This is a genomic window from Fibrobacter sp., assembly GCA_017503015.1.
Lineage (GTDB): Bacteria > Fibrobacterota > Fibrobacteria > Fibrobacterales > Fibrobacteraceae > Fibrobacter.
Window position 1 is genome coordinate 1 of the sequence record JAFVTX010000026.1, and the last position, 57,671, is coordinate 57,671.

General features: G+C 49.1%; 54 protein-coding genes and 1 tRNA gene (1 of these 55 running past the window's edge). 28 read left to right on the plus strand and 27 right to left on the minus strand.

Annotation, left to right across the window (positions count from 1 at the left end):
• From IKB43_04765 to IKB43_04795, 7 genes are all read left to right on the plus strand, one after another.
• Nucleotides 1–485: hypothetical protein (locus IKB43_04765; protein ID MBR2469451.1), on the plus strand; the 485-nt coding region annotated here is incomplete at its 5' end.
• Nucleotides 486–523: 38 nt separating this feature from the next.
• The gene (locus tag IKB43_04770; GenBank protein ID MBR2469452.1) at nt 524–1,423 is read left to right on the plus strand and encodes a DUF616 domain-containing protein; all 900 of its coding nucleotides are present in this window, start codon (nt 524–526) and stop codon (nt 1,421–1,423) included.
• A 6-nt stretch (nt 1,424–1,429) separates the two neighbouring features.
• Complete coding sequence (locus IKB43_04775; protein MBR2469453.1) at nt 1,430–2,581, plus strand: glycosyltransferase; 1,152 nt, start codon at nt 1,430–1,432, stop codon at nt 2,579–2,581.
• A gap of 41 nt (nt 2,582–2,622) precedes the next feature.
• Nucleotides 2,623–3,756 carry a polysaccharide pyruvyl transferase family protein gene (locus IKB43_04780; GenBank protein MBR2469454.1) on the plus strand — a complete coding sequence of 378 codons (1,134 nt, stop codon included), beginning with the start codon at nt 2,623–2,625 and terminating at the stop codon, nt 3,754–3,756.
• Entirely contained in the window at nt 3,735–5,249 is a 1,515-nt protein-coding gene (locus IKB43_04785) for an oligosaccharide flippase family protein (GenBank protein ID MBR2469455.1), read from the plus strand. The genes IKB43_04780 and IKB43_04785 overlap by 22 nt, the downstream gene beginning before the upstream one ends.
• A gap of 13 nt (nt 5,250–5,262) precedes the next feature.
• Nucleotides 5,263–6,300: an acyltransferase gene (locus IKB43_04790; GenBank protein MBR2469456.1), complete on the plus strand. Its 1,038-nt coding sequence runs from the start codon at nt 5,263–5,265 to the stop codon at nt 6,298–6,300.
• Between the two features lies 1 nt (nt 6,301).
• Nucleotides 6,302–7,477, plus strand: a complete 1,176-nt coding sequence (locus IKB43_04795) for a Coenzyme F420 hydrogenase/dehydrogenase, beta subunit C-terminal domain (protein MBR2469457.1) — start codon at nt 6,302–6,304, stop codon at nt 7,475–7,477.
• A gap of 146 nt (nt 7,478–7,623) precedes the next feature.
• On the opposite strand, the gene IKB43_04800 is transcribed toward IKB43_04795, so the two are convergent.
• A complete protein-coding gene (locus IKB43_04800) occupies nt 7,624–11,484 on the minus strand; it encodes a hypothetical protein (GenBank protein ID MBR2469458.1) in 3,861 nt (1,286 codons plus the stop codon).
• A complete protein-coding gene (locus tag IKB43_04805) occupies nt 11,481–12,233 on the minus strand; it encodes a hypothetical protein (GenBank protein ID MBR2469459.1) in 753 nt (250 codons plus the stop codon). The genes IKB43_04800 and IKB43_04805 overlap by 4 nt, the downstream gene beginning before the upstream one ends.
• Before the next feature lie 216 nt (nt 12,234–12,449).
• Here IKB43_04805 and IKB43_04810 point away from each other — a divergent pair, with 216 nt between their 5' ends.
• Entirely contained in the window at nt 12,450–14,060 is a 1,611-nt protein-coding gene (locus tag IKB43_04810; protein MBR2469460.1) for a hypothetical protein, read from the plus strand.
• A gap of 242 nt (nt 14,061–14,302) precedes the next feature.
• Here the strand turns inward: IKB43_04810 and IKB43_04815 are convergent, their stop codons facing one another.
• Nucleotides 14,303–14,461, minus strand: a complete 159-nt coding sequence (locus IKB43_04815) for a hypothetical protein (protein MBR2469461.1) — start codon at nt 14,459–14,461, stop codon at nt 14,303–14,305.
• A gap of 456 nt (nt 14,462–14,917) precedes the next feature.
• On the opposite strand from IKB43_04815, the gene IKB43_04820 reads away from it, so the two are divergent.
• The 6 genes from IKB43_04820 to IKB43_04845 all read left to right on the plus strand — a co-directional run bounded on the left by IKB43_04820 (nt 14,918) and on the right by IKB43_04845 (nt 21,233).
• A complete protein-coding gene (locus IKB43_04820) occupies nt 14,918–15,091 on the plus strand; it encodes a hypothetical protein (protein ID MBR2469462.1) in 174 nt (57 codons plus the stop codon).
• 176 nt (nt 15,092–15,267) lie between these two features.
• On the plus strand, nt 15,268–16,464 hold the full coding sequence (locus IKB43_04825) for a DUF1016 family protein (protein ID MBR2469463.1): 1,197 nt from the start codon (nt 15,268–15,270) through the stop codon (nt 16,462–16,464).
• A gap of 176 nt (nt 16,465–16,640) precedes the next feature.
• The gene (locus IKB43_04830) at nt 16,641–17,831 is read left to right on the plus strand and encodes a hypothetical protein (GenBank protein MBR2469464.1); all 1,191 of its coding nucleotides are present in this window, start codon (nt 16,641–16,643) and stop codon (nt 17,829–17,831) included.
• 13 nt (nt 17,832–17,844) lie between these two features.
• Nucleotides 17,845–19,416 carry a hypothetical protein gene (locus tag IKB43_04835; protein ID MBR2469465.1) on the plus strand — a complete coding sequence of 524 codons (1,572 nt, stop codon included), beginning with the start codon at nt 17,845–17,847 and terminating at the stop codon, nt 19,414–19,416.
• Nucleotides 19,417–19,457: 41 nt separating this feature from the next.
• Entirely contained in the window at nt 19,458–20,786 is a 1,329-nt protein-coding gene (locus IKB43_04840; GenBank protein ID MBR2469466.1) for a U32 family peptidase C-terminal domain-containing protein, read from the plus strand.
• 9 nt (nt 20,787–20,795) lie between these two features.
• On the plus strand, nt 20,796–21,233 hold the full coding sequence (locus IKB43_04845) for a hypothetical protein (protein ID MBR2469467.1): 438 nt from the start codon (nt 20,796–20,798) through the stop codon (nt 21,231–21,233).
• Between the two features lie 21 nt (nt 21,234–21,254).
• On the opposite strand, the gene IKB43_04850 is transcribed toward IKB43_04845, so the two are convergent.
• The 5 genes from IKB43_04850 to IKB43_04870 all read right to left on the minus strand — a co-directional run bounded on the left by IKB43_04850 (nt 21,255) and on the right by IKB43_04870 (nt 27,039).
• Nucleotides 21,255–22,238, minus strand: coding sequence for a SufD family Fe-S cluster assembly protein (locus IKB43_04850; protein ID MBR2469468.1), 984 nt, complete (start codon nt 22,236–22,238; stop codon nt 21,255–21,257).
• A complete protein-coding gene (gene sufC / locus IKB43_04855; protein ID MBR2469469.1) occupies nt 22,238–22,984 on the minus strand; it encodes a Fe-S cluster assembly ATPase SufC in 747 nt (248 codons plus the stop codon). The genes IKB43_04850 and sufC overlap by 1 nt, the downstream gene beginning before the upstream one ends.
• Nucleotides 22,971–24,836 (minus strand): DNA primase, encoded by a 1,866-nt coding sequence (gene dnaG / locus IKB43_04860; protein MBR2469470.1) that lies wholly within the window; start codon nt 24,834–24,836, stop codon nt 22,971–22,973. Before dnaG ends, sufC begins: the two co-directional genes overlap by 14 nt.
• Nucleotides 24,837–25,164: 328 nt before the next feature.
• Entirely contained in the window at nt 25,165–26,499 is a 1,335-nt protein-coding gene (locus tag IKB43_04865) for an MATE family efflux transporter (protein ID MBR2469471.1), read from the minus strand.
• A gap of 33 nt (nt 26,500–26,532) precedes the next feature.
• Nucleotides 26,533–27,039 (minus strand): acyl-CoA thioesterase, encoded by a 507-nt coding sequence (locus tag IKB43_04870; protein ID MBR2469472.1) that lies wholly within the window; start codon nt 27,037–27,039, stop codon nt 26,533–26,535.
• 45 nt (nt 27,040–27,084) lie between these two features.
• On the opposite strand from IKB43_04870, the gene rfbD reads away from it, so the two are divergent.
• The gene (gene rfbD, locus IKB43_04875; protein ID MBR2469473.1) at nt 27,085–28,002 is read left to right on the plus strand and encodes a dTDP-4-dehydrorhamnose reductase; all 918 of its coding nucleotides are present in this window, start codon (nt 27,085–27,087) and stop codon (nt 28,000–28,002) included.
• Between the two features lie 62 nt (nt 28,003–28,064).
• Here rfbD and argS read toward each other — a convergent pair whose 3' ends face one another.
• The 9 genes from argS to miaB all read right to left on the minus strand — a co-directional run bounded on the left by argS (nt 28,065) and on the right by miaB (nt 34,959).
• Nucleotides 28,065–29,792 carry an arginine--tRNA ligase gene (gene argS, locus IKB43_04880; protein MBR2469474.1) on the minus strand — a complete coding sequence of 576 codons (1,728 nt, stop codon included), beginning with the start codon at nt 29,790–29,792 and terminating at the stop codon, nt 28,065–28,067.
• On the minus strand, nt 29,779–30,192 hold the full coding sequence (gene rsfS / locus IKB43_04885; protein MBR2469475.1) for a ribosome silencing factor: 414 nt from the start codon (nt 30,190–30,192) through the stop codon (nt 29,779–29,781). Before rsfS ends, argS begins: the two co-directional genes overlap by 14 nt.
• Nucleotides 30,182–30,610: a LytR C-terminal domain-containing protein gene (locus tag IKB43_04890; protein ID MBR2469476.1), complete on the minus strand. Its 429-nt coding sequence runs from the start codon at nt 30,608–30,610 to the stop codon at nt 30,182–30,184. The genes rsfS and IKB43_04890 overlap by 11 nt, the downstream gene beginning before the upstream one ends.
• 37 nt (nt 30,611–30,647) lie before the next feature.
• Complete coding sequence (locus IKB43_04895; GenBank protein ID MBR2469477.1) at nt 30,648–31,256, minus strand: hypothetical protein; 609 nt, start codon at nt 31,254–31,256, stop codon at nt 30,648–30,650.
• An 83-nt stretch (nt 31,257–31,339) separates the two neighbouring features.
• A complete protein-coding gene (locus IKB43_04900; GenBank protein MBR2469478.1) occupies nt 31,340–31,687 on the minus strand; it encodes an aspartate 1-decarboxylase in 348 nt (115 codons plus the stop codon).
• A gap of 7 nt (nt 31,688–31,694) precedes the next feature.
• Nucleotides 31,695–32,432 (minus strand): hypothetical protein, encoded by a 738-nt coding sequence (locus IKB43_04905; protein ID MBR2469479.1) that lies wholly within the window; start codon nt 32,430–32,432, stop codon nt 31,695–31,697.
• A gap of 27 nt (nt 32,433–32,459) precedes the next feature.
• Nucleotides 32,460–32,543, minus strand: a tRNA-Leu gene (locus IKB43_04910).
• A gap of 81 nt (nt 32,544–32,624) precedes the next feature.
• Nucleotides 32,625–33,590, minus strand: a complete 966-nt coding sequence (locus IKB43_04915; protein ID MBR2469480.1) for an SPOR domain-containing protein — start codon at nt 33,588–33,590, stop codon at nt 32,625–32,627.
• A gap of 46 nt (nt 33,591–33,636) precedes the next feature.
• The gene (gene miaB, locus IKB43_04920; GenBank protein ID MBR2469481.1) at nt 33,637–34,959 is read right to left on the minus strand and encodes a tRNA (N6-isopentenyl adenosine(37)-C2)-methylthiotransferase MiaB; all 1,323 of its coding nucleotides are present in this window, start codon (nt 34,957–34,959) and stop codon (nt 33,637–33,639) included.
• A 333-nt stretch (nt 34,960–35,292) separates the two neighbouring features.
• On the opposite strand from miaB, the gene IKB43_04925 reads away from it, so the two are divergent.
• From IKB43_04925 to IKB43_04945, 5 genes are all read left to right on the plus strand, one after another.
• On the plus strand, nt 35,293–36,282 hold the full coding sequence (locus tag IKB43_04925; GenBank protein MBR2469482.1) for a hypothetical protein: 990 nt from the start codon (nt 35,293–35,295) through the stop codon (nt 36,280–36,282).
• Between the two features lie 69 nt (nt 36,283–36,351).
• Complete coding sequence (locus IKB43_04930; GenBank protein MBR2469483.1) at nt 36,352–36,786, plus strand: hypothetical protein; 435 nt, start codon at nt 36,352–36,354, stop codon at nt 36,784–36,786.
• Nucleotides 36,787–36,854: 68 nt separating this feature from the next.
• A complete protein-coding gene (locus tag IKB43_04935; protein ID MBR2469484.1) occupies nt 36,855–37,481 on the plus strand; it encodes an energy transducer TonB in 627 nt (208 codons plus the stop codon).
• Between the two features lie 6 nt (nt 37,482–37,487).
• Nucleotides 37,488–37,682: a hypothetical protein gene (locus IKB43_04940; protein MBR2469485.1), complete on the plus strand. Its 195-nt coding sequence runs from the start codon at nt 37,488–37,490 to the stop codon at nt 37,680–37,682.
• Nucleotides 37,683–37,703: 21 nt separating this feature from the next.
• A complete protein-coding gene (locus IKB43_04945; GenBank protein MBR2469486.1) occupies nt 37,704–38,390 on the plus strand; it encodes an HAD-IA family hydrolase in 687 nt (228 codons plus the stop codon).
• Between the two features lie 2 nt (nt 38,391–38,392).
• Here the strand turns inward: IKB43_04945 and IKB43_04950 are convergent, their stop codons facing one another.
• Nucleotides 38,393–38,938 carry a methylated-DNA--[protein]-cysteine S-methyltransferase gene (locus IKB43_04950; protein MBR2469487.1) on the minus strand — a complete coding sequence of 182 codons (546 nt, stop codon included), beginning with the start codon at nt 38,936–38,938 and terminating at the stop codon, nt 38,393–38,395.
• A 102-nt stretch (nt 38,939–39,040) separates the two neighbouring features.
• Here IKB43_04950 and IKB43_04955 point away from each other — a divergent pair, with 102 nt between their 5' ends.
• Both IKB43_04955 and prfB read left to right on the plus strand, forming a co-directional pair.
• Entirely contained in the window at nt 39,041–40,048 is a 1,008-nt protein-coding gene (locus IKB43_04955) for a peptidylprolyl isomerase (protein ID MBR2469488.1), read from the plus strand.
• A 131-nt stretch (nt 40,049–40,179) separates the two neighbouring features.
• Nucleotides 40,180–41,287 (plus strand): peptide chain release factor 2 gene (gene prfB / locus IKB43_04960; GenBank protein ID MBR2469489.1). Its coding sequence is split into 2 segments (ribosomal slippage): nt 40,180–40,248 and nt 40,250–41,287, totalling 1,107 coding nucleotides; the frame shifts between segments, so codons are not numbered across the junction.
• A 171-nt stretch (nt 41,288–41,458) separates the two neighbouring features.
• On the opposite strand, the gene typA is transcribed toward prfB, so the two are convergent.
• Nucleotides 41,459–43,294, minus strand: coding sequence for a translational GTPase TypA (typA, locus tag IKB43_04965; protein MBR2469490.1), 1,836 nt, complete (start codon nt 43,292–43,294; stop codon nt 41,459–41,461).
• A 99-nt stretch (nt 43,295–43,393) separates the two neighbouring features.
• Nucleotides 43,394–44,719 (minus strand): chromosomal replication initiator protein DnaA, encoded by a 1,326-nt coding sequence (gene dnaA / locus IKB43_04970; protein ID MBR2469491.1) that lies wholly within the window; start codon nt 44,717–44,719, stop codon nt 43,394–43,396.
• A 319-nt stretch (nt 44,720–45,038) separates the two neighbouring features.
• Here dnaA and IKB43_04975 point away from each other — a divergent pair, with 319 nt between their 5' ends.
• The 6 genes from IKB43_04975 to IKB43_05000 all read left to right on the plus strand — a co-directional run bounded on the left by IKB43_04975 (nt 45,039) and on the right by IKB43_05000 (nt 50,958).
• Nucleotides 45,039–45,614: a hypothetical protein gene (locus IKB43_04975; GenBank protein ID MBR2469492.1), complete on the plus strand. Its 576-nt coding sequence runs from the start codon at nt 45,039–45,041 to the stop codon at nt 45,612–45,614.
• A 38-nt stretch (nt 45,615–45,652) separates the two neighbouring features.
• Nucleotides 45,653–46,762: a squalene/phytoene synthase family protein gene (locus tag IKB43_04980; GenBank protein ID MBR2469493.1), complete on the plus strand. Its 1,110-nt coding sequence runs from the start codon at nt 45,653–45,655 to the stop codon at nt 46,760–46,762.
• A gap of 2 nt (nt 46,763–46,764) precedes the next feature.
• On the plus strand, nt 46,765–47,325 hold the full coding sequence (lspA, locus tag IKB43_04985) for a signal peptidase II (GenBank protein ID MBR2469494.1): 561 nt from the start codon (nt 46,765–46,767) through the stop codon (nt 47,323–47,325).
• 80 nt (nt 47,326–47,405) lie between these two features.
• Nucleotides 47,406–48,683, plus strand: a complete 1,278-nt coding sequence (locus IKB43_04990) for an RluA family pseudouridine synthase (protein ID MBR2469495.1) — start codon at nt 47,406–47,408, stop codon at nt 48,681–48,683.
• Nucleotides 48,684–48,716: 33 nt separating this feature from the next.
• Nucleotides 48,717–50,159, plus strand: coding sequence for an adenylosuccinate lyase (locus IKB43_04995; protein MBR2469496.1), 1,443 nt, complete (start codon nt 48,717–48,719; stop codon nt 50,157–50,159).
• Between the two features lie 220 nt (nt 50,160–50,379).
• The gene (locus IKB43_05000; GenBank protein MBR2469497.1) at nt 50,380–50,958 is read left to right on the plus strand and encodes a hypothetical protein; all 579 of its coding nucleotides are present in this window, start codon (nt 50,380–50,382) and stop codon (nt 50,956–50,958) included.
• Nucleotides 50,959–51,020: 62 nt separating this feature from the next.
• On the opposite strand, the gene IKB43_05005 is transcribed toward IKB43_05000, so the two are convergent.
• From IKB43_05005 to IKB43_05035, 7 genes are all read right to left on the minus strand, one after another.
• Nucleotides 51,021–51,491, minus strand: a complete 471-nt coding sequence (locus IKB43_05005; protein ID MBR2469498.1) for a hypothetical protein — start codon at nt 51,489–51,491, stop codon at nt 51,021–51,023.
• Between the two features lie 25 nt (nt 51,492–51,516).
• Nucleotides 51,517–51,990: a hypothetical protein gene (locus tag IKB43_05010; protein MBR2469499.1), complete on the minus strand. Its 474-nt coding sequence runs from the start codon at nt 51,988–51,990 to the stop codon at nt 51,517–51,519.
• A gap of 7 nt (nt 51,991–51,997) precedes the next feature.
• Nucleotides 51,998–54,433: a phenylalanine--tRNA ligase subunit beta gene (locus IKB43_05015; protein MBR2469500.1), complete on the minus strand. Its 2,436-nt coding sequence runs from the start codon at nt 54,431–54,433 to the stop codon at nt 51,998–52,000.
• 96 nt (nt 54,434–54,529) lie between these two features.
• Entirely contained in the window at nt 54,530–55,765 is a 1,236-nt protein-coding gene (gene alr / locus IKB43_05020) for an alanine racemase (protein ID MBR2469501.1), read from the minus strand.
• A 42-nt stretch (nt 55,766–55,807) separates the two neighbouring features.
• Nucleotides 55,808–56,431, minus strand: a complete 624-nt coding sequence (locus tag IKB43_05025) for a membrane integrity-associated transporter subunit PqiC (protein MBR2469502.1) — start codon at nt 56,429–56,431, stop codon at nt 55,808–55,810.
• Complete coding sequence (locus IKB43_05030; protein MBR2469503.1) at nt 56,428–57,354, minus strand: MCE family protein; 927 nt, start codon at nt 57,352–57,354, stop codon at nt 56,428–56,430. Before IKB43_05030 ends, IKB43_05025 begins: the two co-directional genes overlap by 4 nt.
• Nucleotides 57,355–57,366: 12 nt before the next feature.
• A protein-coding gene (locus IKB43_05035; protein MBR2469504.1) for an ATP-binding cassette domain-containing protein crosses the window boundary here: on the minus strand, nt 57,367–57,671 show its 3' end. It continues 484 nt past the right edge of the window; 305 of the gene's 789 nt are visible here — the last part of the coding sequence; its start codon lies beyond the right edge, outside the window; its stop codon occupies nt 57,367–57,369.

Sequence of the window (57,671 nt, forward strand, 5' to 3'; positions counted from 1 at the left end):
GAAATGCTTCGGTGCTTTCTTTTTTGATGTCTGTTGAACTTATATATTCTAGGTTGTTCTCGCCATTGTATTTAAGAATGTCTTCTTTAAAAAAGAACGAAAAAGTTGATGTTTTTGCTGTTGCTGGGTCTTTGTTTATGGTTGATGCTCGTAAGTTTGCAGAAAAAAAATTATATGACGAAAATATGTTCCTGTATTTTGAAGAATTTGTACTTGGAAAAAATTGTCAGCAGGACCGTTATAAAACTGCTTTACTTCCTAAAATTTTTTTCATTCATAATCATTCTGTTTCAATTTCAAAAACATACAGAAGTGTGTTAAAAAAACAATTCATATATTTACAAAGCTATCGTTATGTTCTAAAAAATTATTTCTTGGCAAATTCTTTTCTTTATTTTGCTTCATATGTAATGAGTGGCATATCTTTAATGGAGGTTTTTGTGTGGAGTAATCTATGTAGATTTTATAGGACTGGACGTTGTTAAATGGTTGTTTAAAAGAGTTTGATTTAGGGATTTTCTATATGAAATTTGAAGATTGTTACAGGGCTCTTGAAAAATTAAATGCAGAGTATTTAAAGCTCGAAAATTCTTCAGAACTGAAAGTAGGTAAGATTATTAAGGTCGTGTTATCTATGAATGTTTGGAGAATATATGCGTGTGTTGTTTCTGCCATAAGGGCGAGAAAAATTAAGAATGTTGAGCTTTCGTCATCTGTGGCTTACTCTCGTGGTGCTTTTGTTGATGACGATAAGAAAGTTGCTGTTTATAGCTGTATCACTGGAAAGTATGATGTTATGTCAAGCCCTTTGTTAATTGATGATCAACTTGACTATTATTTAATTAGCGATGTTGACTCGAAAGTTGATTCCGTGTGGACGCATCTCTCAATTCCTTTGGATGCTACAAAATATGGTGGCGGAATGGTGAACCGTTTTTGTAAATTGAATCCTTGGATTTACTTTCAAAATTATGATTATTCGATTTATGTAGATGGAAATATTGAGATAGTTTCTGATATCCGTAGTCTGTGCTCTTTGGCTAGAGACTCAAAAATAGGTATTGCTATGCATTTACATGACTCTCGTGATTGTGTTTATAAAGAACGAGACGTCTGTAAATTATATAAGCGAGGTAATGCTGAAGCAATTGATAAACAACTAAATAAATTTCGTGCAGAGGGGTTTCCTGAGCATTTTGGTATGGTTGAAGCAACTATAATTATTGTTGACCTGAAAAATGAGACGGCTAAGAAAATTATGTCTGCTTGGTGGAGCGAATTGGAATGTTCTAATAGTGGCCGTGATCAAATTTCTTTTCCTTATGTGTTATGGAAAAACGGTTATAGGATAGAAGATGTTGGCTGTTTAGGCAATAATCGACGAAAAAATCCGAAGTTTAGGACAAAGTCACATGGTGGGTGATGAAATATGAATATATTGATATATGTAAATTCTTTAGATGGAGGTGGTGCTGAACGAGTTGCGGCATTATGGGCCAAAGGTTTTTTTGAGAACCATCATAATGTAAGCATTGCTGTCAATTATATAAATTCTATCTCGCATTATGAAGTACCTGATGGTGTGAGAATTTATCGTCCATTTGCTGTCTATGATTCTCTACAGAAAATTTTTCCATGCTTGTTATGGGATCAGATATTTAGTCGCATCTATAATTTTGTTTCTGAAAAGGTCAAGAGACACCTTTTGGGAAAGATTTTGTCTAAAGTGAACCCAGAAATAATTATAGTTGTTTTGCCAGAGTTGTATGATCGGATAAGGACTGCTCAAAACATATGTAATAAAAAAATTTTGACTATTGTAACGGATCATAATTCTTATGAAAGGCCTGATAATGCGCCTTTTTCACCATTACAGTTAGAATTAAAATTTAAGAAATGCTATGAATATGATTATTTAACTGTGCTAACTAAGGTTGATCAATCTATATTATTGAAGACGATGAAAAAATCTTTTATGAATAAGGTCTCGGTTCTTCCGAACCCACTATCGTATGAGCCCTCAAATGATGTTCCGCCTAAAGAAAAGATTGTTCTAGCCGTGGGACGATTAAATGTGTGGTTCTGCAAAGGGTTTGACTTGTTATTAAAGGTATGGGCAAAAATTAGTAAGGATTTCCCAGACTGGAAATTAGAAATTGCAGGTAATGGTGATAAAACTTTTTTATTGAAAATTTGCGAGAAATTGAATATTACAAATAGTGTTGTTTTTTTGGGATATGTAAATGTTAAAGAATACTATGAGAAGGCTTCAATTTTTGTTATGAGTAGCCGCTATGAAGGCTTTGGGATGGCTCTTACTGAAGCTATGAGTCAAGGTTGTGCGTGTGTGGCTTGTGATTATAATGGTCGCCAACGTGAAATTATAGAGAATGAGTCACAAGGGTTGATTTGTAATCCAGATGACGAAAGTTCGATTGAAAGCGCATTGCGTAGAGTCCTTTCTGATGAGGGGTATCGTTTTTATATACAAAAAAATGCTATTGAACGATCTAAATATTATGGTTTGTCAAATATAATGAATTGTTGGAATGGAATATTTAAGAAAATAGGTCTGGTGTAATCTGTATAAAAGGCTCGTTAATATTAAAAAGGATGATAAATATGAAAGTTGGTGTTGTAACGTATTCTAGCACAATAGATAATTATGGACAGGTTTTACAATATCTAGCCACACAAGAATTTCTAAAGGATTTTGATTTTGATGTTTTTTTATTACGAGAAAAAGTAAATAATCCCTTGTGGAAACGTTTGCTTAGACCTTTATATTATTTTATAAAAAATATTATTTTACGTAAAAGATTAGATTCTGAATTCAAACAAAAAAGAATGAAATTTAAGAAATGGCATTCTATTTCCGATAAAATGGAAAAAAAACATCCAAGACATTTTGAAGAGTTTCGAAAAAAAAATTTTAAGATTGTTGAAGACGATGGATCGTATTTTTATAATGCTAAATTTGATGCTTTTTGTGCGGGAAGTGATCAGATTTGGTCTGAGTCTCCGTTTTATTATTTTTTGAGGTTTGCCCCAAAAGAATGTATTCGCTTTAGTGTTGCGTCTAGTGTGGGTCATCGTCCAATTACAAATGAATTTGTAAATGATGTTAAGGAAGATCTATCCCTTTTTTCTTTCATTACTGTACGAGAAAAGAATGGAGTTGAACTTTGTCGAAAGGCTGGGCGTTGTGATGCTCATTTAGTTTTAGATCCGACTTTTTTAATATCTAGTGATAGGTATTTTCGTTTTTCTTTGCCGTTGAGAAAAAAACGACCCTATATTTTTTTGTATTTGTTGGGTGCTGATATTTCTGTGTCAGTTGAAGATATTTTTAGTTTTGCTGAAGAGAAAAATATGGATGTGAAATATGTGGCAAGCCAGGGACGATGTGATTCGTTTCCAAAAATATATGCAACTGTAGAGGAGTGGCTGTCATTACTTGTGAATGCTGATTATGTGCTTACAAATTCTTTTCATGGAATGGCGCTTTCCTTAATACATCATAAAAACTTTTTAGTATTTCCAGTTGTAGGTGTTCTTTCTACGCTAAATGGTCGAATAGAAAACATTGCAAGTATATTTGCCTTGACAAGTCGAATATATGATAAATCGATGGAAATACTTTTTGATTCAATAGATTGGTGCGGAGTTGATTCTGTGATTGAAAAAAATAAACAATTTATGAGTTCGTTGATGGGTACATTGGTTCATAAAAAATGCAATCTCAACTTAAAATAGGTGCGTTGCTCTCGTATGTAGTTCTTGCTCTCCAAAACTTGGTGGGCCTGCTGTATACGCCATTTATGCTTCGCATGATGGGCAAGTCGGAGTATGGCCTTTATTCCATTGCTGCGTCTATTATCGCTTATTTGACCATCCTTGATTTGGGCTTTGGTAACGCTATTGTCCGCTATACGGCGAAATTCAGGGCAGAAAATAAAAAAGAAGAACAGTATGAAATGTTTGGAATGTTTTTCTTGCTGTATTGTGGCATCGGCCTGATTGCTTTGTTGGCTGGTGGCGTTTTGTATTGGAATGCGGAAAATATCTTTGACGCTTCGATGACGGTGAATGAACTTTCTCGAACGAAAATCATTCTTGCCTTGATGGTTTTCAATTTGGCGGTTACGTTCCCGTTCGGTCTTTTTGGCTCAATCATTACGGCGTACGAACAGTTTGTTTTTCAGAAAGTAATCGCCATTGTGCGTATCATTTTGAATACAGCGACGATGATCGTCCTTTTGAATTTGGGCTACAAGGCTATCGCCATGGTGGTTGTTGCGACGATTTTCAATGTTTTGACACTTGGTCTAAATTTTTGGTATTGTAAGCATTATTTGAAAATTAAATTGAAATTTGCCAGATTCAAGTGGGACTTTTTGAAAGAAGTCTCGATTTATTCTTTCTGGATTTTCTTGAATGTCATTATGGATCGTATTTATTGGAGCACTGGTCAGTTTGTGCTTGGAGCATACGCTGGCACGGTCGTTGTCGCGGTATTTGCGGTCGCCATTCAGTTGGAACACATGTATATGAGTTTTTCAACGGCCATTAGTGGGGTGTTTTTACCGAAAGTGACGGCTATGGCTGTGCGAGAATCCGATGGTAGGGCGATTTCAGATTTGTTCATCAAGACGGGTCGAATCCAGTATTGTGTGATGATTTTGGTGCTTACAGGGTTCTTCCTTTTTGGTCGACAGTTTATTCGCCTATGGGCAGGCGAGGGCTATGACGATGCCTATATTATTGCGATGCTGTTCTTTGTTCCGTTGACGGTGCCGCTGATTCAGAATTTGGGTATCACGATTTTACAGGCCCGCAATCAGATGAAGTTCCGATCGCTTCTTTATTTGGTTATTTCTCTTGTGAGTCTAGGTGCGCAAATCCCGTTATCCAAGTATTATGGCGGAATCGGTTGTGCTTGTGCTATTGCGGGTGCACTTGTGTTAGGGCAGATTATCGTGATGAATGTGTATTATCAGGTCAAGCAGAAGATTGATATTGTCGGATTCTGGATTGAAATCATAAAGATGTCTATTATTCCTGGTATATTGACCGTGCTGACTTACTACGTTTTGCAGCAATGTGCCCTTGATACGGTTGTGAAACTCGTTGCGGGTATAGTCCTTTATCTTGTGGTTTATTTGCCGCTATTCTTTAAGCTCTCGATGAACGCCTACGAACGCGACTTGATTTTGAAACCGATTAAGAAAATTTTGAAGAGCCGATAGAGTTTGGTCTTATATGGAACAAAAGCGTGAGACATATTATGATTTCTTAAGAGGATGCGCAATCATCTTTGTTATCTTGATACACTCTTTTGCAATTTCTTTTGCTGGCGAAATCTTTCCAGTTCCGTCCGTAATCCTACGAAATTTTTTTAATATTGCTGTTCCTGTTTTTCTTGCTTGTAGCGGTTTCTTTATGGCTCGTAAGCAAATAGATGGAAATAATTATTTGCTGTTTTTTAAGAAACATTTTTTTAGAGTCTATTTACCAGTTCTCTTTTGTTCAATTCCGCTATTTGCGATAGACATTGCCTGTGATCGAAGTGTGTTAAAGAGCGTATTTCTATTATTTTTTTGTGGCTACTCGGTTTATTATTTCGTTGCTGTAATTATTCAATGTTATCTTTTGTTGCCTTTCCTGAATTTACTTTATAATAAAGGCAAAAATGTGTATGTCGTTGTAATGGTCTGTTCTTTATTGCTCTCGGTTTGCGGATGGTTTGTTAAGTCTTATGTTCTGCCCAAATTAGGAATGTCGCTACCGTTAATTGCTTATGCGGGTGGTTTTTGGATGTGGAGTGTTTTCTTCATATTTGGTTATTATTTGGGACGAAAAAAAGAACGAATTTACCCTATAAGATTATGGATTTTGTTGTCCTTTTTGTCTTTTGTTTTATGTATTTTCGAAAGTTTGTTTTTGGATAAATTGGGTTATGGTATTGGTGTGGGGCAGAAACCATCGGCAATGCTATTTTCATTTTGTTTAATTCCCCTTTTGTTTTCTGAAAAAATCAAAGATACTTTTGATAATTTAAATTGTAAAGGAACGATCTTTTTAAGTTCCATCGGGTTTTACTCTTTTGGGATATACCTAATTCATTGCTATGTTCTTTTGGCTTACCGCATTGCTGTAAAAAAATGTTTACACGCTCCCGTGGACGGATATTTGCAATGGGTTTGTCTGACAACAGCTGTTTTAATGATTTCCTATGGTTTTCTTTGGGGAATGAAAAAGTTTTTTCCGCGGTTGACTAGGGTTTGTTTAGGAGTTTAGCGTGAATATCCCCGTTCAGAACTGTTCCTCCTGTGCGGCTTGTGCCAATGTCTGCGCCCGTAGCGCGATTTCTATGCAGTTGGATGTCGAGGGCTTCTACCGCCCCGTCATAGATGCTGAAAAATGCGTGCAATGCGGAGCTTGTGAACGGATTTGCCCATGGAACAAGCCTGTCGAAAACCCGAATGTCGCGGATGTTTCGCCGAAAACGGTGGCCGCCTACGCGAAGGACGAGTCTGTCCGTCTGCTGTCTTCCAGCGGCGGAATCTTCACCGTATTGGCGGAACGTGTCCTGGATGACGGCGGGGTAGTGGCCGGTGTTGCTCAGACTGCTCCGACCCGTTTCGGGCACATCATTGTTGACAACAAGGCGGACTTGGAAAAACTGCGCGGATCCAAGTATGTGCAGGCCGATGTCGGGCTCGTGTATCGCGAAGTCCGTAGTTTGCTCAAGGCAGGGCGCAAGGTTCTGTTCTCTGGGACGCCCTGTCAGGTGGCGGGCCTTTATGCGGTACTTGGCAATGCTGCCGCCTCTGCTGACCTGTTTACGGTGGATATTGTGTGCCACGGCACGCCCAGCGTGAAGGTCTTCGAGAAATACGTCCGGGAAATGGAGAAAACGGGCAATTCTGCTCTGGACGGCGTCAATTTCCGCGACAAGTCGGAAGGCTGGAGCGGCTATGCGCTGCTGCATCGTTTCAGGTCCGGAAAATACGTATCTGTGCATCATGGCCGCTCGAAATACATGCGCCTGTTCCTGAGCCGCATTTGTCAAAATGTCTCCTGCGATGACTGCCATTACCGCAAACTCCCCCGGATTGCCGACATCACCCTGGGCGACTACTGGGGCATATCCAGGTATCACCCCGAAATGAACGACAACAAGGGAACATCGGTTGTTCTGCTGAATACTACTCCGGGTAGTATGCTGTTCGAATCCGTCGCCGACAAGGTCGTCCAATGTGACTCCAAGGTCGAATACGCCATTGCCGGTAACCCCTGCATCGTCTGCTCCAGTACGCCGCACCCCAAGCGCGCCGAATTCTTCGCCAACCTGGACAAATACACCCTCGACCAGCTGATAAAGATGTATTGCCCTTTCCCGTCACCCCTCAAGCGGGTGTATATCCGGATGCGTGGGCTGCTCGGGCGGGTCAAGCGGAAAATTGCGGGGTAGGAAGGGCTTTTCCATATTTCTGCACCCGCGTTAGGGATCGAAGCCCGAAGGGCCGGGAGGACCGCTGGTGTCCCGCGCTCGGCCCTCTAGGCGGGGGAACCGTGGGGTGAGACCGCAATTTTATACCGCCCTTCTTTTTGGCGTTTTTAGGTCATTTTGTGAGTATAATCCTTTAGGTCAATGCATATAACACTGATGTTATTCTTGTATTTGCCTATTATTCCTTGCTGCAATTCTTTTTGAAGTTTGTCAGGGTCTTTTTTGAAACAGAAAACCAAATAAACGCCATTATTAACGTGGGTGTGCTCTAGGTATTTTGTTATAAGTTGTTCACTTACAGCCGTTTTTAATTTTGGATGTTTATCGACTTTGCATTCTACACGAACTGTGTATTCGTCCATCTCTTTCCATTTAATGTTAATGTCAACACGGTTGTCGCCAATATGCTGCTCGCGTGTTGCTGTCGCAATCCTGCCATATCGATCACGCCAGCGTTGAACGATGATATCGCGACATTTGTTTTCATCACCATTGGTTAACGCAAATATTTCTTTTTGATTGTCTTCTCCGTTTTCTACGTCATCTTTGATAGACTGAAGTTTTTCGCTCACATCTATCCAAAAGTCACGGTCGTTTGAGAATGTTTTACTAAAAAACAATTCTTTTGCTTGCCTTATGTCAATTGCCTCAATGGAATCTTTGTCGTTATTTTTTGTTTTTAATTCGTATATCTTGCTTTGAATACGGTTTGTCCAATAATCATTCGGATGTCTATCTTTGAGATCTTCCAAAATTTTTACCCATTTGTGGTCGTCCATTTGGTTCCACATTGTATGGTTGACAAACCAAGCGCACATGTCTTGTGAAGACTGGATTCCTGAATGAAATCCAAGTACTTGCTCATTATTGAATGTGGATAGAAAGATATTTACCAACTTAAAACAGTTTTCTGATGAAAGGTTTTTATATACGTTTTTGCTTTGATCAAGCATGTTAAATAGCAAAATGGCTTCATTGATGGACCAATTGTCGGAACCATTATGAAATTTTAGGATTAGACTTGTTGTTTTGTCAATATCTTCATTTATTATCCCCATTTCTTTAATTAGGTTACTTGGTAATGTGAGTGCGTATCTGTCAATTATATTCTTGAATAATGTGATTGCGCAATCTTTTGCTGAAGATGAAAAGAGCCCATATGTCAAATCTTTTATTTTGCTTAAACATTCATTTTTTTGCCATTTATTTTCTAATTCCGAAATGATTTTTGAAAAGATCTGTTCTTTTTCAGGGAGGTTGTAGTGGATGATCTTTTTCAAATACTTCTCTATCAGGGAGGCTGTTTTATCTGGATTCTCTTTCTCAATAACATCACAGAAAGAATTCTTTTTTATGTTGCCGATTCGTTTCTGTAGTAAGGCTGAAATGTAAAGATAATCCTTAATACTTTTAGGGTGGATAGATTTGTATTCTTTGGTAGAGTTGAGACAAAGACAGGCATAATATAGTTCGTCTATATTTCGACCTGCTCTAGGAGCGTGTTGCGCCAAGGATTCTAATGATAGGTATTCTTTATATGGCGATTTTTCGATGATTTTTAACAGATTCTTTTTCATTAATTCAAGAATCTGCTGGTATGTTTTTTTTGTTAGGCCTACTGATTCCTCTTTGAAGCTATTGTTAAAAAGATAATGCGGTGTTATGTATAAGAAGAAATTCCAGGCATTCTTTTTTTGTTCATCCGTTAATTTGTTGAATTTTGTTTCGTTATCTTTAATGATGTTCTGTAATCTTTCTTTGTGCTCGGCCTGGATTTTTTTACCTTCCAATTCAATTTTGGCTATTTCAGGGTCTTTTTTCCAATATTTTTTCCAAAAATCTACTAGGCCATACTGTTTTGCTAATGCTGTACAGTGTTTTTTTGCAATTTTTGTTGTATCCTTCTTGCATCGCATTCCCTCGTATATCTTCCGGAGCAAGCATTTTTTTGCGGGGAACTCAGTTTTCTTTTGAATCATTTTACTCAAAATTTCGTAGTTTTTTTGAGGTAAAATGGAATTCTCTAAGTGTCGAAGGCCAAATTCTTTTTTCCAACATTCGCTAATGTGGTTATCATCTTGTGGAAGAATGAACTCGATAAATCGGACATAGAATTTCTGTTTTGTTTTCTCGTCCCATTGTTTTATTTTTTTAGAGATATTGCTCCAGGCATTTTCGGAAAAGGATATGTCAATTTCGTTGTGCTGTAGTAATATGCTAAATGCGTCTTCCGCGGTTTCCTTTGTCATCATTTCATAATAGAAATCACCGACAAAACATTCTAAATCATAGGCTCGCCGGGTTTCTCGCCTCAATTTTTCAGAATCTGCGTCGAAAATCTTCGAAACGATAACTTTTCTGTGTTCGTATGATATTGGCTTTCTTAAATATGAAAAATGACCATGATGTATGTCGGATGTTTCTTTATATTTCTTTATGTAGTCTATAATTTCATTGTATTTAATTTTTGATGGGTAAAGATATCCGATGGCTTCGTCCAATATTTCGTCATCGTAATCCATTATCTCTTCGTTATAGATTTTTTCTATAATATTTTTCAGGTATGTACTATTGTTTTTTAATAACGGCAAAAGTTGTTTCTTGTACATATCCTTGAGATTTGAATCGCAAATCATTGAATGTGCAAATTTCTGTAGATCTTTTGAAGGCGTAATGGCCGATTGCATTAAATCGCTTAGCAAGAATAGGTAATGATTATCATCATTTTTAGCAGATTTGTATTCTGTTATGAGAAAATCGTCTAATTTGGGCTCATAGAATGTATTTGGTCCGTAATTACGGCCAATGGAAAGAAAATAAGGTGATTCCTTCGCGAAGGTCCTTATTCCCTGCAGAACATTTCTCTTGTTGCTAATGCTGAAAAGAGAATTATCCCCATAAATGTACTGCCCGTAAGGGTCGACTTCGAATAATTCCGGGCTTTCTGTAAAACAGCATGCCCATGCGAAAACACCTCTATATTCAGATGCGATTTTACTGCTCTTTGGAACCATGCATAGGTTTGTGAATCTTTTTGTTGAAAGATTCCCTTGGTCTAGCAAAAATTTTGCACTTAGAAATTCAGCAATCGTTCTGTGAGTGAATGTTGGGGAGGTCTCTTTTTTGAAAAGACTTGTATTTAGAACGTCATTTATTTTATTTTGTGGGAACCCTTTGGATTCGTCTGCAATTTCAGAAATGATTTTTTCATCGATTTTGTTCATTCCTGCGAAAATATTGTAGTATGCTAGATAACCGGCATATTTATATATTTCGTCAACGGCTAAAGTTGCTGAATTTTTTAGTCGTCTCTTATTCTTTTCGCGTGAAGATTCTATGAATTTTTCGTAAATCTCTTTCTTTGTTTTGGGGAAAGAATTGTTTTTCGTGTCCTTGTATGATTCAAGGAACATTGTCAATATTTGTGGGTTGTCTAGAATCGGGCAGATGCCGATTTTTTCAAGAAAAACCTCAGATGCTTTGCCCAAATGTTGCTTTGTAAGCTTAATCCGCTGTTCCCTGCTTAAAGGCTGAATGAAAAAGACTGAAGGAGCAAAATCTTTGTTGATAATTCGTAAATCTTCGCTATCGTACCAGTCCATGGCCCTGCAGCTAAGAACAATTTTAATTTTTTTATTTTTCTTTTTGATGTCGTTTATGATGTTGTTGGTTTTATAGAGAGGCTCAAATTTGTCGTTGCTGGAAGAACGAAGTTCGTCAAATCCGTCTATTAGTAAATAGTCTTTTTTGCTGACATTTGTAGCAATATCGTTCCTATAGAGGAACTCTCTTATGTTATATAGGGCTGCTTCGTAGTTTTGGGCAAAATGATTGAGAAGAGTTGTTTTGCCGCTTCCAGGATTGCCTAACAAAACGACAAAGTCAGTTCCCTTCAGGGCGCTGTCTAACAAGAACTCTTCTTCATCGCCATATTTTTTTAATGTCAGATCAACAAAAATACTGTTCATAAAACCCATTCCTTATAATTCGGTATCTCTATGCCCCAACACTGCTTGAAATACTTGTAAAGCCATATGTATTTTAGGCGAACTTTATTTGGATAATCTTTTTTCTCAAATTCAAGAATTTTATTGTCAAAGTACATTTCAACGCTTTTTTTGTATGACGGATCTATTTTTTTAATTTGATTTGCGAACTCTATAAAATAAACTGTATCTCCTGCTTCATTTACGGATGTGGCCAAATTGAGTGATTTAAGTGTTTGTTCTTGACTCACGTTAAAATTTTTGCTTAGCTCGTCTAAAACATCTTGATCCATACCGATAATGGGCCAGGAAATTTTTTTACTTTCTAATCCATATGCTTTTGCCATTCCTCTGCTAATAAATTTACTTTCTTTCCAATTGTCTTTATTGATTGTTTCGCCGATGCCAATACCGCCGCGGACAACTTGCTGTTGATTGATAAAAAAATTTATTTGTCTTTTGGCGATTTGTGTGAAGATGTCCTTGATTCTGTCAATGTCCCAAGGTTTTTTCTCAATATCAATTGCAATCAGAATGCCGTCGGAAAGATGCATCACTTTCGAGGAAACATTTCGAAATGTGCTTCTAAAGGCCTCTAGTTTTTTTGAGAGGTTCTCTTTGTTCCCGCTTTTTTCTAATTCCTTTGAAAATCCCAACAAATCAAGCCAGATATACAGGCTTTCGGGTTCAAAAATAGAGACATCGGTCTTATCAGATACAAGATTGGCCATTTGTTTCCTATTTATCGGTTGTTGAAAATATATAATGTATTTTATTATTGGTCAATATGGCAGAAATAGTTTATGAGGGAAAAAATGTTTTGAATAATTGAAAACGGACAATCGTATGTGGTTCTATGGTGTGTGGGTTCGACTCCCTCCCTTTTAATATATATTTTATCAGTTGAATTCTAAAATATGCTCTAAAACGGAATAGGAGGCCAGTAAATGGAAAACTTTGAAGTAAATTTTGTTATAGATGGTTTCCCTTGCCAAGGATTTCTGAACAGGGAAGGGAACTTATTCGATTTGGATGTCAAATCATCTCTTCCCACCATTTCTTACAAACCGAGAAAAATCACTTGTTGGCACGAACACCGGGCTTTCGTTCTGTATAATAATCAAATCCGTTCAAGAAAGATTTTTCCTGAGTTCGTCATTGAAAATTACGAAACTCCATTTTTTAAAACCTTTGAGTTTTGTTTAGACGGTCTACAGGATTTTTTGTCTGTCTCTGAACTTTATGACAGAAAAGTTTTTTCTGAAAAAGTGGTAATTGACAAGATTAGTTATCTCTGCGAATGTGTCACCGATGCCGAGAAAACCACTGTCAAGATAACGCCCCTTTGCCAGCGCGCTGAACTTGAAAAGATTAACGGTATTGTTCAGCGATTTGTTCAGCTGTTTACGCTTGTAAGTTACAAACGGGTGACATGTACATCAATACATATTGTAGAAGATAGGGAAAAGCATGAATTCTTTTCATGGCGGTGTAAGCCTTTTACGGGGATTAAAAGCCGCCATTATTCTTTACTTCATGCTGGCTTGATATATAGTAAAGGTTTGTGGAAGAATATTCTCGATAATTATTTTGGGGTGAAAATTGATTTCTTTGAATCATGTTTGAATGGTTATATTGATTTGATTGATGGTGATTCTCTTTTTGCGCATAATATCATTAATGTTTGTGGAATTTGGGATTATTACACTAAATTGACCAGAGAGAAAGTGGATTGTCAATACACATCCCAAGATTTTGATGATGTTTTTGACTTTTTGCAAAAAACGACAAAAAAAGAATATATGAAATTTAGTGAACCACAACAAAAGGTTATTGATGTTTTATTTGAAAAAAGAGAATCGGTAAAAAATACCATTGGGCCACATTTATATGAAAAAATTTGCGTTTTATATAATCAATTTGATGAAAAATTTCGTCTTTTGTTCCCTTCTGCCTTGCATGATTTTAAATCTCTAAAAAAAGCAAGAGCTAAATATGCTCATGGAGAGATAAGTTATAGGCCTAAAGAAGGATTTGAGGAACTATATCAAATATACCGTAGAATTCGATTAATGACTATTGTCTTTATATATCAAGAATTAGGTATTTCATTGGTCGAAATTTGTAAAGGCCTGCGTAATTCTCTACATGGAAGTGTGATAAATGTTGAATTAGATAGATTCGTATTGTCATCTATTGTTGATGACACTCCGTTTTTTAATGTTGATGAAAAAACTTGGGAATATTTCTCCCAGCCACGGATTTTCTCGTGCTTTGTTTATAATCCATCACTGAATTTATTGGAACTTGATAAAACTACGACTGAACTTGCTTGGAAGGAGCATTTGCGGAGCGACGAGCCTTTATATGGAAACTATGTAACCAAGGTTTATCCGAAATGTAAGGATCCAGTGTATCAAAACAACATCTTCATTATTTTCGGTGACGCACATAAAGAAATCAACGGTTCGTTCTTGCTTAATTACGAAGATGTCCCCGTAGAATTAAAAGAGAAATGCGAAAAACAACGGACGGACCGTTTGCTACGAAAGGGTTAGATTCTTCCTGCATCCTGTCTCCCGCGCCCGCGTTAGGGATCGAAGCCCGTAGGGCCGGGAGGGCCGCTGGTGTCCCGCGCTCGGCCCTCTAGGCGGAAAAATTGCGGCCAGATTCCGGGTCAAGCCCGGAATGACGTGGGAGGGAAGGCCGCAATTTTATGTCGCGAGAGCCCGACCCTGCCACGGACCGCAAGTGGATCCCCGCCTTCGCGGGGATGACGAAAAAGTGGCAGGGAACGCCCTTACCCCTTCATGGCCTCGATCAAATCGAAACCGTCGCTGACCTCCGGCAGGGCTCCGTATTTCTTGTCGAAGTAGTCCTTTTCGAAAATCCTGTCCCTGCGGACCTTGCGGAATTCACCCTCGTCGCTCATCTCGATTCCGCTAAGCCGCTTTAGCACCGTCGCTTCGTGGGGCTTGTCCTTCTCGGCGAACCAAATCTGGTCACGATATTGGGCGATTTTTGTAAAATTATTCTTACAAGATTGATGACTTTAATTGGTGAAATTCGCTCAAAAAAGCAAAAAGTCGGCTCTTTTGTAAACTTTTTCGCGCCGGCGGAGTGGTGCTTTTTGCGGTAATTTGATATTCCCCTGCTATATATATAATAGGAGCTTTTCTCCAATGCAGGAGGGTTGTCTAAACCTCGCTAAGGTTCGTGTAATCTTGGCGGGAAACAGTAAACAATTAACCAAGGACGGTATGTCATGGGGTAGGCGAGAATTCCCTGCCGCTTGAAAACGGGATAAATAACACTGAATTTATAAGAATTTCATAAAAATGACTTTTTTTGATGTGGAAAAGCTTTTTTTGTTTAAATGCCTGACGATTTTGTCAGCATAAGAAAGGAGGTCAATATGGCAAGAAATCTACCATATGGCGATAATCACAGAATCGGGGCGGTGCGTTCGCGTTCGCAAACGTTAAACCCTAAGACCAATCTATTTACAAAGCGTAATACCGAAACGGGCCGCTTTATGGATGTCAAGCAAAATGGTGCGCCATTTAAGGGGGTAAGAAAGGAAAAGTAGATTATCTAGACATTTCCATCCTAATTTCGTGAGCGGTGACTCTGTCGCCTCTCACGGAAGGGGATGATTTTTTTGAAAAAAGGGCTATTTTGTCATTTTATGACAAAATGGGAATGTATATTTAACCGTGAGAGAAATGTTAAAAATGAATTTTGCTTATAGACTGGAGGAAAGAGATGTCTGATTCGATAAAGAAGATGAGTGTTAGGATGTTGCAGTCCCAGTTCTCTGCGATTTTGGCCGGAATTCAGAAAATGCGTTCTCAGGCAGCTGCCGCCGTGAACGAAAAACATCTCAATTCGGTATGGTTCGTGGGTGGGCTTGTAAGCCACAAAATAAAGAGCAACGAATGGGGTGCCAAGGTCGTTTCGGACCTTGCTGATTATATTCGCACGCAAGATCCTACTTTGAGGGGTTTTAGCAAGAGGAACATCTACAATATGGTGATGCTCTATGATGAGTATTCGTCTGTGGATTTCCTTAATTTTGTTCGGTCAAAACTGAATCCTGAATTTGTGCAGTTGGAAACTGCACAATTGGAAAATATTCAAAAACGGGATGCGATTAATTCGTCGTCGTTAATTGTGCAATCGGAAACGGCACAATTGCCAGCCTTCCCGAAGTTTATCGGCTTGACTTCATTTACAAATCATGTAGCGATTCTTTGCAATTGCAAGTCGTATGAGCAGAGATTGTTCTACATGCTATATGCTAATAAAGAAAGACTGTGCTGCGATGAATTGAAACGCAGCATTGCAAACGATACGTTTACGACCCTCTTGCGGTCAAAGAAGAATCTGTCAAAGGGAATGTTGAAAAATTATCCGCAGGCAGGCATAACCTTCAAAGACGAACTTTTTCTGGATTTTTTGAATTTGCCGGAGAAACATTCGGAAAACAAGCTGAAAAAGTCTATCGTGGAACAGATGAAAAATTTCATTCTGGAACTCGGCAGCAAGGAATTTTTGTTTGTTGACATGGAGTATGTTCTGCAGGTGGGCGCATCTTCCTACAAGGCTGATTTGCTCTTTTACCATAGAGGCTTGCAGGCCCTGGTGGCGATTGAGCTCAAAACGACAAAGTTCCATCCGAAGGATTTGGGGCAACTTGAGTTTTACTTGGAGGCATTGGATCGGGATGTTCGAAAGTCCAACGAAAATCCGTCTATCGGCATGATTCTTTGCCCATCGGCAGACCAGGTCGTTGTCGAATATGCGATGAATCGTTCTATGAGCCCGACTTTGATTGCCGAATACAAGAAGAAACTGATTCCGCAGGAAACGGTCCAGAAACTGCTTGGCGAATACTGCGCCTCATTTGAAATGGGAGCGACACAAAGGAAAAAGGTCTCAACGAAACGAAAGAATAAGTGAATGTGGCTGCGTGAGGCCGCAATTTTATGCCACGAGAGCCCGCCCCTGCGCAGCAGGGAACGCCCGTGGAATGCTCTTTTGGGGTGCAAAAGAAACTCTAAAATAAGGTGTCGTGGGGCAATTTTGTCTTTTTTTTCGATTATATTCTTATATTTATCTGAAAAAGTGAGGTTTTTATGAAGAAGTCTTTTTTATTGGCTGGCGGTTTTGCCTTGGCCCTTTTCTTCGCTGCCTGCGGCGATGACAGCAGTTCCGGTAACAGCGTGGACCAGGAGACGGATGAATCCTCTTCTAGCGTAGAAGATTCTACGGATGTGTCTTCTTCTTCGTCGGAATACAAGGACCCGAGTTGGCCCGAAGGGGCGAGGGCAGCAACCCTGGATGACCTTAAAAAGTACTACCTCGTAAAAATCAAGGGCGAAACATTCCACTTGGGCACCGGCTCCAAGAACGGTATGTTCTCCCTCTGGGGAATCGATGAGTCCAACGGCAATCCGCACCAGGCTTTGTTGTTGATTATGTCTGATTTCAAGGATGGCATTATCAAGATGAATTCTTCCAACACCATGGATCCCCTGGTCTTGGACGAAAAAATCGCCACCAACAAGATCCTGAAGGATATCATGAAGTCCTCGAAGGATATGGAACTGTCGTTTATCGTGAACGGCGACAAGCTGATGTATCGTGTGGATAAGGGTGATTTTGCCGAGGCTGAGGTGGAACAGTTGAAGGCTGACCAGTCTTTGGTCACCGATGCCGCAAACTTTGAGAAAAAGCGCCTGGCTTGCACAGTTGCTGGCAACGATACGACTCAGGTCTATAGCTTCTACAAGGGTCGTTACATTATGGAACGTGTCGTAGGCAAGGATACGGTGTCCTGGAATGCCGGCTATGTGGATACCTACAGGGGCTACACCTTCTTTGTGTCCAAGTTTGCCACCGGTGCAGACCTGGCCATGATGACCCGCCAGGTTACGGCGTCCATGGATTCGATCCGTGGTAATTCCAAGTGCGTCAAGTCCGATTTCAAGTACTCCGACGTGGACGTGGCCTCTTTGAAGGGTGACTGGGCTACCTTGGACAAGTCTACCAACACGGATTGGGAATTCAACTTGAAGGCCCCTATGCAGTACACCCTGGTTGCCAATGCCGGCATGAACGAGAACAAGTCTGGAGCCTGGGATGTTTATGGTGACGTGCTGCTCCTGAAGGTCGAAAAGATGCTTAAGGCCGACGAACGCAAGTGCGCTAGCGCCATCAAGGGGAATGTGACAGGCATCTCCGAAAAGGGCTTCACCTACAATCATTCGGACAAGTGTTCTCCCGCAATGCCAAAGACATGGGAAGTACCTGTTTACGAAGAATAAAGTCCTTTAGGTAATGTTCTTGAAAAACGTTCACCGAATTATTTTTGCGGCAACTCTGTTTACCGCTGGTGTTACCGTTGCATGGTCTGCGTCTCCTGTGCTAGGGCCTGACCATCATCGGAATCTGAAACTTTTGGAAACGGCACCGCTCCTGTTCGAGTACCACCGCTTGACCACGGGGGACATGCCCCAGTCCTTTGCGTACCCCCGTCGGGATACGACATTCCAGAAGAACTTCGTGAAGACGGAACGCAACGCCCTGCTGTATTACGATAATGCTTGCGGTGCGATGATTTCTGGGCATTTTGGGACGGATTCTCTCGGAACTCAGGATTCTTGCCGCGCTCGTGCGCCCCGTATAGCCCTTGCTACTAGCGTGGTGGGCGGTATCGACTATCGTGGGGGAGAATCCCTTGGCGATACTATTTGGCCGGGCGTTGATGGAGGCATCTATATGCGGGGTTACGCGGACTCCGTGGACTTTGTGCTGGATGCCCGCATCTATGACGAGTCCCACACGGCGGCAACGCCAAAGTCTTTTGACCGGGAGTTTGTAGAGGTCCAGAAAGAAGAAAATAATTCGGGCGTGGAGTATGCGAGCTACGCCCGCTACCGCACTCATTTCGGATTCAATTACGATTGGCTGCGCGTTGATCTGGGCCGTGACGTGATGCACTGGGGACCCGGTTATTATAACAACCTAACGCTGAACCAGTTTGCCCTCCCGTACAACATGCTTGCCATGGACATGCGGTTTGGCCCCTTGCGCGTTATCAGCTTTTATGCGGACTTGCGTGTTTACAACAACAGCATGAGCATGAAAAACAAGGACGACACGCGAAACCTGTTCGGCCACCGCTACGAACTGTCTGTAGGGAATGCCACCATCGGCATCAGCGAGCTGACGGTGCTTTATGACAACATGAAGCCCTGGCTCTTTGTACCGACGGCGCCCTTGTTTATGGAAAAGGGAAACTATTCCGAAAACAGCAACAACGGAGCCCTGGCCTTTGACTTGAACTATCGCCTGTTCCAGTTTGCCCGTGTCTATACGGAATTTTTCCTAGATGACATGGAAAGCCCGGTGAGCCTGGTCAAAAATGATAACATTGAGGCCAAGTGGGCCTGGATGGCAGGCTTGCAGGCGGGTCACGACTTTTATTTCAAGGGCCATAAGCTTGAATTGGGAACCATTGCGGAATATGCCCGCATAGAGCCCTATGTGTATGGGCACTTCGAAAAGAATACGGCCCAGATGGCCCACCTGGGTTACCCTCTCGGGAACCAGGCCGGCCCCAACAGCCGCACGGTAGATTGGAGCGTCTTTGCCCGCTTGGATAACCACATCTTTGCAGGAATCCGGAACACCTGGTTCTGGAAGGGCACGGACTACGGCAGCGCCATAAACGATACTACTCCTCTTCACAACCACATGAAGATCCACAAGAAGTATCTGGCCGGTGCGGAAATGCTTTACTCCCTGACGCCTGCGCTGAGCTACGAAGGACAGTTCGTGAGCTTCCTTGGCGAAGTGACCTTGTTCGACGACAAGAAGGTTTACCTGAGGGCCGGGTTCAAGTGGTAATTAGAGGTTAGGGGCTAGGATCTAGGGGCTAGTGAATATTTATGGAAAAGCCTGAATTGCTTGCACCGGCGGGGGATTTGACCCGCATGAAATACGCCTTGGCCTATGGGGCCGATGCGGTGTACGCAGGCCAGCCCGCTTTTTCCTTGCGGGCCCGGGAGAACGGTTTCAAGAATCTGGACGACCTGGCAGAGGGGGTTGCCTACGTTCACGGCCAGGGAAAAAAGTTCTACTTGACCAGTAACGTGATTCCCCGGAACACCAAGGTGGAACCATTCCAGAAAGCCTTGCTTGCCGCACTGGAATTGAAACCGGACGCTTTGATTGTGGCAGATCCCGGTTTCGTAGGCTGGCTTCGCAAAGTTTCTCCTCAGACCGAAGTTCATTTGTCTGTGCAGGCCAACACCACCAACTATTTGACTGCCTCATTCTGGAAAGACCTGGGGGTTCGCCGCATTATCTTGAGTCGTGAACTTCGGTTGTCTGAAATCCTGGAAATCAAGGAACGGGTTCCTGACCTGGAACTGGAAGTCTTTGTCCATGGGGCGGTGTGCATGGCCATGTCGGGCCGTTGCATGCTTTCGAACTGGGTGACTAGGCGTGATGCCAACCAGGGCGCTTGCGATAACAGCTGCCGCATGCCTTACCGGCTCTACGCCAACGAAGGCCCGCAGTGCGAAGGCTACAAGGAACACGAGGGAGAATTTTTCTTACAGCGGACCGATCGGCCAGAACTCCAGCCGGTGGCCCTGGACGAAGACACCTGGGGAACCTACTTCATGAGCAGTCGGGACCTGTGCGCCCTGGATGTTGTGCCCGAGCTTGTTCGCGCGGGTCTGGATTCCTTCAAGATAGAGGGCCGCACCCGTTCGGTCTATTATTTGAGCCAGGTGGTCCGTGCCTACCGCATGGCCATCGATGCTTCCGTTAATGCTCTGGAATCGAACGGTTCTTCGTCTGCAGATTTGAAGGATGCCCGCCATGCACTGGATTTTGTGGATGGTCGCGGGTTCATGCCTGGATTTTTGAAGGGTCCCTTGCCCCAGAACTACGAGTCCACCCACGTGGATGCCCCGTCGGGTTGTGTCTGTGCCCAGATTTTGGACTACGACGCCCAGAGCCGTTCTTTCCGCGTGAATGTGAAGAATCAGTTTTCTATGGACGACTCCTTGGAGTTTATGACTCCCGAAGGAATGTCCCTTTGTAAAATCTCGTCGTTGAAGAATTTCAGGGGCGAAGACGCCGACCGGCTGAATCCCGGCACAGAAGGAAGGGTCTTTGTACAAGATAGTGGGGACTTTTCTCTGAAAAATGTAAAATTTGGCTTTTTTGTTAAGCGGACGTGCCCAAATTCCGGTACAAATACATAAATTGTTGCCATGGCTGTAGACGAAGCTACAAAGAAACAAGATGCGCTGGAGCTCTATCAGATAGACGATAAGGCTATTGTGCCCTTTTTTAAGGCCCATCTTGACGAATTGCAGAAATTTCTACAGGAACACAAGGGCGAAAACCTTTCCCTGTTGGTCAAGCTCAAGCAGTTTATCCGGACTTACCGTTTGCCTTTCAACATGCAGCGCTACATGGAGGTCCAGAGGACTTACATCCAGCAGAGTCTGCAGACCCAGGTGCAGAACCGCCAAGAGGCGGTGAGCCACTGGATTCAGGAACACGCTTGCAGGCACCGTAACCGCATGATACAGCTCCAGTGCCTCTATTTGGAGCGAATCAAGGACAAACTGATTCCCGAAGTTCAGGCTATGCTGGAGCGCAAGCTTGAAAAACTTCAGTCTGAATCTCAGGATAACAATTCCTGATTGGTTCGAGAAACTTTTTATTTACAGTTTTGACACAACCTGTTCCAGGCGTTCCTTGGCGGGGGAGTCGGACATGGGCATGAACAGTTCCTTCGCAAATGCCTGGGTCAGGAGTTCCCTGGCCTTTTCGACGGGTATTCCCCTGCTGGTCAGGTAGAAGAGCTGTTCGGCATCCAGTTCTCCGCAGGTGTTCCCGTGGGTACATTCCACGTCGTCGTGGTAGATTTTCAGCACTGGCTTTACGGACACGGAACTGCCTTCGGAAAGGAGGATGGTGTTCACCAGCTGGGACGAAAACACCTTGGAGCAGTTTGCGCCCGCCACCACGCTACCGTCGTAGCTGGCATTGGACTTTCCGTTCAGCAGGTTCCTCGCGAACTGGACGCTTTCCGTTTCGGGCGCTTCGTGCCTGATGGTGATGCGGTGGTGTACGGAATCGTCTCCATTGAGTACGTTCAGGGAGCGGATTTCTAGTCGGGCACCGCTACCTTTCAAGAAGGCGTCCAGGCTGGTGCGCTTGATTCCCGTGCCCCGCTCGATTTCGGAGAAATAGACTTTCGAACCCGCCTCCTGCACGATTCGGAAATGGCGGAACCTCAGGGGCACGCCGTCGGCAGGGTTTGCAAAGAAAATGTGGACGGAAGCGTTTTCGCCTTCGTAGATGTCGAACCGTTCGGCGCAGATTTCGTGGGCCACCTTGTTGTCGAGAATCTCGAGGCTGGCCGTTGCGTTCTTGCCGATGTCCAGCACGGTATGGCCAAAGTCGTTGTTGCACTTGAGCATGGCCATTTCGTTTGCACCGTCGGCAATATCCTGCTTCATGGTCCGCGCATTAAACGCTATGGGCAGGAGTGCCGCAAAGTCGTCTTCGTCGGAATAGTCTGCGGTATCGTTGCAGGTTTCGGGGAATTCCGGCATAGGAATTTTTGTCACGGGGAAAAACGTCCACAACTCGTTGTTGCGGCGGGGCATGCCGATTTGCTTGATGCGGGAAATAGCGTCCATTACTTTTCCTCGATCCAGTCGTAACCTTTTTCTTCCAGTTCAAGGGCCAGTTCCGGGCCACCGCTCAAGATGATTTTCCCGTGACGGAGCACGTGGACAAAGTTGGGCTTGATGTAGTCCAGAAGCCTCTGGTAGTGGGTCACCAGAATCACCGCCTTGTCGGGGCCCATAATGTGGTTGATACCGCCGGCCACGATGCGCAGCGCATCGATGTCCAGGCCGGAATCGGTTTCGTCCAGCAGGGATACTTTCGGGTCTAAGATGGCCATCTGCAGAATCTCGTTGCGTTTCTTTTCGCCGCCGGAGTAGCCTTCGTTTACGCCACGGTCACGGTAGCGTTCGTCCATTTCCAGAAGTTCCATCTTTTCGTCGATGAGTTTCTTGAATTCGGCTTCTCCGATTTCGGGCAGGCCCAAGAAGGCCCGCTTGCTGTTTAGCGCCATCTTCAGGAATTCCACGTTGTTTACGCCGGGGATTTCCGTAGGGTACTGGGTGCTGATGAACAGTCCGCTGTTAGCCCGCTCGTTGATTTCCATCTGGAGCAGGTCCTTGCCGTCTAAAGTGACGGAACCGCCATCTACGTGATAGGCGGGGTGACCGGCGATGACCTTGGAGAGGGTGCTTTTACCGGAGCCGTTTGGGCCCATGATGGCGTGGACTTCTCCCGCCTTGACTTCCAGATTGATTCCTTTCAGAATCTGGGTTCCGTCTTCGATGCTTGCCTTTAAGTCTTTAATGGATAACATGGATGAGCCTATCCTTGCTGCTGATAATTCTGTCTGCAAATTGGTTGATGTCGATGCCGCCTTTCTTGTAGGAGGCGTCCAGTTTCTGCAATTCCTGCGTGAACGCATAGAGGTCCATGCGTTTCTGGATTCCTTCGGCACTGTCCAGCTGGATGTTCTTTTTTTCCCTGTCGCAAAAACGCAACATGAGCACCATGAGGGTGTCGTAGAACTCGTTGATTTCCTTGGGCGGTGTCCAGGTTTCTTCGGGCAGGCCTTCCATAAAGAGCTGGCCCTGCCTTGGCAGGATTTCGTAAAGCGTTTGGGGCGAAAAGTAACCCGTTTCGGCGTAGTGGGCGATGGCGGTGTTCACGAATTCGTCTACGACGGAAGATTCCAAAAGCTGGATGCCGCTTTCGGCCAGGTTCATGTCGAAAAATTCGCATGCTCTGTCCAGCAACGTAGGGTTTCGGTACAGTAGGTTTGCAAACCGGATTTCCAGGGGCGGAATCAGGTTCCACTGGACCATGGCCGCTTCTTCTTGAAGGACTTCTTTCGCTTGTTCCTGTTCGGCAGTCGGTTTGTGCTTCACGTGGATTTGCTGGACGTCGTTTAAGGACCTGCTGGTGTCGAAACGCTCCGAAAGGAGCTTTACGTACTGGTTCCGAAGTTCTGTGTTCCCGATGCTCTTGATGAGGGACTTGGCGTAGGTGATAAAGCTTGCCCGGGCCTCGATGCTGGAAAGGTCCTTCATGTGGGATAGGTAGCTGAGCCAGTCTTCGGCATTCTTCAGTTCGTTGCGGAAGGCCTCTGCGCCTCGCTCGTTTACGAAGTTGTCGGGGTCGATCTTGGTGCCGTCGGGTCTCGAAAGGGCGAATACCTTCGGGCCGATTCCCTTGGGGAGCACGATTTCCAGGGAGCGGAGGGTGGCCTTTTGGCCAGCCGCGTCGCCGTCGAAGACCAGATAGGCGGTTTTTGCGTAGCGGGAAAGGATGCTGGCGTGGTTCTCGGTAAGGGCAGTGCCGGAGGCCGCCACCACGTTTTGCACGCCGCCCTGGTAAAGGCTTATCAGATCGAAATAACCTTCTACGATGATGACCGCGTTTTCTTTGGCGATGGCGTTCTTGCTGTGGTTCAGCCCGAAAAGGATATCGCTTTTATGGTAAAGGATAGTTTCCGGGCTGTTCATGTATTTTGCCGGACTCTTGCCGGAAAGGTCGCGCCCTCCGAAGGCAACCACCACGCCGGAAATGTTCTGGATGGCAATCATCAGGCGGTCCCGGAACTTGTCGGAAATACCGCCGTTCTCCTTTTCTACGGCAAGGCCCGCCTTGACGCATTCCTTGGGAGAGAACCCTTTCTTGGCGGCGTAGCCTACGAAACCTTCGCGGCCGTCGGGAGCGTAGCCGATGTGGAACTGCTTGCGGGTTGGTTCGGAAATATGGCGGCTGTTCAGGTATTGAAGAGCCTTTGGACTGCGGGTCAGCTGTTCTTCGAACCACTCACAGGCCAGTTCGTTCAATTTGCGGACCAGTTCCCGCTCTTCGGTGATTTCGGCCCGTTCGGGGTTGCCCACGCTGGGTAACTCAAAACTGCAAAAATCCGCCACCCATTTCACGGCGGCGTTGAAGTCTATTTTTTCGTGTTCCTGCACGAACTTGAACACGTCTCCGCCGGCACCGCAGGCGAAGCACTTGTAGATGCCCAGGGTGGGGTTTACGTACATGGAGGGGGAGTGGTCGTCGTGGAAGGGGCACACCCCAACGTAGCGTCCGTTGCCCGACCTTTTCAGGGGCAAAAACTGCTCAATGACGGCCGTGATGTCGGCTTCGGATTTGAGCTGTTGGATGACTTCGTTAGGGTAAAAGGGCATGGCCCAAATTTAGAAAACTGCAGGAATCTTTATAAAAAAGTTTGCTTCGGGAGGTACTTTGCACGCTCACACATTCACTTCGTTCGAGTGCTCGCTTTGCGAAGTTCCTCCCTCCGCAAAGAAAATAACGTGGTTTCTGGAATAAAACAGTTTCCGTCACAGGCCATGCAAGGGAAGGCACTGCGGAGGACCTTGTGACTGTTAGTCCCTGCGGCCCTCCGCGAGACTCGGGTCAAAAGAAAACGGCAAAAAGTTTGTGAAAAGTTTGCTCCGGGAGGTACTTTGCACGCTCACACATTCACTTCGTTCGAGTGCTCGCTTTGCGCTTTTATACCACGGCCTTGGTTCTCCAGCGGCCGCTTTTCCAGCGCCAGAAGTTGGCGATGGAACGGTAGAACTCGTCGCTGGCCATGCCGAGCCAGAGCCCCGCCAGTCCAAGTTTCAGCCCAAAGGCGAGGAACAGTGCGGTGCCCACGCCCAGAGTCCACATCATGGCGCTTCCGACGATAGCGGGAAACTTGGAATCTCCGATGGCGCGGAGAGATGAGGTGATAATGAAGTTGACGGCTTTAAACGGCTGCAGCGCTACATCGCACCAGAGGCAGATGCAGCCCAGACGAATCACTTCGGGATCCTTGGAGAAAATGCCGATAAGATGCTCGCCACAGAGGGCCACCGCAATGGAGAAAATAAGCCCGCTAATGCTTCCGATGATAAATGTGCGTTTTATTTTTTCAGAGGCCCGGTCGTATTCGTGAGCGCCCACCAGGTGGGCTACGAGAATCTGGTTTCCGCTGCCCAAACCGATTCCCAAAATGCAAGACACTGCTGAAAAGTTTCCGGCAAATACGCGGGCCGTTATGGCGGTGGTGCCAACATAGACCACCATGGCGGTAATGAACACCTGAAACAGCTGGAAACTGATGGGTTCTGCGGCTGCGGGAAGCCCGATACGAATCCAGTCGGGCAAGATAATCCTGGAACGAACAAGGTCCCGCTTGTTTGTTTTATGGCGAATTTTGAAACGCAATACCAGCCAGAGCATGAACGAAGCCAGTCCCCAAGAAATGCCTGTGGCCAGGGCCACGCCGTAAACGCCCATTTTTGGGAGGCCAAAAAGACCTTCCAAGAAGATGTAGTTCAGTACGGCGTTGCTCACAATGGTAAGCACGTTGCTGATCAGGTTCCAGATAGTAAGGCCGTGGGTGGCGATTAAGGCAATGAGGGTGGCCTGCAGGGCCCGGAAGGCAAAGCCGAAGGCCACTACGGAAAGGAATTGGTTCGCATATAGGGCCGTGTCGTCGGTAAGGCCCATCAGGGAGACGATGGTGCCCGAAAGGGGAAACACCAGGAGAGTAATGGAAATGCCGAGCAAAAAGCTGCCCACAAGTACCAGGGTCTGTGTAGTCCTGGCGTGGCTACTTTGCCTTGCCCCGATGTACTGGGAGGTAATGCTTGCGCCTGCCTGGGAAAACGCGTGGAGGGCGGTAAAGATGGTGGCGATGATGGGCATTAACGCGCCTACGCCGGCGGCTGCCGTTTCCGAGGTGCGGGAAAGGAACCAGCTGTCCATCATGGGCTGGAAAATCCCGACGGCAAAGGTCAGGATAAGGGGCCAAGAAAGACTGATAAGGGAACGGTCCTTGACTTGTTTTCCAGTCATGGGCCCAATTTTAGCAATTTGGAGGGCTTTTCGCTAGGGTTTTTCGGGAGAGGTGTTTGCTCTTGTAAACAGGCTCTTCAACTGCTTGCGGGATTCCCGGCGGGCGAGGGCCTCTTCGAAACGGCGCTTTTCTTCGTCGGTTTTGGGGATTACCTGGGCGATGCCGGTGGGCTTGCCCTTGCTGTCCAGGGCGGCAAAGGTCATGTAGGCGTGGCAGATATCGTAGGTCTCTGTCTGCTCCAGGGGGGTACCCGTCACCTTGACGCCGATTTCCATGGAAGAATTGAACACCCGGTTGATGGAGGCCTTGATATTGAGAATCATGCCCACTTCTGCAGGTCTAAAAAAGCGGACACCGTCGATACCTACGGTAGTCACGCGGCCTTCGCAGTGCCTGCGGGCGGCAATGCAGGCCGCCTTGTCCAGAAGCCCCATCAGGTAGCCCCCGAAGGCGATTCCGTAAGAATTGGAGTCGCCCGGGTGGACGATGTCGTGGGTGACGGTGGCGGATTCTTTGACAGTCTTGGGTGCTTTTTCCATGTGGAGAAATATAGATTTTTGTAAATTGCGGTCAAAGAGGCTTTTATGAAAGTTTTTGTGACAGGTGTAGCAGGCCAGCTTGGCCACGACGTGATGAACGAATTGGCAAAGCGCGGTTACGATGGGGTAGGGAGCGACATTGCCCCGGCCTATGCCGGCGTGCAGGACGGTTCTCCTGTAACTAAAATGCCCTATGAACCGCTGGACATTACCAATGCGTCTGCGGTAGAAGAGGTGCTGAGCCGGGTAAAGCCCGACGTAATCGTTCATTGCGCCGCCTGGACTGCCGTAGACCTGGCCGAAGATGAGGACAAGCGGGAGAAGGTTTTTGCCATCAACGCCCGCGGTACAGAAAATATCGCCAAGGTCTGTAAGAAGGTTGATGCCAAGATGGTCTATATCAGCACGGACTACGTCTTTGACGGCCAGGGTACAGAACCCTGGAAGCCCGACTGCAAGGATTACAAGCCCCTGAATGTTTATGGCCAGTCCAAGCTGGAAGGGGAACTTGCGGTAAGCGGACTTCTGGAAAAATACTTCATTGTCCGTATCGCCTGGGTGTTCGGCCTCAACGGCAAGAATTTCATCAAGACCATGCTGAACGTGGGCAAGACCCACGACACCGTACGGGTGGTGAACGACCAGATCGGAACGCCTACCTACACCTACGACTTATCTCGCCTTCTGGTGGATATGATCGAGACTGAAAAGTACGGCTATTACCACGCTACCAACGAGGGCGGCTTTATCAGCTGGTACGATTTTACCAAGGAAATCTACCGCCAGGCCGGACTTTCCACGGTTGTAAATCCTGTGACCACGGCGGAATATGGCCTAAGCAAGGCGGCCCGCCCCTTCAATAGCCGTTTGGACAAGAGTAAACTGGTGGAAGCGGGTTTCAAACCGCTCCCTACTTGGCAAGACGCCCTTAAACGGTATCTTAAAGAAATAAATTGTGGCTAATGTGAAATGTGTAGTGTGTAATGGATAATTTTACATTACACATCCCACATCACACATTGTTACTACATCTGCCTAATCGGGAAAAGTCCCAGCAGGTCGAGCACGTTTTCCAGCACAATCTGCGTGGCCTGAACCAGGAACAGACGGGACTTCTCTTCGGCACTCCCGAGCACGCGGTCTTCGTGGATGAACTTGTGCGCAGCTTCCGCGATTTCCAGGGCGTACTGGGCGAGAACGCTCGGTTCGTCACCGGCCACGGCATCCAGAATCTTCTTGCCCTTCTTTGACAGAATATTGATGAGGCTGTAGGCTGCATCGTCGGTAAGTTCTGCGAAGTTCACGTCCTTGATTGCGGCAGCCAGGTCTGCACGTTCAATGCCTGCCTTGCGCATAATGCTGCACAGGCGCACGTGGGCGTTCTGCACATACGGACCGGTATCGCCTTCGAAGCTCATCACGGCGTCCCAATCGAAACGCACGTCCTTCAGGCGGCTGTTCTTCAGGTCGTTGAAGGTAAGGGCAGAAATGCCAATCTGGCGGGCGATGAGTTCCTTGTTTTCGAGTCCCGGATTCTTCTGGTCGATGAATTCGAGAATCTTCTTCTGGGCGGCTTCGATGACGTCGCGCAGCAGGCTTGCAGTACCCGTGCGGGTCTTGCCCTTTTCCCACTTGCCGTCTACCAGCTGCAGAATCACGCCGAACGGAATGTGGTACATGTCCTTGTACCATTCACGGCCCATCTTCTTCAGCACATGGAACACCTGCTTGAAGTGGAGCGCCTGGCCCAGGTCCACCACATAAAGGCACTTGTCGAAGTTGTATTCCTTCTTGCGGTAGCAGGCGGCGGCGAGGTCGCGGGTCGCGTACAGCGTAGAACCGTCGCTCTTGCGGATCAGGCAGGGGTTCAGGTCGAATTCGTCCAGCATCACCACGTCCAAATCCTGGCTCTTGACCATCAGGTTCTTTTCGCGGAGTTCGTCGAGAATGGCCGGAATCTTGTCTTCGAAGAAGGATTCGCCGGTGTAGTGGTCAAAGCCCACGCCCATCATGTCGTAGATGCGCATGAGTTCCTTCAGCGTTGCGGCGCGGAAGGCGGTCCAGAGCTTGCGGTAGAATTCGTCACCCTGTTCCAGCTTGGTGAATGCGGCGCGCGCTTCATCTTCGAGGCCGGGTTCTTCTTTGCTCGCCTTGGAGAAGGCTGCGTAAAGGATGTTCAGTTCCTTCACAGTCAGGCTATTGAGCGTGGCGTCATCCGTCGGGCGGTTTTCGCGCAGGTACATCACGATGAGCTTGCCGAAGGCGGTACCCCAGTCGCCCAGGTGGTTGATGCGTTCCACCTTGTAGCCCGCGGCCTTGTAGATTCGGGAAAGCGAGTTCCCGATCATCGTGGAGCGCAGGTGGTGGAAGGCGAGTTCCTTGCCGATGTTCGGGGAGCTGAAGTCGATGCACACGACCTTGCCATTCGGGGCGGCGTGACCATATTCCAAACCCCTCGCGGCGATTTCTTCAAGAGTGGACTTCGCGAGGAATCCGCGGTCAATGAAGAAGTTCAGGTAGCCGTTTACGGCTTCCACTTTCGAGAGACCTGCCGGGAGCTTCACCTGTGCGGCGAGCTCTTCGGCAATCATCTTCGGGGCCTTGCGCATCACCTTCGCGAGCGAGAAACACGGGATGGTAAAGTTGCCGTGCGTAGTATCAGGCGGCACGGAGATAAGCTTGAGTGCGGCTTCCTTCTCGAAGGATCCTGTGGCGGCGAGCGCTTCTGCGATTTCTTGCTCAAACGAGTTCATTGTCGTCGGCCTTCTTGTCGTTAGTCTTTACAAAGTCATTTTCGTCAAGTTCCACGATTGTTCCGTCGGCGTACAGACGGTCCAGGGAAATCTCGTTACGCTTTTCTTCTTCGAACAGGTGAACCATCAGGTCGAGGCCCGCATCGAACACGGCCCAGCGCACGCCTTCCTTGTATTCCACGCCCACGGAGGGAAGCTTGTTCGCCTTGAATTCCTTGCGGAGTTCGTTCAAAATGGCCTGCATCTGGGCTTCACTTTCGCAGGTAGCTACAAGGAAAAAGTCGGTCACGTCCTTGATGCCCCGCAGGTCAATCAGCTGCACGTTCTGGGCGCGCAGTTCAAACAAAATGCTGGCACCGATTTTCACGGACTCTGGAAGTTCTTGCTTCTTAGTTGTCATCTGTTTCTCCCTGGTCGGGTTTTATTATTTGTTCAAAATCTTTTCCGATATAGACAGAGGCGTCCACTACGGCCCGCTTGCTAAAAACGGTCATTACGTTTTCGGTCTTGAGCGCTTTGGCAAGAGCCTTTGCGCCTTCCCACTCGGGGTTGCGGAGCACCAGGATGGTCTCGTCGTAATTCTGCAGGCGGTCGTTGCGGTAGCTCACCACGTCAAAGCCGTTTTCCCGCAGATAGGCCCGCATCTTGGCGGCAGCACCTTGCATACCGCAACTGTTCAACACCTCGATATCGCCCTTGTAGTGGCGGACGGGTTGTTTTTCTTCTACGACTTTTTCTTCTTTGCAGCCGCATAGGCATAACGAGGTAGCAACGACTGCAACCACCGCAAAGAAAGAAAAATGAGTGCGAAAAAACATTATCCCAAATTTAGAATAATCTTAGTGCGTGCGTGACTTATCTACAGTAATACGGGTCGCTCCAGACACGACAACGCCCGTAGTGGTAACGCCATGGGCCGTAGGCCTTGGCTGCATCGTTTTCGTTGATAAGCATTAGCCGGAATGTGGTGTTGTTGGTGGGCTTGTATTCTAGTTCCACTCCGGGCATCACGAACTGAACGTTTCCCTGCTGTACGTCTTCTTTGGCAATCGGTGTGCCGGTGCGAAAATTTGCATACAGCGGCATCCACAAACCTAAATCGGCATACAAGTGAAGTTCCGGCGAAAATTCATAGGCCAGGTGGGCGAGGTAGCTTTGCTGGGCAAATGTGCCGAAACTTCCTCCTATAAAACTCACCGAATAGGTGTAGGCCACACTCAGGGCCGGATCGAAGGTTTCGTGCCGCAGCAGGCGGTTCGGATCAAAGTATTCGTTGTTCCAGGGAATGCCGCTAGCCGTGCTTACGTAAACCGTGTCGTAGATGGTGTCGGCTGCAGGTTCAACTGTCGGCTTGACAACGGTGTCGGACTTTGCCTTGGCTACCTTTAAGGAGTCTCCGTCCTTTGCAGGGACTGCCGAAAAGGCAAACGCCACGAAGGCAACTGTCAGCAGCAAAAATCGCATATTATGAATATAGATAATTCAAAATGATTTGAAGTGTGTAATTACGCACTTCAAATTTCACAATACACACTGCACCGCAGGTGCTACACGATTTCGTTCTTGGCGTTCACGTGGATCACGGTCGGCTTCCACGTCTTGGCTTCGTCTTCGCTCATAGTGGCGTAGGCAACGATAATTACCAAGTCACCGGGCTGGACCAAGCGGGCTGCAGCTCCATTTAAGCAGATGACGCCAGAACCGGCAGGACCTTCGATGACGTAGGTGTCAAGGCGGTTGCCGTTGTTCACGTCAAGCACGCCCACCTTTTCGAAGGGGAGGATGTTTGCGGCATCCATCAAATCGCGGGCAATGGTAATCGACCCCTCGTAGTTGAGGTTAGCGTCGGTCACGGTTGCGCGATGAATTTTGCTTTTGAGTAATTCCAGCTGCATGATGCGCTTAGAACTTCATCAGGAGGGCGCCGGCCACGCCCTTGTCCGGTGTGGGGAGAATGCCGAAACTGAACCTGTTGGCGTCGGGGTTGCTGTCCCACTGGGTGTCGAAGAAGGCATCGGCAAAGGACCAGATGTGGGCGCCCACAACGGGGAGCAAGAAGTAGAACCAGTTGGAGCTTCCGCTGGTGGCCATATAAACCGTGGCTCCAACGCCGCCGACCCAGAGGGCGTCCATCCAGATGGCCTTCATGGTCTTGTCGGTCTTCCACTGGTAGAAACTGGGGAGGAACAGAGATACGTAGGCGTAGGCCTGGTCGCCGGAACGGTTGCGGTAAGAACGGTCAATGTCGGCATCTTCCATGCCAGCAGAGCGTTCGTCCAGCCATTGGTCTTCGGAAACGCCGAGCTTTTCCCAGGGGCGCTGCAGGTATTCGGAAAGGCGCACTCCCAGTTCAACCAGGTGTGTCAGTTTTTCGCGGGAAATACCTTCTTCTTTTGCCTGCTGGAATTCCCACTGGGTAAGTCCCATTTCTTCATACTTGAAACCTTCCCACTGGTCGCCGCTTGCGGTAGCGCTGCCGACGGAATCATCGGATTCTCCGTCGGCGGAATCGTCTGCGGACTCATCTGCTGAATAGCTGGATTCGTCGCTGGCATCGCTGGACTCGTCATCGTCAAACTGAGCGAAGGCCATAGAGCCCGCTAACAGTATCATCGACACAACTTTCCACCACTTTGCCATTCTGACCTCTTAATTCCATTCCTTTTATGCCGGGGGAGGGAATCGAACCCTCACACTCTCGCGAGTACCGGATTTTGAGTCCGGCGCGTCTACCAATTTCACCACCCCGGCGAGGGTGTTAGCCCAAATATAGAACACTTTGGGGTGTTTTGTAAGGGAAATTCCCAAAAAATGCGTTTTTTTGCGAGAAAATCATTTTTTCTGGACCGCCTGGAAATCCATCTTCAGGGGGGCGAGTTTTTGAGCCCCGAAGTCCATGGCTGCCTCTTTGGTCGGGAATTTCCCGGTTTGGACCAGGAACAGCGTGCGGGTTTCGCCGATTCGGGTCTCGATACGGCTTTCGAGCCCCTGCTTTTGCATGTTTTCCGCCAAAAGCTTTGCGTTGGCCTCCACACCGAAGGCCCCCAGCTGCAATGTCCAGTAGGGAGCGCCGTCAGGAATCTTGGTTTCGGGCTTCGGAGTGGGTTTTGGTTCGGTTGCGGCTTTTTGGGCAGGAGTTGGAGTAGGCTCGACCACGGGGGCAGGTGCGACCGGTTTTGCGGGTGTCGCAGGTGCTGCTGCGACGGGTTTGGGTTCGGGAACTGCCGCTGGGGAGGCTTGCGCGGGTTTAGCCTGTGCTGTCTTGTACAGGCTGGAATCTTTTACGGACTTGCACTTGGTGTCTAAATCTTGGTGCGGTGCGCGGGAAAGTACTGCGGAACAGACCTTCTGCAGCACTACCGCCTGCTCCGGTTTGGAATTGTCGATGGCCTGAATCAGGATTTCGGCGGCCCTGGCATTCTTGCCCATGTACAGCATGAACTGTGCCTTGGTGAGGAGCATTTCGGAATAGATCTGCTTTTCGGGAGAGGTGGTGTTGATGAGACTGTCCAGGCGGTGCCCCGCCACTTTGAAGAGTTTTGAGTTCCCGGTCTGGGATAGGGCGAGAATGTCCCACAGGTAGCATTCGGCACGCAGGGAATCCGGTTCCTTGGGACATGCAACCTCGTAGGCGTCTGCAGCTTCTTTCCAGTTTCCTGCAACGTAGGCCTTGTGTGCGTCTGCAAGGGTCGGGACGGTCGCGCTACCCTGCGCCGCCGTCTGTGCAAATGCGCTTGCTGCAAAAGCAGAAAGCAAAACAATCGACACCTTACGAACATTCCAAAACTTCATACTCATCGCCTCGCACTTCTCACTACACATTTCACACTCCACACCCCACACTTCACACCAATTTCCCTCTAATCGTCCACCCGCGGATGTCGTCCAGCTTCACCTTCACGTAGTCGCCGGGCTTCACAATCTGGCCTTCTTCCGGTTTGAACACCACCTTCTTGAAGTTGTCGGTGCGGCCGCGCAGTTCCGTCTCGTCGCGCACGGAGTTCTTTTCTACCAGCAGTTCCTCGGTGCGGCCGAGCATCATCTGGTTCCTCTTGAGCGTGATGGCGTTCTGCAGTTCTACCAGGCGCGTGTGGCGCTCCTGCTTTTCGGCCTCGGTGAGAGTCTCCGCTTCCTTGTACGATTCCGTGCCCTTGCGCGGGCTGTAGATGAACATGAAGGCGGAGTCGAACTGGCACGTTTCAAAAGCCTTGAGCGTCTGCTCGAAATCCTCTTCCGTTTCGCCCACGAAACCACAAATCACGTCCGTCGAAATCCCGTAGAACGGGTCGTGGCTCCGCAACTGCTCGATAATCGAGAGGTACTGCTCCATGTTGTGCTGGCGGCGCATCTTCTTGAGCATGGCGTCGGAACCGCTTTGGATAGGGATGTGCGCATAGTGGCAGACCTTCGGATTGTTCAGCAGCACGTCGATGAGCTCGTTCGTGTAGTGCCTCGGGTGTGGGCTCGTAAAGCGGATGCGGCGGATGCCACCGATTTCAGAAACCTTCGTAAGCAGGTCCGCAAAATTGCCGCCTTCCGTCTTGTAGGCGTTCACCGTCTGGCCCAGCAGCGTCACCTCGGTAATGCCCTTGTCGGCCGCCTTGCGGACTTCGGCAAGAACATCTTCCATGTCGCGGTACTTTTCCGGCCCGCGCAGATACGGCACAATACAGTAGCTGCAGCGCTTGTTGCACCCGCGCTGGATGGCGACGAAGGTGGTGAAGTCGTTCTGGAGCTTCGCGTATTCGCCCAGGTAGTTCTCGCTCAGGTCCTCGTCGATGAACATCTTGTGGTGCGTCAGATGCAAGGGACTTTTGGCATCGCCCAGCAACAGCTCCGGAATTTTCTTGTACTGGTCCGGGCCCACGATGTAGCTCACGTTAGGCAGGCGCTTCAAAAGTTCCGGCCCGCGATTCTTCGCCATGCAGCCGCAAACGACCACCTTCACGTCGGGGTTCTTCTTGTTCAGGTACTTGAGCTTGCTGATGTTCGCGATGGCGGTTTCCTCGGCCTTTTCGCGCACGCTGCAGGTGTTCACGATGATAAAGTCGGCATCTTCCTGGTTGCTCGTCTCAAGGCAACCGCACATGTCGAGTTCCTGGGCAATCATCGCCGAGTCATACTCGTTCATCTGGCAGCCGTATGTGGCCAAGTGGTATTTTTTCATGCGGGTAAAGATAACTTTTTAGACGAGAGACGAAAGACGAAAGACGAAAGATTGCTTCAAAAAAGCAAGAGTGCTAAGGAGGGGGAGGCTTCCCCCTCGCTTCCATCGCCAGTCCCAGTGACAAAGGTCCCTGAGCCTGTCGAAGGGCCGCTACCCTCTCTCCTAGGTGGCTTCGCCCCCTAACACCCCCAAAGGCGAATGCCGTAACAATCGTGCTTGCGCGAATTGCCATGGCTGAACCGTATGGGTTTCTGTAACACCCTTGATGCTTACGAAATTTTTTTTACTATACTTAAGTTATGAAGGAACCATTTTTTTTGGTTTAAAAATTTTATGAGTCGTCTTACTTGTTTTTTATTGTTATGCCTTAGCTTTGGACTGATCGGTTGTCTTGAACCAGAAGAGAGTTACTGCGATACGCACGAGTGTCTGCCTTCTACAGAAGTCCGTCATCGTCCAACATCGTTTGCCGTTGAATTGCATGCAGATGATTCATTACGCATAGCGTGGCTTTATACGGTTGATTGCGCCTACCTACCCGACGAAAATGCCTTGGAACTCAGCACCTTTTGTGTTGATAGTATTAAGTATGGTGATGACGAGACGCTTCGTCACCTGCCTCAAAAAAGTAAATATGAGGAACCGTCGGATTTAAAAGTTTATGTAAACGGATCCGTTTTAGGTTACCATGCTGAGATACCTCTTGATACAGATGACCACCTGCGCTTTGCTCTTGTGGATCGAGAATACAAGGAAAAATCCTTCGATATAGACCTCTCTCCCTATGTTAATATATATGAACTCCATGGGGATTCCTTTATCTTTAACCTTCCTCCCAATACATCCTTGACCGCCTATAGTCATGATACCACATTTGATAAAGCTAAGTTACCGAAGGCTTTTGTTGTGGCTAAGGATGAAAGTTGTCTCTTTTATTCATTCACTCGAACGGATTCCGTATTCTATTGCTTTGATACATTAGGGCATTTCTATCCGATGGTGGATTCTAGCTTATGTCCAACGCATAATGTGGAACGAGGTATAATCAGTGCACCGAATGCTTACGTGATTCAAAAACCTTGCTATAAAATTGAGTGTGACCATGCAGAAGGCCGGTTAACACTTTCAAATCTGTATTCGCTTTCTCAATGGAAAGAGTCCGTGAAGGACTCTTTCCCACAAGAAGACAAGGGTATGTCCTACATGGACCTCTTGCGTCAAATTCGACACCCTTGGCATACGATAAACTATCTGGATAAGCAGGGCCCAGATGGTGAGGATGATTTCACTATTTATGTGGTCTATCGCGGATATGATGAGTAAGTAAAAAAGTGAAAAACGGGATGTGTTCCTTTAGTTAAACTTTTAGCAAATAAAAATGATTGAAAAAGTATGGCGGAACTCTTCAGCAAATACCTTGGAAAGTTTGTCCTGATGGTCGCAGCGGCGCAGCTTGTGGCTTGTGATGCCGGTTGCCCTGATACTGAAGAATATTTGGAAATAAAATCGGTTGTGGCTATTGATACGATTCTTTCTAATAGGCATTCTTACAGCAATTGTAGTTCGGACAAATGTACTTCTTATGAAATTCCGTTTCAACATGGATATAAAGACACCATATCTTTGAGTGTGGTTGTCTTAGGCGATACTTTGGATTATGTTGTAAGTGGAAAGGATTTGAACAATACATATATTGTTATTGATACTGTGGAAACGCCATGTGATTCTTCTTATAGAACTATTTCAGAAAGAGGCTCAGATCATTATAGGGTGGATTCAAAAGGACTTTATTCATGCGTGTTTTATTTTGAACCCGGTTGTCCGTGATTTGACAAGGGCAATGAAAGTAGCAGAGATTGATACGATTCTTTTTGATAGGTATTCTTAAAACGATTATGGCTAAACTTTTTAGCAAATGCCTTGGAAAGATTGTCCTGATGGCCGCAGCGGTACTGTGGGCCGGTTGTGACGATTCCGAAAGGAATGATGGTTCTGCCAAGCAGGATAGTTTAAAATTAAAACGTTCTGCTAAAGTTTTTGTGGCGAAGGCCGTCGCGGACCCTGGAACAATGGATAGTGTTATATCGGCAGGCTTGCTTTATGGTTCTCCTGGAGGAAACTTGCTAGAGGAACGGGGGGTGGCAATTGTTCCGGCTAAAAGTGAAATTATCCTTTCGGAGAATAGTTCCCTTGATAGTGAAAAAATATTAAAGATTATTTGTGAAAGGATTGATGGGTATTTACTACATCGTTATAATACTTATCTTGTCCGTACTTATCGTTTTTATCAGCGATTGTTTAATGGTGAAATAATTTTAAGGTTGACTATTGCTGCGAATGGTTCGGTTGAAAAAATCCAAATTGTATCTTCAACAACGGGTTATGAGGAGTTTGATGAAAGTATTCAAAGAGCTGTAAGTCGCTGGAAATTCCCGAAGGTAAAATCTGGCGAGACTGTTGCGACGTTCCCAATCAGGTTTTACGAGTATGCGGTGACTTTCCCCTCGTTACAGTCTAAATAATGTACTATGTCCCTTCTTCTAGCCCTTCTTTTTCTTGCGCTTTTTATAAGTGCGATTGTCCGCGGACAGTTCTCTTACGGCAAGGCGGATTACAGTTTCCGGGATCATCCGGTGCAGTTCGTAATCGTGCTTGTGTTCATCTTGGGCGTGTCGGCGCTTTGCTTTTACCGTTTTCTTGTGGAAATGGAATTCTTGCGGTAAATTTCTACATTTGGGCGCGCTATGCTCCAAAAGAAATCCCTCATCGTGTTTGACCTGGACGGCACGCTGTTCAATACTCTCGGCGACCTTGCCGTGGCGGTGAATTTTGCGCTGCGCCATTTCGGGCTTCCGGAACATGACGAACAGCGGGTGCGGACCTTTATCGGGAACGGCTCCGTGAAGCTGATTGAGCGGAGTATGGGGGTGGCGGCCCTCCCGGAAAACATTGCCCGCACGGGCATTACCATCGAAATGGTTCACAAGGTCTATTCGGATTTTTACTGGGAACACTGCACCGAGCGCACGCTCCCGAATCCGGGCGTTGTCGAATTCTTGCGCAGTACGACTGCCCGCGTGGCCATGCTTACCAACAAGCCGGAGCGCCCGACATTCAAGTTGCTGGAGCATTTCCACCTTCGCGACCGCTTTGAATTCGTACTCTGCGGCGACACCACGCCCGAACGCAAGCCGAGCCCCGCGGGTCTCTTGAAAATCATGGAATCCGCAGGGGTCTCTCCCGCCGAAACGGTCATGGTGGGTGACGACCAGCCCGACATTCTGGCCGCCCGCAATGCCGGCGTTGACTGCGTTACGTTGTTCTGTGGGTTCGGAAAGCCGGTGAACTTGCTTCCGCTAAAGCCAGAAAACATTGTCCAGAGCTACGAAGAACTCTGGACGCTTCTAAAAAATATTACCGAAAACGGCTAGGATTATTCCAGGTCCAATTCGTTCTGTATGGCGTTTTCCATACAAAGTAGTTTACGTTTCAGGTCTGTGCCGAGGGCGTAACCGCCGATTCCTTTGTGGCGGCTCACGACCCGATGGCAAGGAACAACCACCTGCAGAGGGTTCCCGTGGAGGGCGTTCCCGACGGAGCGTTCTGCATGGGGGTGTCCGACGGCTTCGGCAATTTCCTTGTAGGTTCGCGTCTCCCCGTAGGGAATGTTCCGCGTCGCTTCCAGCACCTTCGTCTGGAACTCTGTGCCGTAAATTTTTATGGGAATGGTGAATTTCTTGATTTTCCCGGCCAGGTAGAGGTTCAGTTCCCGCCTGGCCTGCTGATAGACCTGGGCGTTTCTCCCGCGGACCTTTCCGACCGCCTCGGGTTCGGCATAGGCGCAGGCCTTGAGACTGCTGGCCGTTTTTCCGCCCTGGAATTTGAGGCCGCAGAGCTTGATTCCGTCAAAGACAAAAGTCCACTCGCCCCACACGTTGCGGTGGTGGACCTGAATAAATCTGGAATCGTCGAAATTCACCCCATAAATATATATCCTTGCCGCCTGAGTGCGAAATGGGTGGCCCCTGAATCAGTGAAATTGCTATATTATGCCCGTTAAAATCTTTAACAAGGATAAATAATGCGTTCTTTTAAGTTGATTTCTCGTGGTATGGCCGCAGTCCTGCTTATGGCTGCCGTGGCCTCTGCCCAGTTGATGAATGGCAAGAGCTTTGACGTGATTCGCGTGGAAAAGGTGGGCATTTCGGGTGGCAAGATCGATAGCCTTGCCCAGATGCTGGGTGCCCAGCAGTTCCGTGGCAAGAAACTGACTGACGAGATGATGACCCAGCTGCGCTATGCGGTAATCGACAACCTGGTTGGCCAGGAACTGGTCAAGCTGGAATGCAAAAAGCAGGGAATTAAGGTCTCTGCCGCCAAGGTGGACAGTGTTTCTGCCCTTTTCAAGGCGCAGTTCCCTAGCGATGCCGCCTTCCAGGCCGAACTGAAAAAGTCCAACACCACCATGGCCCAGTTCAAAGAAAAGATCGAAGACCAGCTGAAGAGCGAAGTCTTGCTTGAAAAGAAGGTGCCTTATCCGGCAGAACCCACCGAAAAGCAGCGCCAGGCTTTCTGGGAACTGAACAAGTCCAAGGCCTCCATTAACGATACCGTGAGCGGCGCCCGCATCTTTGTGAGCACCAAGGGCAAGAAGGCCCAGGAAATTAGCGATGCCAAGGATATGCTAAAGGGACTTGCCGCCCAGGTCCGTAGCAAGAAGGCCACCTTTGCCCAGCTGGCCGCCATTTATAGCGACGACCCCGAAGCCAAGAAGACCGGCGGTGTCATGAACAAGTTTATTGCCAAGTCCAAGGGAGATGCCTACGTGAAGGCCATTGCCAAGATGAACGTGGGTGACATTTCCGACATCATCACCGAAAAAGACGGCATCAGCATCTTCATGCTGACCGAGAAGAATGACGGCAAGTACGAAAGCTACAAGCACCAGATTGACTACATTCTGCGGGTGCAGGCCGAACAGGACCGCCAGATGCAGCTGAAGGCCTATCTGGACGGACTTGGAAAGGTTTACAAGGTCCAGTACCTGGACAAGAAGTACACTCCTCCCGAGGCCATCGGAGCGAAGTAGAGTCTAGAAATTAGAGACTAGGATCTAGTGATGAAAGTCGCGCACGCTTTGCGTCTATATCGGATGGCGAAGCCATGATGCTTGCCTCTAGCCCCTAGCCTCTAGATCCTAACCACTAAAGTTTAATGTCTATGTTCCAAACTACACACACCGGGCTTATTGAACTGCGCTCCCGCATAGACAAGCTCTGGGGGTATCTTTGACTTAGAGGCAAAGACCGAAGAGCTTTATGTGCTGGAAAAGGATTCCAGCGACCCGAACCTCTGGAACGACCAGGAAAAAGCACAGTCCATGATGAAAAAAATAGGGAACCTGCGTTCCCTGTTGGACGGCTGGAAAGAAGTTTCCCAGACCTGCAACGACCTGGCCGAGCTTTACGAAATGTCCAAGGACGAAAACTCCGCCGAGCTTACGGCTAGCATCGAGGCGGACGTTGCCGCCCTGAAGGCCCGCATCGAGGAGATGGAATTCAAGAAGATGCTGAACGGGCCCGACGACGCCTGCAGCTGCCTCATGTCTATACATCCGGGCGCAGGCGGTACCGAGTCGCAAGACTGGGCCTTGATGCTGTTCCGCATGTACACCCACTTCTTTGAGCGGGAAAAGATGGACTTCAAGGTGGTGGACTTTCAGGAGGCCGAAGACGCGGGCCTCAAGAGTGCCACCATCGAGGTGACCTGCGAAAACGCTTACGGACTGTTGCGTTCTGAAATTGGCGTGCACCGCCTGGTGCGAATCAGTCCCTTCGACGCCAACGCGCGCCGCCACACCAGCTTTACCGCCGTGTACCTTTACCCTGAACACGAAGACGTGGACTTTGATTTGGACATGTCGGATGTGCGTGTGGACACCTACCGCAGTAGCGGAGCCGGTGGCCAGTACATCAACAAGACGGATTCCGCCGTGCGCATGACCCACTTGCCTACGGGCATTATGGCCAGCTGCCAGACGGAACGCAGCCAGATCCAGAACCGGGAGACCTGCTACAAGATGCTCAAGACCATGGTGGCCGAACACTACCGCCTTGAAGAAGAAGCCAAGCGGGATGCCCGCATGGCCGAAAAGAAAAAGGTGGAGTGGGGAAGCCAGATCAGGAGCTACGTGCTGCAGCCCTACCAGCTGGTGAAGGACCTCCGCACCGGAGTGGAAACGTCGGATACCGCCGGCGTGCTGGACGGAAAGATCAAGCCTTTTATCAACGCCTACCTGCTCAGCACCAGCGAGAAGCAGGGGTCTTAGGGGATGTGCCCCTAGGAGAGGGGGTAGCGTAAGACTCAAGGAGATCCCCGACCAAGTCGGGGATGACATAACGCAAGAATGCAAAAAAATCCCGACCGTAAAGGTCGGGACTAAAAAACTAGTAACTAGTAACTAATAACTAGCCCGTAGGGCGTAACTGCGCGAAGCGTATTAGTCATCGTCTTCAGCAGGTCTCTTCGACAGCTGCTTGCGGCGGATGGGGTCCAGCTCGGTCTTGCGGAGGCGGAGTACTTCGGGCGTGACTTCGATGCATTCGTCTTCGTTGATGAAGGTGACGCATTCTTCCAGGGTCATGCGGCGGTAAGGAGTTAGCTGGATCATGTCGTCAGCGGACTTGGAGCGCATGTTGGTAAGGTGCTTGCCCTTGGTGACGTTCACGGTAATGTCCACGTCGCGGTTGTGTTCGCCCACGATCATGCCCGGATAAACTTCGGCGCCCGGTCCGATGATGAGGTAGCCGCGGTCTTCCAGGTTGGAAAGGGCGTAGCTGGCGGCTTCGCCCGGTTCCTTTGCAATGAGCACGCCGTTGATGCGGGTGGGGATTTCGCCCTTGTAGGGCTGGTATTCCTTGAAGAAGGACTGGGTCACGGCGTAACCCTTCGAGAGCGAGAGGAGCTTCGGGCGGATACCGATAAGGCCGCGGGAAGGAACGATGAATTCCAGGGACACGCGGTCGTTGTCGTCGGTGACCATGTTCACCATTTCGCCCTTGCGCTGCTGGATTTCCTGGATGCAGGCGCCGCTGAATTCGCTGGGCACTTCCACCTTGAAGTCTTCCACCGGTTCCAGGAGCTTGCCGTTTTCGTCGTTGTGGAAAATCACCTGGGGGGATCCGATGGTGAATTCGTACAGTTCACGACGCATGTTTTCCACGAGGATGGTGAGGTGCAGAATGCCACGGCCCGAAACCTTGAAGGTAGAGGCGCCGTCCACCTTTTCGACGAGGAGGGCGGGGTCTGCCATGTGGGCACGTTCCAGGCGTTCCTGAAGCTGGTTACCCGTCATGAACTTGCCGCCGTACTTGCCTGCGAGAGGCGAAGTGTTCACGGTGAAAATCATGGAGATGGTGGGCGGGTCGATATGGATGCGGGGCAGGTGCTTCGGATTGTTCGCGGCGCTGATGGTATCGCCGATGTCGAAGGTGTCAAGCCCAGCAATGAGCACGATTTCGCCCGGACCTGCTTCGTCCACCGGCTTCGGGGTGAGGCCCTCGTAGCGCAGGATCTTCTGGGGGCGGATGGTCTTCACGGTGCCGTCGGTAAAGGCCTGTGCGTAGGTCTGGTTCGGCTTGAGCACGCCCTGCTGCACACGGCCCACGGCCAAGCGGCCGAGGAAGGTGGAGTATTCGAGGGATGCAATCTGCAGGAGCGGTTCGGCGGTGGGGTCGCCCTTCGGGGCCGGAATGCGCTCGATAATCTTGTCCATGAGGATGCTGAAGTCGCCGTCCGGGTCTTCCATCTCGGCCTTGCAGATGCCCTTGCGGCCGGAGCCGAACACCTTGTCGAAGTCCAGCTGTTCTTCGTTGGCGTCCAGTTCGCAGAAGAGGTCGAACACCTTGTCGAGGGCGCCGTGGGGGTTACAGCCGTCGCGGTCGATCTTGTTTACCACCACGATAGGGATAAGCCCCAGTTCGAGGGCCTTCTGGGTCACGAATCGGGTCTGGGCCATGGGGCCTTCAAAAGCGTCCACAACCAGCAACACACCGTCCACCGTACCGAGAACGCGTTCCACCTGGCCGCCGAAGTCGGCGTGCCCCGGGGTATCCACGATGTTCACGCGGTAGCCCTTGTACATGACGCTGGTGTTCTTGGAGAGAATGGTAATGCCGCGTTCCCGTTCCAGGTTGTCGCTGTCCATCACGCGTTCGTTGACTTCTTCGCCTTCGTGGAAGGTTCCGCACTGCTTGAGAAGCTGATCGACGAGGGTGGTTTTACCGTGGTCAACGTGGGCGATAATGGCGACGTTTCTGATTTTCGATTGATCCATAAAGGGCTCTTTTGGTTCTTGTTTATTTTGGGCCCAAATTTAGAAAAACGTGCTGCGATTTGCAACACGCTGTAATACGCTTAAAGGCTTTTGCAGACCTTAGTCGTGTATGGAATTCTTGAGGCTTTCGATAAGGCGGGCAAAGCTCGGGTCGGAGGCCATTTCCTTTTTTACGGAATTGATGGCGTGAACCACGGTGGAGTGGTCCTTTCCGCCAAAGCGGGAACCGATGCTCTGGAGGCTGATGGGGGAGAGTTCACGCATCAGGTACATGGCCACCTGGCGGGCTTTGGAAACTTCCTTGGTGCCGCGTCCGGATTCCACCAGTTTGGCCTCGGGAACTTCGTAGTGGGCAGACACCGTATGGAGTACGGAGTCCAGGCTCACGCGACGACGGAGCGTGGGGGCGATTTCGGTCACCACCCGTTGGGCGATGCTCATGTCGATATCGTGGTTCAGCAGGCTGGACTGGAGCGTCAGCTTGATGATGGCACTTTCCAGGCAGCGGACGTTGCTTGCGATGTTTTCTGCCAAATAATGTAAAACTTCGTCGCTGATTTCCAAGTGCCGCTCTTCGGCCTTCTTGTGGAGGATGGCTTCGCGGGTTTCCACCTCGGGGGGCTGGATGTCAACGGTAAGGCCCCAGGCGAAACGGCTCACCAGACGGTCGGACAGGTTCTTGACTTCGGCGGCGGGGGCGTCGGAGGTCAGCACGATTTGCTTGCCGGCCTGGTGCAGCGCGTTGAATATCAAGAAGAATTCGTTTTGTGTCTCGTACTTACCGGTCCAGTTCTGGATGTCGTCGATGAGCAGGATATCTACTTCGTTGCGGTAGAAATCGCTCATCTCGGTGACCCGGCCTTCGCGGAGGCTCTTCATGTACTGCTGGGAGAAATCTTCGGAAGTCAGGTAGCAGACCCGCTTTGCCGGATTTTCTTCCAAGATGTAGTTACCGATGGCCTGCAACAGGTGGGTCTTGCCCAGACCCGAGGAACCGTAGATAAACAGCGGGTTGTACTGGGAACCGTTGGGGTTCCTTGCAACGGCAAGGGCTGCGTTGAAGGCCAGCTGCGCCTTGTCGCCGGGCACAAAGTTTTCAAAACGGTAGCTGCTGGAAAGGGGAACGCTAGGCTTGATGAAATCCTTGAAGGATTCGTTTTCGTTCTTGGTGGCCTGGGGAATAACCTCTTGAGGCTGGAACTCGAACTCCATGGCCACGTCGTCGTGGTTAGTTTCTTTCCAGGCGAGACGGATAAGTTCCTTGTAGGCGGAATAGACCGACGTGTCCAATCCGGGAGGGATAGAGATGGTGGCGTGTCCCGTGGTCTGGCTGATCAGCTTGGTCTGAGCAAAATAGGTTTTGAACACGGAATCAGAAAGCATTCCGCGGAGGTAGTTCAAACTTCTTTCCCATTCAATTGCCATACATCTATCCTTGACCGGTGGACCGGGTTTTCAAATCTATCAACAGGTAGGCCCTACAATCTAGAAAAATAGCCTTTGTTGTTGATAAGTTCAAGTCAAAGGATTGTAAAAAAGGGGCGAAAAAGACCCCGAACCGGCACTCTAAGTCCTTGATAGTCAAAAAATTAAAAAAACGAGACTTGGGCTCGAGAGGTGGTTTTGCTTTGCCAGATTGCGCTGTGTTGTTAGTTTGTGTGTAATTATTGGGAAGGGCAAAATGCCTCCCGTTTGAGGCGTAAAATCCTTAAATTTTACGAAAATAACTACATTTGGGTTACCTATGCAGTTTCTTGACCGTCTCGATTATGTGTTCTGGATTCCCCTTGTTTTGTGGGTTCCCCTGTTTTTTTGGTTTATGCGTTGCTCCTATCCGCTGTTTTTCAAGAAAATGGTGAAAAAGGGAAAGAAATGGGCCTACATGCCCGAAAGGTTCGGAAAAAATTCCCCCCGGATGGCAATATATCGTCTTTTGAACGTGCTTTTTTCTCTGGTCGTATCCCTGGGTTCTTCTATTGGTGTGGTCTGGGCGCTGAACAAGTGGACCCAGGTTCCTGCGGTTTACGGTTTTGCGTCGGCGATAGCTTTCCTGGTATTTGCGATGGTCCTGTACCGTCTTGCCGTAGGGAAGGTGGCGGTGATTTTCCAGTCTGCTTACTTTCTGGAATATCGTCGCGCCCACTACGAGTCGGATAGCAAGGGCAAGATGCAGAGCGAGGCGGATATCCACAACCGTGCCATCTGGAGCTTTACCAAGAACCTGAGGCATGCGGAATCCCACGGCAGGCTCTGGAAATACGTGAACGCCATGGCGAAAACCAAGAAGATTCCTCCCGACATTCTTGCGGAAGTTTACTAGGGTAGGGTCTAGGATTTAGAGGTTAGGATCTAGGTAGAATGTCTAACATATTGGATTCCATTGGTGTAGGGGAGAACGTCCTGGACGGACGGGCGGCTTGGAAATACGCCGAAGATATTTTGCTGAAGGTTTCTAGGACGTTTGCCTTGAATATCAATGTGCTCAAGGGACGCCTGCACAAGAGCATTTTGCTTGCCTACCTTTACCTGCGCATCGCCGATACCGTAGAAGACGACCCGGAGATGACGGCGTCCCGCAAGAACATTGTGCTTGGGCTTTTTTCCGCCATCTTCAAGACACCAGCCCTTTCTGACGATGCTGTGTCCGCCTTTGAGAAGGCTTTGCCCGACAGCTGGCATAAATCGGATCACCCCTACATGGACCTGTGCCTCCATACTCATGTGGTAGTGCCCCTGCTGAAAAAAATGCCCGAACGCTACGCTGCTCCGGTGCGGGCGGTGACGGTGGAAATGTGCCAGGGCATGGCGAAGTTTGCCCTTAGGCAAGAGGCTGCCCTCAGCTCCGGTTGGTTTACGCTGGAGCGTGTGGAAGATCTTGACGAATACTGCTACTACGTGGCGGGAATCGTTGGAAAACTGCTCACCAACCTTTTTGCTGCCGATACAAAACTGATAGGCCCTGCCCGCAAGGCGGAACTGCAAAAGCTGGATGTGAGTTTTGGCCTTGCGCTCCAGGTGGCAAACATCGTGAAGGACTGCGTGGAAGATTCTTCCCGACGGGTGTGCTTTGTGCCCGAAGAAATTTGCCGCCGTCACGGATTCAAGCATTCTTACGAGATGTTCGGGCCGCCTATGGGAGACATGGAAGATTACAACAAGCGCCGTGCCGCCGTGATGGAAGAACTGGTGAAAAAGGCCTGGAGTCATTTGGACGACGCCATCGCCTATACCAAGCTGTTGCCCAATGTGAAAATGCGGACCCGCCTATTTTGCCTGTGGCCCTTGTTCATGGCTGCCGAGAACATGAAGATTATCGGCGACGGCTCCAGTATTTTTGCCTCGGACCAGAAGGTGAAAATCACCCGTGAAACGGTGAAGCGGATTATCAAGCAGACCATGATGCATTTCTATTCGGATAAGTGGATAGACAAGAGTTATGCGAAATTGAAGAAGGAAGCTGGAATTTGAAAATAATTGATGTCATAAACAAGTGGCCGTTCCATTTGGGTGTTATCGTATTTAGCATCGTGTCTGACCAACTCACAAAGCTGTGGGCGCTGGTGCGCTTTACCAACGATACGGGCGCCCCGAACCACGACGTGATCAACGTGATTGGTGAATGGATTCGGTTCCAGCTGGTGTTCAACAAGGGCGCAGCCTTCAGTAGCCGCCCTCAGGACCTGATGCCTTTCTTGCCGCCTTGGCTTTTCTTTTTGCTGATTTCCATTGTGGCAAGCGTCGTGCTTTTGTGGTTTTATCGTTCCATCGACAAGCGGGACTGGATGAGTCGTCTGGGCGTGGTGATGATTCTGGGCGGTGCCGTGGGGAACTTTATCGACCGCATGCGGCTTTCCATGGTGGTGGATTTTATCGATTGCGATTTGCCCGACTTTATCATGACCCGGTTCCCCACATTTAACGTGGCGGATTCCTTCGTGACCGTGGGCGTGGCGGTAGTGATTCTTTCGCCTGTGATTTTACGAAAACTGCACAAACAGATTAAGGAAGAAAAACAAGGCACTGAACATTAAACTAGTAATGAGTTATGAGCGGTGAAATATCTTGTTTCCACCATAACTGACAACTCATAACTGACAACTCATAACTAACTATGAATTATCTCGTAAACGAACAGCATTCCGGTGAGCGCATCGACAAGTTCCTTGTGGGTGTCATGGAAAACGTGTCCCGTACCGACGTGCAAAAGCTGATTGCCGCAGGCGAAGTCAAGGTGGGCGGTGCGAAGGCTTCCAAGAATTTCCGTGTAGAGACGGGCATGGTGGTGGTGGTGGATAAGATTCCAGAAAAAGAAGCCAGCACCCTGGAGCCCGAAAATATCCCGCTGGATATCGTTTACGAAGACGATGACATCGTTGTGCTGAACAAGCCCCGCAACCTGGTGGTGCATCCGGGAAACGGCGTGCAGAACGGGACCTTGGCGGCAGGCCTGTTGTACCATTTCAAGGAAAATCTTTCGGCGATAAACGGGCCGCTCCGCCCGGGTATTGTCCACCGTTTGGACAAAGATACGCCGGGCCTTATGGTGGTGGCCAAAAACGATGCCGCCCACAGGCACTTGGCTCACCAGCTGGAAACCCGTACGCTCCACCGTACTTATAACGCCCTGGTGTGGGGACATGTCCGTGACCTGGAAGGGACCATCGATGCGCCCATCGGCAGGAACCCCAAGAACCGCTTGAAGATGGCGGTAGTCAAAGATGGCAAGCCCAGCCGTACCCACTATGTGGCAAAGAAGTTTTTTGCCTTCGCGACCCTGCTGGAACTGCAACTGGAATCGGGACGCACCCACCAGATTCGCGTACACAGCCGTTACATGGGCCATCCGGTAGTAGGGGACCCGCTGTATGACGGCCGCGACGGATGCCTGAACCGCGTGTCCCCCCTGATGAAGGACATTGCGGCCAAGGTTCTGGAAATTGCTCCGGCCCAGCTATTGCAGGCGGTAAAGATTGAACTGATCCACCCGACCACGGGCAAGAAGATGAAGTTCAAGGTACCCCTGGAAAAGCCTTTCGAGCAGGTGCTGAAACTCTTGAAGAAGGAATGTCCTGCAGGCGCTCCGACCTTCGACGAAGACGAAGGGTTCCACGATTTTGATGCGGACATCCGCTTTGACGAAGGATACGAAGAAGAATTCGATGAAGAATCGCTGGACAAGTTCGACGAATGCGTATTTCCGGAACTGAAGGAAAGAAAGACCCGTGCCCAGCGTCATGCCGAAAAGGCGGCGACGGCTGCTCACCGCAGGGCCAAGGCCGCCGAACGCAAGCGTATCAAGCAGGAGAAGGCCGCCCGTAGGCGTGGAATCGCTCCCGAGGATTTTGTAGAACCAGGATACGAGCCCACCATCGACCCGGATTTACTGTAATTGCTAATTTTAAAGTCAAACAAAGGATAAAACATGCGTGATCAATTCGAAAGCCCGCTTAACAAGCGTTATGCCAGCAAGGAAATGAGTTTCATCTTCAGCCCGCAGTACAAGTTCCAGACTTGGCGGAGGCTCTGGATTTACCTCGCCGAATCTGAAATGGAACTCGGCCTCCCGATTACGCAGGAGCAGGTGGACGAACTGAAGGCCCACGAAAAGGACATCAACTTTGAAGTCGCCGAAGAAGAAGAAAAGCGCCGCCGTCACGACGTGATGAGCCACGTTTACGCTTACGGCGTCCAGTGCCCCAAGGCCAAGGGCATCATCCACCTGGGTGCAACGTCTGCCTTCGTGGGCGACAACACCGACCTTATCCAGATGCAGCAGGCCTTGATTCTCGTGCGCAAGCGTCTTTGCCGCGTGATGGACAAGCTTTCCAAGTTTGCGATGAAGTACAAGGACATGGCCCAGCTCGGCGCCACGCATTTCCAGGCTGCCCAGCTCACCACCGTGGGTAAGCGCGCTTGCCTCTGGCTCCAGGACATGCTCATCGACCTCGAAGAATTGAACTTCCTCATCGAAGTTCTCCCGTTCCGCGGCGTGAAGGGCACCACCGGCACGCAGGCCAGCTTCATGGACCTGTTCAACGGCGACGAAGAAAAGATTATGGAACTGGACCGCCGCGTGACCGCCAAGGCGGGCTTCAAGCGCGTGCTCACCATCACCGGCCAGACCTACACCCGCAAGTGGGACAACCGCGTGAACCAGGTGCTCAGCTCCATCGCTCAGAGCTTGCACAAGTTCGCCACCGACATGCGCCTCATGCAGGGCGTCAAGGAAGTGGAAGAACCCTTCGAAAAGACGCAGATCGGCTCTAGCGCCATGGCTTACAAGCGTAACCCGATGAGGAGCGAACGCATCTGCTCCCTGGCCCGTTTTGTGATGGCCCTGGTCAACAGCACCGCCTTCACGCAGGCAACCCAGTGGTTCGAACGCACTCTCGACGATAGCGCCAACAAGCGCCTCGCCATTCCGGAAGCGTTCCTCGCCATGGATGCCATGCTCATCATCGCTGAAAACGTCACCAACGGCCTTGTTGTTTATCCGAAGGTTATCGAAAAGCGCATCATGGCCGAACTCCCGTTCATGGCTACCGAAAACATCATTATGGAAGGCGTCAAGAACGGCGGCGACCGCCAGGAACTCCACGAAGAAATCCGCGTGATGTCCATGGAAGCGGGCAAGGTCGTTAAGGAACAGGGCAAGGACAACGACTTGCTCGAACGCGTGCTGAAGAACGAAAAGTTCCAGAAGCTCGGCATCACCGAAGCGAAACTCAAGGAAATCCTCGACCTGCGCAAGTTCGTGGGTCGCGCTCCGGGTCAGGTTGTGAAATTTGTGACCGAAGAAGTCCGCCCGGCGATTGAAGCCATCCCGGATTGGGCTACTATCGACGCCGGCGAATTAAAAGTGTAAAATCGCTTTATAACACATCGCAATACTTTGTCACGCGAGCTCTCGCTGTATGTTTTATACAGCTTCGGCTCGCGTTCCTTGTCTTGCTCGGTTCTAAAGCGATTTTTTTGCTCGTTTCTGGGCGAATTTTGTTCTAAAGCGATTTTGTTTGGCTAGGCACTAAGTCAAATTACTCGTTAGCATAAATTCATTAGTTTCGCAATTTTTCTATTTTCGCCTTATGTTTTTTTCGAAGAAAATTTTTGCTTTCTTGTCCCTTGCGCTCGCTTGCGCCTGTTTCGCTTTGCCGCAGACGGGAACATTCCGCGATGCTCGCGACGGACACACCTACAGGACGGTCGTTGTCGGGACCCGCGTCTGGATGGCCGAAAACCTTGCGTTCAATGTGAAAGGGAGTGCCTGCTACGACAACAATCCAGAGAATTGCACAAAGTACGGCCGCCTCTATAATTTTGAGATGGCAAAGAAGGCATGTCCTACGGGCTGGCACCTGCCAGAAAACGACGAATGGAAACGTTTCCGCACGGTCATCGAAGACAGCGACGGTAAGGAGGCCGCCTGGGTGAGCCTCAAGTCGCGGGACAAGTGGGATGGCTCTGACCGTTACGGTTTTGATGTAGTGCCAGCGGGCAAGGCTACCGACGAATTTGTGGAACTAGGAGTGTCCGCCCATTTCTGGAGCGCCACCAGCGAAGAAGGAGACGCTTACGGCTGGCATTTGGCCCCTCCTGGCGATTTCTCCATGGAATTTGATTACAGCGGGAATATGTATTCCGTGCGCTGTCTCAAAAATTATTGATGCTGTTTTCGCATACGCAAAGCGTATGCGGGAGGCAAACTTTGTTTGCCGACCTCAATAAGCTATTTGTATTCCACGTGGAATAGGAAGCGGTCTTTAGATACAAACCAATCGCTGCCATCGCAGGTTTTCACGTATAGGTGCAATTTGCGGTGGTTGACGGTCTTCGTGTATTCGTGTTTAGGCCCACAATCGCCTTGGTTGCCCTCGTCTGAATCGTATTTCCAGCCCATGTCTTCAATGGCCTGGTAAAATTCAGCATATTTTTCATAGTAGAAATAGCATTCCAACCGCCAAAAGGGACCCGAGTATGAGTATTCACCGGGCTTCATGCGTTCGGTGACGTCAGTGGTGACATGTTCTTCGGAGTAGCAATCCTCGGGAATGGGGTTTCCTTTGAATTGCATGATAGGGGTCATGTCCCGGAGTTCCTCGGCAGAAAAGTCTTCTGGCTCGGGGTCGGTAGAACAGGCAGCAAGTCCACAGAGGGCAGTAGAAATAGATAAAAGAATCGTTATGAAGTGTTTTTTCATTATGAAGCCAGACCTTGTCCTGTTGTCATTCGTCATCTGAACGAATTGCATTGAGCCATTCAGTAAGTTTATCTTCGTAATATTCAACGTGGAACAAAAAACGATCGTCTGATACGAATATAGAAGAACTGCAGGTTTTTACGTACAGGTGTAATTGGCGGTCGCCGACAGTTTGCTTGTATTCGTGTTTTGGCCCGCAGTCTCCGTCATCACCTTCATTTTTTTCGTATTCCCAACCCATGGCTTCAACGGCATCGTAGAAATCTTCGTAATGCTTGAAGTAAAAGTGGCAATACATTCGCCAATAGGGAGCGTCGCCGTTTCTGTAAGTTACATGGCTTTCAGAATAGCATTTCTCAGGAATGGGATTCCCCTTGAATTGCATGATGGGGGTTAGGTCCCGCAGTTCTTCGGCTGTGAAATCTTCCGGTTCACTGCACGCTTGTAAAGCGTAGAGGACCAGTACAAGCGGCAGAAATATCAAAACGGAAAACTTCATTCGCAGGTTAGCGCAGCACAATATCCCCGTTCGCGACGAGCTTGTCACGCAGCTTGTTGTGGGCCTTGTTGACTTCGTCGTCGGTAAGCGTGCGGTCCATGGCCTGGTAGGTGAGGCTGTAGACCATGTTCTTCTTGCCGGCTTCGATTTTGTCGCCTTCGTAGATGCTCTTGAGAGTAATCTTCGCGAGGTTCTTGGGGTTCAATCCCTTGATGCGGGCGACAATGTCTTCGTGAGTCATGGACTTCGCCACTTCCAGCGAGATGTCGCGGCTAGACGGCACCTGGCGGCTGAAGGCTTCGAACACGATCTTCTTGTGGGTCGCGTGTTCCATCTTGTCCATGTCCAGCTCCATCACGTAGGTGGTGTAGCTGATGTCATTAGCGGCCATCACGGAGGGGTGGAGTTCACCCATGGTGCCGAGCACCACGCCGTCGGCGAGGATTTCGGTCTGCTTACCCGGGTGCAGGAAGATTTCAGGCTTGGCGCTCACGCGGAATTCCACCACGAGGCCCACGCGCTTGAGGAAGCTCTGCACGAATCCCTTGAAGGCGGAAAAGTCAATCTGGGCGGGCTTGTCGTTGAGCGGGTTCACGTCGAAGGCGCCTGCAACGGCGAGGGCGACGAGGTTCGATTCGTCAAAGCCCGGATCGCGCACGTCCTTGCGGTCGCGCTTGAACTGGCCCTTGGCCACTTCGAACAGGCGCACGGAACCGGGGCGGTTCTTCTCGTTCTCGGCAACGCTCTTGAGGAGGTTGGGGAGAAGGCTCGTGGGCACGGCGCCCAGCTCTTCGGAGAGCGGGTTCAGGAGTAGTGCGGGCTTGCTGCGGCGGTCGTCGCTTTCGGGGCCAAAGAGGGCCTCGGTGCGGGCCTTGCTCGTGAAGCGCAGGCTCAGACATTCATGCAGACCCATGGCAGAAAGCGTCTTGCGGATCTTACGGTTCAGAACTTCAATCGGCGGAAGTTCGTTGGGCTGCATCTTGAAGGAAGGCAGCGTGTACGGGATGTTGTCGAACCCGACGAGGCGGGCGACTTCTTCGATGAGGTCCACTTCGCGTTCGAGGTCGGGACGGAAGCTCGGAATCTTGAACGTGATGGAGTCCGCCGTCTTGGAGACGACTTCGAGGGCGATGCCCGTGAGGAACTTTTCCACCTGGGCCATCTCAAGCTTCATGCCGATAACGCGTTCGGCCTGGGCGATGCGGAGCGTGACCACGTTGTTTTCTTTCTTGTGGTCGTCGCCGGTGTATTCGACGCTGCCCTTGAGGATGCGGCCACCCGCGACTTCCTGGATGAGGGCGCAGGCGTACTTGCTGTATTCGTCCTGGGTGGCGAAGTCGATTTCACGTTCAAAACGGTAGCTGGAGTCCGTGGAAATGCAGAGGCGCTTCGCCTGCTTGCGGACCACCGTCGGGTTGAACCAGGCGCTCTCGAGAAACACGTTCTTGGTGGCATCGACGATTTCGGATTCGACGCCGCCCATCACGCCGGCAACGCAAGCCGGACGGTCGCCGTCGCAAATCACGAGGTCGTTTTCGACGAGTTCGTGAGCGGTGTGGTCAATCGTTTCGATTTTTTCGCCCTTCACTGCGCGGCGCACCTTGATCTTGTTGCCGTGCAGCTGGTCCATGTCAAAGCTGTGGAGCGGCTGGCCCACGTCCATCAAGATGAAGTTCGTGATGTCCACCACGTTGTTGATGCTGTTCATGCCCACGGCGTGCAAAAGCTTTGCGAGCCAGGACGGGGACTTTTCGACCTTCACGTCCTTGATGACGCGGCCCACGTAGCGGGAGCAACCGCAGCCGGGAACCACTTCGAGGCTGATAGCGGAACTTGCCGGTTCGGCATCTTCCTTGAGTTCGTAGGCGAGGGGCTTCAGCGGGCGGTTGAACTTCGCGGCCAGTTCGCGGGCCACACCGCGGTGGCTGAGTGCATCCGGGCGGTTCGGGGTCACGTTCAGTTCATAGCACACGTCGTACATGCCGAGGCTCACGAACGGAGTGCCGGCCGGAATGCTGTCATCCAGCACCATGATGCCCGCGTGGTCGTCGCTAAGGCCGATTTCGTCTTCGGCGCAAATCATGCCGAAGCTTTCCACACCGCGGATCTTGGACTTCTTCATCTTGAGGGTGCCGCCGTCGGGGAGCGGAAGTTCCGCGCCAATGGGGGCGAGAACCACGGTCTGGCCTGCGGCTACGTTCGGGGCGCCGCACACGACCTGGAGCGTTTCCTTGCCGTCGTTCACGGTGGTGATGTGCAGGTGGTCGCTGTCCGGGTGAGCTTCACAGGTGAGGACCTTCGCTACAACGAGCTTTTCATAGACCTTGCCCGGTTCTTCCATGCCTTCGACTTCGAGGCCAATAGAGGTGAGGGCCTTTGCAACTTCTTCCGCGGATTCCGGAAGATCAACGTGACGTCTGAGCCAATTCAAAGAAACTTTCATCTTTTCCTCTTTGGCACGGTTTTCGCGCCGTCAGATAGCCGCAAAATCCGTGCCTGCTTAAATTTTCCCGGGTAAATATAGAAATTACACTCTTTTTTACCGCAGCGGGTATTCCTTGTATTCCTTGACGCCGAATTCCTGACGCAGGTAATCCCAGCGCACCAGACGGTTTTTCCAGTAGTACTTGCGGTACAGGCGACGGGCCACGCGGCTGGTGAATTCGTAGGGAATGGTGTGGTGGTCGTCGGCCACGCTTTCCATAGAAATGCGGTGGTCCAGTTCGCCGTTCACCACATCCACCGTTTCGCCAACCTGCACGTCGGGAATGTGGCTCACGTCCACCATGGTGGCGTCCATGCACACGCGGCCGAGAATGGGGCAGAGCTGCCCACGGATAAACAGGAATCCCTTGTTGTAGCCACCGCGGAGGTAACCGTCGCCGTAACCGATGGCCACGGTGGCGATTCGAGTGGGCTGCTGTGCCATCCAGTAGCCGCCGTAACTGACCGTCTCGCCGGGCTTCACGTCGTGAATGTGGCGGATGGTGGACTTGATACGCATTACGGGCTTAATCGGCCACGGCGAAGGGGCGGCCCCCATGCAGTTGTAGCCGTAAAGGGCAAGACCCGGACGCACCATGTCAAAGTGGCTTTCGGGGCGGGTGAGGGTGCCTGCGGAACTGCTGCAGTGGCAGATGGCGGGCCGGAGTCCTTCCGCTTCCAGCACGTCCACGAGCCGCGTAAATCTCTGGATTTGGATGTCGGTCTTGGGGTTCCCCGGCATGTCGGCGGTGGCCAGGTGGGTGAACATCCCTTCGAAATGCAGGTTCTTGAGGCTCAGTGCCGCGCGGATGTTGTTGAAGTCCTCGGCGTCAAAGCCGTAACGGTTCATGCCCGTATCAACGGCCAGGTGGGCCTTGCAGGTGGTGCCCGTCTCTTTCAGGAACTGGTCAAAGGCCATGGCGGTACGGATGTCCGTGATGGCTGCGGTCAGCTGGAATTCCACGAAGTAGGCAAAGTCAGAGGGCGTGCAGGGGCCAAGCACCAGAATGGGAAGGTCCATGCCGTACTGACGGAGGAGCATACCTTCGCTGATGTGGGCCACTCCCAGGTAGTCTGCACCGCCGAACTTGGCGGCAAAGGAGCAGGCGAGGCTCCCGTGACCGTAGGAGTCGGCCTTTACGGGTAAGAGAATCTTGGTGTTTGCGGGAATCTGGCTGCGGATGAACTTGATGTTGTTGCAGAGGGCATCCAGGTTGATTTCGATCCAATTGGGCCTTGCAATCTTGTTCAGGTCCGGCGGATTTTTTAGAAGTTTCGGTTGTTCGCTCATGCTTGCTATCGCCATAAAAAAGGTGCAAGACAATCTAGCAAATTATTCTATAGAAGAAATCCCCTTCAGGCTTTCTTCCAAGCATTCGCCCAGTAGTTTGGACAGGGCTTCCGCCGTGACTCTCGGTTCGCGACTGTCGGTGGACTTGCTCTTGTCGCACTTGCCTTCCCAGAGGGAGGTTCCTTGGGATACATCCGTGAATGAAATGCCGAGGAGCAAATGTGCCGACTGGCCCCCACCGTTATCGACTTCTTCAAGGGCGCCGATGTTTCCGGAGAGTTCGTATTCCGGCATGGTGCCGCCCGCTGTGACGACCGACTTGAACAGCCCGCTCTTTTCGGCATATTCGGCGACAACTTGGGTAATCATGTGCTCTGGCCGGCTTGCCCACAGGTCCAGTTCGTAGAACATGAAATCGTAGGGGGATTCCCGGTAGACGATTCCCGTGCGCTGGTAGGCGGGGTCGATGGTGAATTTTTTTATGGCTACAGTTTTTTGTGCAAACTTTGCGCTTGCCTTGGGCTTGGAAATGTTTTCTACGGCGAGGGTGTAGTAACGCGTGGGTTCTGTGGTTCCTCCGCCGAAACATCCTTGCAGGGTGAACGTTAGCAACAACAAGGCTGCAAGATTCCGGGCCGCGGTACGGAATAACGAGCAATTAATCATTTGCGCCTCTCCTTGTTTTCTGAATGGATGAGCATTGACGGGTTGTTCTTGATTTTCTGCGAGAATTCCTCCAGGTTCGAAAGCACGGCGTTCAGTTCCGTGACGGCGTTTCCAACCTGGTCTTCGTTCTTGTAAATCATCTGGTCTAGCCGTTTGGTCAACTTGTTGACCGATGCCATGGCCTGGTTCAGGTTGTCGTTGATATTCTTGGTGTCAATGGCTTCCAGTTTTTCTTTGAGGACATCCAGGTCTTCTCCCGCCTTGGCGGCAATTTTAGCCTCCTCGATTTCGGTCATGATATTTTTCATGGAACCGGCGGCTTCCGAGATGTTGTTGATGGGCTTGTCCAGATTCTGGGAGAGGCTGCTCAGGTTCTTGGTGGCCACTTCCAGGTTCTTGATAGCCTTGCTGATGTTTTCGGCGTTCTCAGAAGAGAAAATGTTGTTCAGGTTATGCAACAGCGTGTCGACCCGGCCGACGATGTTTCCTGCCTGGGAGGCTATTTCGTCAAAGGCGGATTCCTCTGCTGGCACAAAACCGCCTTCGGGCACGTCGGGTTCGTCAAAGTTACCGCCCGAAAGGATTATCTGTTTTTCGCCTGTCAGGGAGATGCCGTGGGTCATGCCTGCCCGCGTCCCTTTTTTGATGGGTGTCCCCTTGTCTACGCGGAAAGAAACGATGACCTGGTTCAGGTTGGCCGAGTCGATGTGGATTCCGGTTACGTTACCCACGTCGATACCGTTCAGCTTCACATGGGCCTCGCCGTATAGACCTGTGACGGACTTGTTGAAGATGGTGTAGTAGTTGTCGTATTCCCTGTTCAGGTATGTCGAAAGCACATATCCCAGAAATACCAGGATAAGGATTCCGCATAGAAGCATGAATGCGCCAATTCGAACCCGCTCTTTTCGTGTGGTTTCCATGGTAACTCCAAATCAGTCCACAAAGTTAAAATGGTAATAGTCCTTGTTGTCAATCTCTTTGGGACTTTTCCTGTTAAAGAAGGATTTTAAAACGGGAAGCTCGCTTTCCATACCCTGCTGCAGAGTTCCGTCCATGAGCACGTATCCGTCCTGTAAATAAATGAATCGGTCGCAGATAATCTTGATACTTTCCAGTTCATGACTCACGATGACCATAGATACGCCCAGGGTATCCCTGAGTTCCAGCAGGAGTTCGTCCAGGGAGCGGGCCGTCACCGGGTCTAGGCCTGTTGAAGGTTCGTCGCAGAACAGCAGTT

What these genes read in the sequence shown, in the direction of transcription:
- IKB43_04935 (MBR2469484.1), top strand. Translation starts at nt 36,855, where the DNA reads ATGGCTAAACTTTTTAGCAAATGCCTTGGAAAGATTGTCCTGATGGCC.
- IKB43_04895 (MBR2469477.1), bottom strand. Translation starts at nt 31,256, where the DNA reads ATGCGATTTTTGCTGCTGACAGTTGCCTTCGTGGCGTTTGCCTTTTCG.
- IKB43_05025 (MBR2469502.1), bottom strand. Translation starts at nt 56,431, where the DNA reads ATGATTAATTGCTCGTTATTCCGTACCGCGGCCCGGAATCTTGCAGCC.
- IKB43_04915 (MBR2469480.1), bottom strand. Translation starts at nt 33,590, where the DNA reads ATGAGTATGAAGTTTTGGAATGTTCGTAAGGTGTCGATTGTTTTGCTT.
- IKB43_05000 (MBR2469497.1), top strand. Translation starts at nt 50,380, where the DNA reads ATGTTTTTTTCGAAGAAAATTTTTGCTTTCTTGTCCCTTGCGCTCGCT.
- IKB43_04780 (MBR2469454.1), top strand. Translation starts at nt 2,623, where the DNA reads ATGAAAGTTGGTGTTGTAACGTATTCTAGCACAATAGATAATTATGGA.
- IKB43_04870 (MBR2469472.1), bottom strand. Translation starts at nt 27,039, where the DNA reads ATGGAAAAAGCACCCAAGACTGTCAAAGAATCCGCCACCGTCACCCAC.
- IKB43_04980 (MBR2469493.1), top strand. Translation starts at nt 45,653, where the DNA reads ATGTCTAACATATTGGATTCCATTGGTGTAGGGGAGAACGTCCTGGAC.
- IKB43_05015 (MBR2469500.1), bottom strand. Translation starts at nt 54,433, where the DNA reads ATGAAAGTTTCTTTGAATTGGCTCAGACGTCACGTTGATCTTCCGGAA.
- IKB43_04820 (MBR2469462.1), top strand. Translation starts at nt 14,918, where the DNA reads ATGGCAAGAAATCTACCATATGGCGATAATCACAGAATCGGGGCGGTG.
- IKB43_04975 (MBR2469492.1), top strand. Translation starts at nt 45,039, where the DNA reads ATGCAGTTTCTTGACCGTCTCGATTATGTGTTCTGGATTCCCCTTGTT.
- alr (MBR2469501.1), bottom strand. Translation starts at nt 55,765, where the DNA reads ATGAGCGAACAACCGAAACTTCTAAAAAATCCGCCGGACCTGAACAAG.
- dnaA (MBR2469491.1), bottom strand. Translation starts at nt 44,719, where the DNA reads ATGGCAATTGAATGGGAAAGAAGTTTGAACTACCTCCGCGGAATGCTT.
- IKB43_04890 (MBR2469476.1), bottom strand. Translation starts at nt 30,610, where the DNA reads ATGTTTTTTCGCACTCATTTTTCTTTCTTTGCGGTGGTTGCAGTCGTT.
- IKB43_04800 (MBR2469458.1), bottom strand. Translation starts at nt 11,484, where the DNA reads ATGAACAGTATTTTTGTTGATCTGACATTAAAAAAATATGGCGATGAA.
- argS (MBR2469474.1), bottom strand. Translation starts at nt 29,792, where the DNA reads ATGAACTCGTTTGAGCAAGAAATCGCAGAAGCGCTCGCCGCCACAGGA.
- rsfS (MBR2469475.1), bottom strand. Translation starts at nt 30,192, where the DNA reads ATGACAACTAAGAAGCAAGAACTTCCAGAGTCCGTGAAAATCGGTGCC.
- IKB43_04905 (MBR2469479.1), bottom strand. Translation starts at nt 32,432, where the DNA reads ATGGCAAAGTGGTGGAAAGTTGTGTCGATGATACTGTTAGCGGGCTCT.
- IKB43_04845 (MBR2469467.1), top strand. Translation starts at nt 20,796, where the DNA reads ATGGCTGTAGACGAAGCTACAAAGAAACAAGATGCGCTGGAGCTCTAT.
- dnaG (MBR2469470.1), bottom strand. Translation starts at nt 24,836, where the DNA reads ATGCCCTTTTACCCTAACGAAGTCATCCAACAGCTCAAATCCGAAGCC.
- IKB43_05030 (MBR2469503.1), bottom strand. Translation starts at nt 57,354, where the DNA reads ATGGAAACCACACGAAAAGAGCGGGTTCGAATTGGCGCATTCATGCTT.
- IKB43_05010 (MBR2469499.1), bottom strand. Translation starts at nt 51,990, where the DNA reads ATGAAGTTTTCCGTTTTGATATTTCTGCCGCTTGTACTGGTCCTCTAC.
- IKB43_04810 (MBR2469460.1), top strand. Translation starts at nt 12,450, where the DNA reads ATGGAAAACTTTGAAGTAAATTTTGTTATAGATGGTTTCCCTTGCCAA.
- IKB43_04805 (MBR2469459.1), bottom strand. Translation starts at nt 12,233, where the DNA reads ATGGCCAATCTTGTATCTGATAAGACCGATGTCTCTATTTTTGAACCC.
- IKB43_04900 (MBR2469478.1), bottom strand. Translation starts at nt 31,687, where the DNA reads ATGCAGCTGGAATTACTCAAAAGCAAAATTCATCGCGCAACCGTGACC.
- IKB43_04865 (MBR2469471.1), bottom strand. Translation starts at nt 26,499, where the DNA reads ATGACTGGAAAACAAGTCAAGGACCGTTCCCTTATCAGTCTTTCTTGG.
- IKB43_04990 (MBR2469495.1), top strand. Translation starts at nt 47,406, where the DNA reads ATGAATTATCTCGTAAACGAACAGCATTCCGGTGAGCGCATCGACAAG.
- IKB43_04925 (MBR2469482.1), top strand. Translation starts at nt 35,293, where the DNA reads ATGAGTCGTCTTACTTGTTTTTTATTGTTATGCCTTAGCTTTGGACTG.
- IKB43_04840 (MBR2469466.1), top strand. Translation starts at nt 19,458, where the DNA reads ATGGAAAAGCCTGAATTGCTTGCACCGGCGGGGGATTTGACCCGCATG.
- IKB43_04775 (MBR2469453.1), top strand. Translation starts at nt 1,430, where the DNA reads ATGAATATATTGATATATGTAAATTCTTTAGATGGAGGTGGTGCTGAA.
- IKB43_04825 (MBR2469463.1), top strand. Translation starts at nt 15,268, where the DNA reads ATGTCTGATTCGATAAAGAAGATGAGTGTTAGGATGTTGCAGTCCCAG.
- typA (MBR2469490.1), bottom strand. Translation starts at nt 43,294, where the DNA reads ATGGATCAATCGAAAATCAGAAACGTCGCCATTATCGCCCACGTTGAC.
- IKB43_04830 (MBR2469464.1), top strand. Translation starts at nt 16,641, where the DNA reads ATGAAGAAGTCTTTTTTATTGGCTGGCGGTTTTGCCTTGGCCCTTTTC.
- miaB (MBR2469481.1), bottom strand. Translation starts at nt 34,959, where the DNA reads ATGAAAAAATACCACTTGGCCACATACGGCTGCCAGATGAACGAGTAT.
- IKB43_04785 (MBR2469455.1), top strand. Translation starts at nt 3,735, where the DNA reads ATGCAATCTCAACTTAAAATAGGTGCGTTGCTCTCGTATGTAGTTCTT.
- IKB43_04770 (MBR2469452.1), top strand. Translation starts at nt 524, where the DNA reads ATGAAATTTGAAGATTGTTACAGGGCTCTTGAAAAATTAAATGCAGAG.
- IKB43_04835 (MBR2469465.1), top strand. Translation starts at nt 17,845, where the DNA reads ATGTTCTTGAAAAACGTTCACCGAATTATTTTTGCGGCAACTCTGTTT.
- IKB43_04790 (MBR2469456.1), top strand. Translation starts at nt 5,263, where the DNA reads ATGGAACAAAAGCGTGAGACATATTATGATTTCTTAAGAGGATGCGCA.
- IKB43_04955 (MBR2469488.1), top strand. Translation starts at nt 39,041, where the DNA reads ATGCGTTCTTTTAAGTTGATTTCTCGTGGTATGGCCGCAGTCCTGCTT.
- IKB43_05005 (MBR2469498.1), bottom strand. Translation starts at nt 51,491, where the DNA reads ATGAAAAAACACTTCATAACGATTCTTTTATCTATTTCTACTGCCCTC.
- IKB43_04945 (MBR2469486.1), top strand. Translation starts at nt 37,704, where the DNA reads ATGCTCCAAAAGAAATCCCTCATCGTGTTTGACCTGGACGGCACGCTG.
- sufC (MBR2469469.1), bottom strand. Translation starts at nt 22,984, where the DNA reads ATGTTATCCATTAAAGACTTAAAGGCAAGCATCGAAGACGGAACCCAG.
- IKB43_04930 (MBR2469483.1), top strand. Translation starts at nt 36,352, where the DNA reads ATGGCGGAACTCTTCAGCAAATACCTTGGAAAGTTTGTCCTGATGGTC.
- IKB43_04850 (MBR2469468.1), bottom strand. Translation starts at nt 22,238, where the DNA reads ATGGACGCTATTTCCCGCATCAAGCAAATCGGCATGCCCCGCCGCAAC.
- IKB43_04995 (MBR2469496.1), top strand. Translation starts at nt 48,717, where the DNA reads ATGCGTGATCAATTCGAAAGCCCGCTTAACAAGCGTTATGCCAGCAAG.
- IKB43_04940 (MBR2469485.1), top strand. Translation starts at nt 37,488, where the DNA reads ATGTCCCTTCTTCTAGCCCTTCTTTTTCTTGCGCTTTTTATAAGTGCG.
- rfbD (MBR2469473.1), top strand. Translation starts at nt 27,085, where the DNA reads ATGAAAGTTTTTGTGACAGGTGTAGCAGGCCAGCTTGGCCACGACGTG.